Origin of the sequence: Amycolatopsis sp. cmx-4-54 (assembly GCF_046548895.1) — a bacterium.
GTDB lineage: Bacteria > Actinomycetota > Actinomycetes > Mycobacteriales > Pseudonocardiaceae > Amycolatopsis.
Map to the genome: position 1 here is coordinate 617,664 of NZ_JAEBEJ010000005.1, position 55,707 is coordinate 673,370.

At 68.4% G+C, this 55,707-nt stretch carries 55 protein-coding genes (2 of these 55 running past the window's edge); 33 read left to right on the plus strand and 22 right to left on the minus strand.

Annotated elements, in window-relative coordinates:
- Window positions 1-98 carry the 5' end (the start) of a universal stress protein gene (locus tag ACLJQ7_RS20125; protein WP_410649713.1) on the minus strand. The gene continues 841 nt to the left of window position 1, outside the view, so 98 of the gene's 939 nt are visible here — the first part of the coding sequence; the start codon lies at window positions 96-98; its stop codon lies beyond the left edge, outside the window.
- A gap of 178 nt (window positions 99-276) precedes the next feature.
- On the opposite strand from ACLJQ7_RS20125, the gene ACLJQ7_RS20130 reads away from it, so the two are divergent.
- Window positions 277-570, plus strand: a complete 294-nt coding sequence (locus ACLJQ7_RS20130; RefSeq protein WP_410649714.1) for an STAS domain-containing protein — start codon at window positions 277-279, stop codon at window positions 568-570.
- A gap of 4 nt (window positions 571-574) precedes the next feature.
- Here the strand turns inward: ACLJQ7_RS20130 and ACLJQ7_RS20135 are convergent, their stop codons facing one another.
- The 4 genes from ACLJQ7_RS20135 to ACLJQ7_RS20150 all read right to left on the minus strand — a co-directional run bounded on the left by ACLJQ7_RS20135 (window position 575) and on the right by ACLJQ7_RS20150 (window position 4,920).
- On the minus strand, window positions 575-1,813 hold the full coding sequence (locus ACLJQ7_RS20135) for a PucR family transcriptional regulator (protein WP_410649715.1): 1,239 nt from the start codon (window positions 1,811-1,813) through the stop codon (window positions 575-577).
- A 22-nt stretch (window positions 1,814-1,835) separates the two neighbouring features.
- A complete protein-coding gene (locus ACLJQ7_RS20140) occupies window positions 1,836-2,237 on the minus strand; it encodes an STAS domain-containing protein (RefSeq protein WP_410649716.1) in 402 nt (133 codons plus the stop codon).
- Between the two features lie 154 nt (window positions 2,238-2,391).
- A complete protein-coding gene (locus ACLJQ7_RS20145) occupies window positions 2,392-4,569 on the minus strand; it encodes an ATP-binding protein (RefSeq protein WP_410649717.1) in 2,178 nt (725 codons plus the stop codon).
- A 192-nt stretch (window positions 4,570-4,761) separates the two neighbouring features.
- Window positions 4,762-4,920 (minus strand): hypothetical protein, encoded by a 159-nt coding sequence (locus ACLJQ7_RS20150; protein WP_410649718.1) that lies wholly within the window; start codon window positions 4,918-4,920, stop codon window positions 4,762-4,764.
- A gap of 263 nt (window positions 4,921-5,183) precedes the next feature.
- Here ACLJQ7_RS20150 and ACLJQ7_RS20155 point away from each other — a divergent pair, with 263 nt between their 5' ends.
- Window positions 5,184-6,155: a hypothetical protein gene (locus tag ACLJQ7_RS20155; RefSeq protein WP_410649719.1), complete on the plus strand. Its 972-nt coding sequence runs from the start codon at window positions 5,184-5,186 to the stop codon at window positions 6,153-6,155.
- 76 nt (window positions 6,156-6,231) lie between these two features.
- On the opposite strand, the gene ACLJQ7_RS20160 is transcribed toward ACLJQ7_RS20155, so the two are convergent.
- Window positions 6,232-8,598 (minus strand): hypothetical protein, encoded by a 2,367-nt coding sequence (locus ACLJQ7_RS20160; protein ID WP_410649720.1) that lies wholly within the window; start codon window positions 8,596-8,598, stop codon window positions 6,232-6,234.
- A 222-nt stretch (window positions 8,599-8,820) separates the two neighbouring features.
- On the opposite strand from ACLJQ7_RS20160, the gene ACLJQ7_RS20165 reads away from it, so the two are divergent.
- Window positions 8,821-9,255, plus strand: a complete 435-nt coding sequence (locus ACLJQ7_RS20165; protein ID WP_410649721.1) for a hypothetical protein — start codon at window positions 8,821-8,823, stop codon at window positions 9,253-9,255.
- Between the two features lie 4 nt (window positions 9,256-9,259).
- On the plus strand, window positions 9,260-9,910 hold the full coding sequence (shbA, locus tag ACLJQ7_RS20170; protein WP_410649722.1) for an RNA polymerase sigma factor ShbA: 651 nt from the start codon (window positions 9,260-9,262) through the stop codon (window positions 9,908-9,910).
- A gap of 103 nt (window positions 9,911-10,013) precedes the next feature.
- Here shbA and ACLJQ7_RS20175 read toward each other — a convergent pair whose 3' ends face one another.
- A complete protein-coding gene (locus ACLJQ7_RS20175) occupies window positions 10,014-10,949 on the minus strand; it encodes an SEFIR domain-containing protein (RefSeq protein WP_410649723.1) in 936 nt (311 codons plus the stop codon).
- Between the two features lie 224 nt (window positions 10,950-11,173).
- Between ACLJQ7_RS20175 and ACLJQ7_RS20180 the strand changes: the two genes are divergently transcribed.
- The 6 genes from ACLJQ7_RS20180 to ACLJQ7_RS20205 are packed head-to-tail and all read left to right on the plus strand — an operon-like array spanning window position 11,174 to window position 21,279.
- Window positions 11,174-11,767: a toll/interleukin-1 receptor domain-containing protein gene (locus ACLJQ7_RS20180; protein WP_410649724.1), complete on the plus strand. Its 594-nt coding sequence runs from the start codon at window positions 11,174-11,176 to the stop codon at window positions 11,765-11,767.
- Between the two features lie 3 nt (window positions 11,768-11,770).
- Window positions 11,771-13,402: a CATRA system-associated protein gene (locus tag ACLJQ7_RS20185; RefSeq protein WP_410649725.1), complete on the plus strand. Its 1,632-nt coding sequence runs from the start codon at window positions 11,771-11,773 to the stop codon at window positions 13,400-13,402.
- A gap of 24 nt (window positions 13,403-13,426) precedes the next feature.
- Window positions 13,427-14,053 (plus strand): hypothetical protein, encoded by a 627-nt coding sequence (locus ACLJQ7_RS20190; RefSeq protein ID WP_410649726.1) that lies wholly within the window; start codon window positions 13,427-13,429, stop codon window positions 14,051-14,053.
- Window positions 14,053-17,139, plus strand: a complete 3,087-nt coding sequence (locus ACLJQ7_RS20195) for an ATP-binding protein (protein WP_410649727.1) — start codon at window positions 14,053-14,055, stop codon at window positions 17,137-17,139. Before ACLJQ7_RS20190 ends, ACLJQ7_RS20195 begins: the two co-directional genes overlap by 1 nt.
- A gap of 52 nt (window positions 17,140-17,191) precedes the next feature.
- Window positions 17,192-20,557: a hypothetical protein gene (locus ACLJQ7_RS20200; RefSeq protein WP_410649728.1), complete on the plus strand. Its 3,366-nt coding sequence runs from the start codon at window positions 17,192-17,194 to the stop codon at window positions 20,555-20,557.
- A 56-nt stretch (window positions 20,558-20,613) separates the two neighbouring features.
- Window positions 20,614-21,279: a DNA alkylation repair protein gene (locus ACLJQ7_RS20205; protein WP_410649729.1), complete on the plus strand. Its 666-nt coding sequence runs from the start codon at window positions 20,614-20,616 to the stop codon at window positions 21,277-21,279.
- Window positions 21,280-21,444: 165 nt separating this feature from the next.
- On the opposite strand, the gene ACLJQ7_RS20210 is transcribed toward ACLJQ7_RS20205, so the two are convergent.
- Window positions 21,445-21,828, minus strand: coding sequence for a nuclear transport factor 2 family protein (locus ACLJQ7_RS20210; RefSeq protein ID WP_410649730.1), 384 nt, complete (start codon window positions 21,826-21,828; stop codon window positions 21,445-21,447).
- Between the two features lie 111 nt (window positions 21,829-21,939).
- On the opposite strand from ACLJQ7_RS20210, the gene ACLJQ7_RS20215 reads away from it, so the two are divergent.
- The 5 genes from ACLJQ7_RS20215 (at window position 21,940) to ACLJQ7_RS20235 (ending at window position 25,103) form a co-directional block, all read left to right on the plus strand.
- Window positions 21,940-22,509, plus strand: a complete 570-nt coding sequence (locus ACLJQ7_RS20215; RefSeq protein ID WP_410649731.1) for a PadR family transcriptional regulator — start codon at window positions 21,940-21,942, stop codon at window positions 22,507-22,509.
- Window positions 22,502-22,924 (plus strand): VOC family protein, encoded by a 423-nt coding sequence (locus ACLJQ7_RS20220; protein ID WP_410649732.1) that lies wholly within the window; start codon window positions 22,502-22,504, stop codon window positions 22,922-22,924. Before ACLJQ7_RS20215 ends, ACLJQ7_RS20220 begins: the two co-directional genes overlap by 8 nt.
- A 142-nt stretch (window positions 22,925-23,066) precedes the next feature.
- Window positions 23,067-23,621: a cysteine hydrolase family protein gene (locus tag ACLJQ7_RS20225; RefSeq protein WP_410649733.1), complete on the plus strand. Its 555-nt coding sequence runs from the start codon at window positions 23,067-23,069 to the stop codon at window positions 23,619-23,621.
- A gap of 61 nt (window positions 23,622-23,682) precedes the next feature.
- Entirely contained in the window at window positions 23,683-24,669 is a 987-nt protein-coding gene (locus ACLJQ7_RS20230; protein ID WP_410649734.1) for an aldo/keto reductase, read from the plus strand.
- Complete coding sequence (locus ACLJQ7_RS20235) at window positions 24,669-25,103, plus strand: VOC family protein (protein WP_410649735.1); 435 nt, start codon at window positions 24,669-24,671, stop codon at window positions 25,101-25,103. Before ACLJQ7_RS20230 ends, ACLJQ7_RS20235 begins: the two co-directional genes overlap by 1 nt.
- A gap of 13 nt (window positions 25,104-25,116) precedes the next feature.
- Here ACLJQ7_RS20235 and ACLJQ7_RS20240 read toward each other — a convergent pair whose 3' ends face one another.
- Together ACLJQ7_RS20240 and ACLJQ7_RS20245 are read right to left on the minus strand one after the other, a co-directional pair.
- Entirely contained in the window at window positions 25,117-25,692 is a 576-nt protein-coding gene (locus tag ACLJQ7_RS20240; RefSeq protein WP_410649736.1) for a hypothetical protein, read from the minus strand.
- A 174-nt stretch (window positions 25,693-25,866) separates the two neighbouring features.
- Window positions 25,867-28,176 (minus strand): PQQ-dependent sugar dehydrogenase, encoded by a 2,310-nt coding sequence (locus tag ACLJQ7_RS20245; RefSeq protein WP_410649737.1) that lies wholly within the window; start codon window positions 28,174-28,176, stop codon window positions 25,867-25,869.
- A 492-nt stretch (window positions 28,177-28,668) separates the two neighbouring features.
- Here ACLJQ7_RS20245 and ACLJQ7_RS20250 point away from each other — a divergent pair, with 492 nt between their 5' ends.
- Window positions 28,669-28,797, plus strand: a complete 129-nt coding sequence (locus ACLJQ7_RS20250; RefSeq protein ID WP_410649738.1) for a hypothetical protein — start codon at window positions 28,669-28,671, stop codon at window positions 28,795-28,797.
- On the opposite strand, the gene ACLJQ7_RS20255 is transcribed toward ACLJQ7_RS20250, so the two are convergent.
- Window positions 28,788-29,423, minus strand: a complete 636-nt coding sequence (locus tag ACLJQ7_RS20255) for a TetR/AcrR family transcriptional regulator (RefSeq protein WP_410649739.1) — start codon at window positions 29,421-29,423, stop codon at window positions 28,788-28,790. The two genes, ACLJQ7_RS20250 and ACLJQ7_RS20255, sit on opposite strands and share 10 nt — an antisense overlap.
- Before the next feature lie 100 nt (window positions 29,424-29,523).
- Between ACLJQ7_RS20255 and ACLJQ7_RS20260 the strand changes: the two genes are divergently transcribed.
- Together ACLJQ7_RS20260 and ACLJQ7_RS20265 are read left to right on the plus strand one after the other, a co-directional pair.
- Window positions 29,524-30,966 (plus strand): MFS transporter, encoded by a 1,443-nt coding sequence (locus ACLJQ7_RS20260; RefSeq protein WP_410649740.1) that lies wholly within the window; start codon window positions 29,524-29,526, stop codon window positions 30,964-30,966.
- A gap of 18 nt (window positions 30,967-30,984) precedes the next feature.
- Window positions 30,985-32,172 (plus strand): FAD-dependent monooxygenase, encoded by a 1,188-nt coding sequence (locus tag ACLJQ7_RS20265; RefSeq protein WP_410649741.1) that lies wholly within the window; start codon window positions 30,985-30,987, stop codon window positions 32,170-32,172.
- Between the two features lie 394 nt (window positions 32,173-32,566).
- Here the strand turns inward: ACLJQ7_RS20265 and ACLJQ7_RS20270 are convergent, their stop codons facing one another.
- From ACLJQ7_RS20270 to ACLJQ7_RS20280, 3 genes are all read right to left on the minus strand, one after another.
- A complete protein-coding gene (locus ACLJQ7_RS20270) occupies window positions 32,567-33,820 on the minus strand; it encodes a DUF222 domain-containing protein (protein ID WP_410649742.1) in 1,254 nt (417 codons plus the stop codon).
- A 192-nt stretch (window positions 33,821-34,012) separates the two neighbouring features.
- Entirely contained in the window at window positions 34,013-34,426 is a 414-nt protein-coding gene (locus ACLJQ7_RS20275; RefSeq protein WP_410649743.1) for a hypothetical protein, read from the minus strand.
- A 76-nt stretch (window positions 34,427-34,502) separates the two neighbouring features.
- Entirely contained in the window at window positions 34,503-34,934 is a 432-nt protein-coding gene (locus ACLJQ7_RS20280) for a PPOX class F420-dependent oxidoreductase (protein ID WP_410649744.1), read from the minus strand.
- Between the two features lie 156 nt (window positions 34,935-35,090).
- Between ACLJQ7_RS20280 and ACLJQ7_RS20285 the strand changes: the two genes are divergently transcribed.
- The gene (locus ACLJQ7_RS20285) at window positions 35,091-35,867 is read left to right on the plus strand and encodes an endonuclease I family protein (protein ID WP_410649745.1); all 777 of its coding nucleotides are present in this window, start codon (window positions 35,091-35,093) and stop codon (window positions 35,865-35,867) included.
- Window positions 35,868-36,003: 136 nt separating this feature from the next.
- Here ACLJQ7_RS20285 and ACLJQ7_RS20290 read toward each other — a convergent pair whose 3' ends face one another.
- A complete protein-coding gene (locus ACLJQ7_RS20290) occupies window positions 36,004-36,501 on the minus strand; it encodes a GNAT family N-acetyltransferase (RefSeq protein WP_410649746.1) in 498 nt (165 codons plus the stop codon).
- A 36-nt stretch (window positions 36,502-36,537) separates the two neighbouring features.
- On the minus strand, window positions 36,538-37,350 hold the full coding sequence (locus ACLJQ7_RS20295; RefSeq protein WP_410649747.1) for a dienelactone hydrolase family protein: 813 nt from the start codon (window positions 37,348-37,350) through the stop codon (window positions 36,538-36,540).
- Between the two features lie 72 nt (window positions 37,351-37,422).
- Between ACLJQ7_RS20295 and ACLJQ7_RS20300 the strand changes: the two genes are divergently transcribed.
- From ACLJQ7_RS20300 to ACLJQ7_RS20315, 4 genes are read left to right on the plus strand one after another with little or no spacing between them, the layout of a single operon-like run.
- Window positions 37,423-38,394: a GlxA family transcriptional regulator gene (locus ACLJQ7_RS20300; RefSeq protein ID WP_410649748.1), complete on the plus strand. Its 972-nt coding sequence runs from the start codon at window positions 37,423-37,425 to the stop codon at window positions 38,392-38,394.
- Window positions 38,395-38,448: 54 nt separating this feature from the next.
- Entirely contained in the window at window positions 38,449-38,775 is a 327-nt protein-coding gene (locus tag ACLJQ7_RS20305) for a PadR family transcriptional regulator (protein WP_410649749.1), read from the plus strand.
- Window positions 38,772-39,128 (plus strand): DUF1048 domain-containing protein, encoded by a 357-nt coding sequence (locus ACLJQ7_RS20310; protein ID WP_410649750.1) that lies wholly within the window; start codon window positions 38,772-38,774, stop codon window positions 39,126-39,128. The genes ACLJQ7_RS20305 and ACLJQ7_RS20310 overlap by 4 nt, the downstream gene beginning before the upstream one ends.
- A gap of 1 nt (window position 39,129) precedes the next feature.
- The gene (locus tag ACLJQ7_RS20315; protein WP_410649751.1) at window positions 39,130-39,456 is read left to right on the plus strand and encodes a DUF1048 domain-containing protein; all 327 of its coding nucleotides are present in this window, start codon (window positions 39,130-39,132) and stop codon (window positions 39,454-39,456) included.
- 45 nt (window positions 39,457-39,501) lie between these two features.
- On the opposite strand, the gene ACLJQ7_RS20320 is transcribed toward ACLJQ7_RS20315, so the two are convergent.
- Entirely contained in the window at window positions 39,502-40,323 is an 822-nt protein-coding gene (locus tag ACLJQ7_RS20320; RefSeq protein ID WP_410649752.1) for an SDR family NAD(P)-dependent oxidoreductase, read from the minus strand.
- A gap of 245 nt (window positions 40,324-40,568) precedes the next feature.
- Entirely contained in the window at window positions 40,569-42,368 is a 1,800-nt protein-coding gene (locus ACLJQ7_RS20325) for an APC family permease (protein WP_410649753.1), read from the minus strand.
- 172 nt (window positions 42,369-42,540) lie between these two features.
- Here ACLJQ7_RS20325 and ACLJQ7_RS20330 point away from each other — a divergent pair, with 172 nt between their 5' ends.
- On the plus strand, window positions 42,541-43,305 hold the full coding sequence (locus tag ACLJQ7_RS20330) for an ABC transporter ATP-binding protein (RefSeq protein ID WP_410649754.1): 765 nt from the start codon (window positions 42,541-42,543) through the stop codon (window positions 43,303-43,305).
- 12 nt (window positions 43,306-43,317) lie between these two features.
- Window positions 43,318-44,079: an ABC transporter permease gene (locus tag ACLJQ7_RS20335; RefSeq protein ID WP_410649755.1), complete on the plus strand. Its 762-nt coding sequence runs from the start codon at window positions 43,318-43,320 to the stop codon at window positions 44,077-44,079.
- Between the two features lie 9 nt (window positions 44,080-44,088).
- Here the strand turns inward: ACLJQ7_RS20335 and ACLJQ7_RS20340 are convergent, their stop codons facing one another.
- Window positions 44,089-44,319 carry a hypothetical protein gene (locus ACLJQ7_RS20340; protein ID WP_410649756.1) on the minus strand — a complete coding sequence of 77 codons (231 nt, stop codon included), beginning with the start codon at window positions 44,317-44,319 and terminating at the stop codon, window positions 44,089-44,091.
- A 44-nt stretch (window positions 44,320-44,363) separates the two neighbouring features.
- Complete coding sequence (locus ACLJQ7_RS20345; protein ID WP_410649757.1) at window positions 44,364-45,251, minus strand: alpha/beta fold hydrolase; 888 nt, start codon at window positions 45,249-45,251, stop codon at window positions 44,364-44,366.
- Window positions 45,252-45,355: 104 nt separating this feature from the next.
- On the opposite strand from ACLJQ7_RS20345, the gene ACLJQ7_RS20350 reads away from it, so the two are divergent.
- Window positions 45,356-45,877: a CGNR zinc finger domain-containing protein gene (locus tag ACLJQ7_RS20350; RefSeq protein WP_410649758.1), complete on the plus strand. Its 522-nt coding sequence runs from the start codon at window positions 45,356-45,358 to the stop codon at window positions 45,875-45,877.
- 16 nt (window positions 45,878-45,893) lie between these two features.
- On the opposite strand, the gene ACLJQ7_RS20355 is transcribed toward ACLJQ7_RS20350, so the two are convergent.
- Window positions 45,894-46,676: a hypothetical protein gene (locus ACLJQ7_RS20355; RefSeq protein WP_410649759.1), complete on the minus strand. Its 783-nt coding sequence runs from the start codon at window positions 46,674-46,676 to the stop codon at window positions 45,894-45,896.
- A 334-nt stretch (window positions 46,677-47,010) separates the two neighbouring features.
- Here ACLJQ7_RS20355 and ACLJQ7_RS20360 point away from each other — a divergent pair, with 334 nt between their 5' ends.
- Complete coding sequence (locus tag ACLJQ7_RS20360) at window positions 47,011-47,796, plus strand: S1 family peptidase (RefSeq protein ID WP_410649760.1); 786 nt, start codon at window positions 47,011-47,013, stop codon at window positions 47,794-47,796.
- A gap of 70 nt (window positions 47,797-47,866) precedes the next feature.
- Here the strand turns inward: ACLJQ7_RS20360 and ACLJQ7_RS20365 are convergent, their stop codons facing one another.
- The gene (locus tag ACLJQ7_RS20365; RefSeq protein ID WP_410649761.1) at window positions 47,867-49,012 is read right to left on the minus strand and encodes a hypothetical protein; all 1,146 of its coding nucleotides are present in this window, start codon (window positions 49,010-49,012) and stop codon (window positions 47,867-47,869) included.
- A gap of 341 nt (window positions 49,013-49,353) precedes the next feature.
- Between ACLJQ7_RS20365 and ACLJQ7_RS20370 the strand changes: the two genes are divergently transcribed.
- The 6 genes from ACLJQ7_RS20370 to ACLJQ7_RS20395 form a co-directional block, all read left to right on the plus strand.
- Complete coding sequence (locus ACLJQ7_RS20370) at window positions 49,354-50,013, plus strand: DUF4255 domain-containing protein (RefSeq protein ID WP_410649762.1); 660 nt, start codon at window positions 49,354-49,356, stop codon at window positions 50,011-50,013.
- Window positions 50,010-51,998, plus strand: a complete 1,989-nt coding sequence (locus ACLJQ7_RS20375; RefSeq protein ID WP_410649763.1) for an ATP-binding protein — start codon at window positions 50,010-50,012, stop codon at window positions 51,996-51,998. The genes ACLJQ7_RS20370 and ACLJQ7_RS20375 overlap by 4 nt, the downstream gene beginning before the upstream one ends.
- Before the next feature lie 113 nt (window positions 51,999-52,111).
- Complete coding sequence (locus ACLJQ7_RS20380; RefSeq protein WP_410649764.1) at window positions 52,112-52,849, plus strand: DUF4157 domain-containing protein; 738 nt, start codon at window positions 52,112-52,114, stop codon at window positions 52,847-52,849.
- Window positions 52,850-53,487: 638 nt separating this feature from the next.
- A complete protein-coding gene (locus ACLJQ7_RS20385; RefSeq protein ID WP_410649765.1) occupies window positions 53,488-55,035 on the plus strand; it encodes a phage tail sheath family protein in 1,548 nt (515 codons plus the stop codon).
- 15 nt (window positions 55,036-55,050) lie between these two features.
- Window positions 55,051-55,494, plus strand: coding sequence for a phage tail protein (locus ACLJQ7_RS20390; protein ID WP_410649766.1), 444 nt, complete (start codon window positions 55,051-55,053; stop codon window positions 55,492-55,494).
- A 4-nt stretch (window positions 55,495-55,498) separates the two neighbouring features.
- Window positions 55,499-55,707 carry the start of a hypothetical protein gene (locus ACLJQ7_RS20395; RefSeq protein ID WP_410649767.1) on the plus strand. The gene runs 235 nt beyond the window's last position, so only the first 209 of its 444 coding nucleotides appear in the window; its start codon is at window positions 55,499-55,501; the stop codon falls past the right edge of the window.

Below are 55,707 nucleotides of genomic sequence, written 5' to 3' on the forward strand. Positions count from 1 at the left end.
TTCGCCTCGGCGACCGCCCAGCGGACGGCGCGGCGAGCTTCGGGCGAACCGTCGAAACCGGCCACGACCGGCCCGGTACCGCTCTGTGCAGCGGACATGGAACATCACCTCCGACGTCGTGGTGGTACCCGCTTCAGGCGGTCTTCAAGCGACCGGTTTCGCCGGACCGAGTGCCTGGGTACTTCCACATATGACTTCCCTGGTGACGCCCCGGGCGCTAGATGAGAAGCGTGCCTTCTCAGCGGCTTCCGGACCCGCGGACGTCTTCGGCTGCACGTGAGCAGGCCGACCAAGGGGACCGCCGTCGTCAAGGCGAACGGCGAGGTCGATCTCGGGACCGCGCCGCGCCTGTGGGACATGCTCTCCCAGCGGCTTCAGGGCAGCGGCACCACGCTGATCCTCAACCTGTCCGAACTCGAGTTCTTCGGCGCGACGGGTATCCGGGTGCTCGAACGGGCGCAGTTGCTGGCCGAGGACAGTCATACCCGGCTCTTCGTCTTCCCCGGTGAATGCCGGTCCGCCCGCCGGATGCTCGGCCTTTGCGAGAGCAGCAGACTACACACGCTGTGACGAGTCACAACCGGGTCGCACGAGCGGCGAGCGCCGCGCTCACCAGTGCGACGTGTTCGAGCCGGGTGGGATCCAGTCCGGTGAGGTCGGCGACCCGGCGCAGACGGTAGTCGACCGTGTTGGGGTGGACGTGCAGGGCCGCGGCGGTCTGCCGGCGCCCTCCCCGGCGAAGGAAGGTCTCCAGCGTCTGCAGGAGTTCCTCGTTGCCGTCGAGCGGCGCCAGCCTGGCGGCCAACCGGTCGAGGGCGGGGCCGGGACGGGAGAGCTGGTATTCGAGCAGGACGTCGTCGAGCCGGTACAGCCCTGGTGGCCGTCCGGATCCGATGGCGACCGCGAGCACGTCCTGCGCCAGCCCGGCCGCGGCGGGCACTCCGGCCGGTTCGGCGGCGGCCGCCCCGGCGATGACTTCCGCGCCCGCCGTCCGGGCGACGTCGGCGAGGACGCGTTCCAGCCACGCCCAGTCGCGAGTCGTCAGGTCGCAGGCGGGGGTTTCGTGCGGTAGCAGGGCGATGCCGCCTTCAGGGGTGAGCGAGGTCAAGACGGTGCCCCGGATCTGGCGCTCCAGTTCGACCCGCAGCCGCCGGAGCTTCCGCCGCCCGGCGACCAGCGGGTCGACCCCGTCGACCTCCTCGTCCGGATGTGCCCCGACCGACGCCGCGAGCACGAGGTAGCACGGCGGCAGCCGCAGTCCGGCCTGTCCCGCCATGACCTCCGCGGGTTCGCCGTCGAGCAGCGCGGAAAGCACCGTGTGCCGCGCCGATCGCTCGTCGTCGAACATCGTCTGCCGCTCGTCGAGGTAGCCGGCGCCGACCGCGGGTGTGACGACCTCCAGGTAACGCAAGGTCAGCGCGTTGACGGCCAGGACGTCGGCGACCTCGTCCGGGCGAGCGTCGGGCGTCAGCGACGCCCAGACCACCTGGATGCCGATGTGGTACGCGGTGAGCACGATGTCGATCGGGATGCCCTCCTCCGCGCGCCGGGCCGCCGACTCACGGAGGAAGTCGAGCTCCGCCCGCGTCGGCGTGGACCCGGTGCGCAGAGTGTCGATGAACGAGCGCAGGTTCTGCTCGATCACCCGGGTGATGTCGCCGCTGAGTTCCTCGGCGGGCAGCAGACCGTATTCCGGGATCCGGGAGACGATCTCGGTGAGGACCGTCCGCGCGAGTGACGGCAGGGTTTCGGTCAGGCGTTCCGTCAGTGGACGGCCGCCGATACGGAAGCCCGGATCCTTGTCACTCGTCACAACCGCCCATCATGACAGCTGGTCAGCGAACGAGCATGTCCCGTGCCGAATCGAGGGTCGGGTGCACGGTGAACACGGCGTCGAGGCCGAGCAGCGCCATCGGACGCAGCAGGGCCCGTTCCCGGGTGACCAGGATGAACGGCACGCCGTCTTCGTCGGCCTTCGCCCTGATCTGGACGAGGACGGTGAAGCCGGACGAATCGCAGAAGCTGACCGCGGACAGGTCCGCGATCAGCGCCGACGGCTTGAAGCGGAGCTCCTCGTCCAGCGCCCGCCGCAGATCGTCCGAGACGCTGAGGTCGATTTCACCCGCTACGGCGACCACCGTGTCTTCGGCGGAAGCGGTGATCGAGATGTCGAGCGGGGACACGAACCTCCGCGTCGAACGCGCCGGATAAGAGGTAGGTGCGCGGTAATCGGTCAAGTTGACTCCTTGCCGGTTTGAGGGGGCCGGCTGCTGCCCGATGGGCATGCCGGACCCGGAAGAAGGACCCGGCGGCTGGTGTCTGAACCGCGACGGGTCAACCGTAGCAGCCTGGTGGCCCGGGACGCCGGGTGAGCGACGCCCCGGCCGGTCGTCACGCCCGTCGCGCCCGCGCTTCGCCGACCATGACCCGATCGAGGTCGGGATGGAGCTCGTCGGCCCGGTTCCACAGCTCGGCCGCCAGTTCGGCGGAGCCCTCAGCGGCCGCGACATTGCCGAGGCCGACGTAGGCGCGCGCGGTCTCGTACCGGCTCCCGCAGGCCTCGGCCCGGTCCGCGGCGGCACGATAGGCCGAGGCGGCGAGGTCGTGGCGCTCCGCGTTGAACCGGGCCCAGCCCACACAGTTGAGGGCCATCGCGGCGTCGAGGTCCAGGCCCAGTTCGTCGAAGACGGCCAACGTCCCGGTGGCGAGCGCGGCGGCTTCGGCGGCCTGCCCGAGCGCGGTCAGCACCAGCGCGATCCCGCGTTCGGTGATCGCGGCGTTGCGGCGGTTACCGCCACGGACGTAGGCCGCGTGCGCCTGCCGGAGATCCCGCAAGGCGCCTTCGTGGTCGCCCCGGTAGTGCTCGGTCCAGCCGCTGTGCGCGAGCGTGGTGGTTTCCCCGTGCCCGTCGCCGATCCGCCGGAACAGCGCGAGCGCTTCGCCGTAGCACGCCGAAGCCTCGTCCAGGTCGCCGCGATCGACATGCGCGACCCCGAGGTTGGCCGTGGTGGTGGCGAGCGCCCACAGGTTCCCGATCGCCTCCGCGGACGCGCGCGCCCATCGATGGGTTTCCAGCCAGGGATCCCAGAGTTTGGCCACGAAGAAGTAGTCGCGCAGGAAGAAGGCGAGCTGCCAGCAGCGCTCGTGCTCGCCGCGGTCCCGCGCGGCCCGGCAGAGGGCGACCAGACCGGGCCATTCGGCGCGGAACCAGGACATCGCCATCTCGCCGTCGTCCAGCCTGGCCGGTTCCGGAAGTCCCGGGCCGAAGTCGATTTCCGGTACGAAGCGGTGTGGCGTGAGTTCCTTGTCGGCCTGAGCGGCGGCCCGTACCGCGAAAGCGGCCAGCCTGCTGAATGCCTTCATTCCGTCCTCCGCGTCGGTGAGTACGAATTCGGTCGCGAATGCCCGCAGCAGGTCGTGGAATCCGTAGCGGCCGGCCTCCGGTTGAGTGAGCAGATGGGCTTCGTGCAAACGGTCCAGCAGCCGATCGGTCTCGCGGAACGAAAGTGAGCCCAGCGCGCTCGCGGTATGGATGTCGACGTCGGTACCGGGATGGACGGTGAGAAGCCCGAAAAGTCTCGACTCGGCGGCGCTGAGCTGATGGACGGACAACCGGAAGGCGGCGGCGAGCGAACGCTCACCGTCGTCCAGTTCGCCGAGGCGGGCCGTTTCGTCCGCCAGCCGCCGGTCGAGTTCCGTGACGTCCCACGCCGGATGCGCGCGAAGCCGCGCCGCGGCGATCCGGATGGCGAGGGGGAGACGGGCGCACCGCCGGACCGCCCGGGTGACGGCGGTTCCGGGGGGAACACCGGTGAGCGTGGTGAAAAGCTCGACCGCCGCGTCGAGCGGCAGCATATCCAGCGAGACGTGCGCGGCGTCGTCGAGCGCGCTCAGCCTGGACCTGCTGGTGATCAGCACACGGCATTTCGGCTCGGCGGGCAGCAGCGGGCGCACCTGGGCCGCGCTGGCCGCGTTGTCGAGCACCAGCAACAGACTGCGGCCGCGAAGACGGGACCGGTACAGCGCCGCGCGATCGGCGGGGTCGGCGGGGACCCGATCCGCGGGAACACCCAGCACGCGCAACAACCTGTCGTGCACCGCGGCGGGCTCGCCGGATTCGTCGCGCAGGTCGATGAACAGGCAGCCGTCGGCGAATCCGGATTCCAGCCGGTGGGCGCACCGCACCGCGAGTTCCGTCTTGCCGACCCCGCCCATGCCGGACACGACGCAGACACCCCCGTCGGCTTCGAGCGCCGTGCGGATCGCCCGCAACTCGCCTGACCGGCCGGTGAAGGAGGACGTCGCCGGCGGCAGACCGGACGGGCGGACGTCCGGCCGGGTCCTGCGCCGCGCGGGTTCGCCGGGCAGCAGCGGTTTCAGTTCTCCCTCCGCGCCGAGTTCGGTTTCGCACAAAGCGGCGAGTGCCGCGTTCGGCGCGGAAAGACCGGTCTCGACTTTGCTGAGGTAACCCTTGCTGTAGTGGGTGCGAGCGGCGAGTTCGGTGAGCGAAAGGCCTGCCGTTTTGCGGCGGCGTCTCAGCTCCGCTCCGAATGTGGCTCTCTCGTTCATCGGCCCCCACCCTCGTCGGAGGATCAGTATGGCCGTGTGGACGGTCTTTCGGCAGCGGCCTTCGCCCGGCGGCCGGATCCGCGGATCCGGCCGCCGGACGCGTGGGCATCTCATGTCGTCGATCACCCGTGTCCTCAGCCGGACACGAGGCCGAGCAGGGCCAGGATCAGGTCGATGGCGTGGGTCTGCATGTCAGTCCACCTCCTTTCCGTGGGTGGCGACCGCGGGTGAGACCGGGTTCGCGGGCGCGGTTCCCCCTGCGCTGCCGAGCGCCACCCCCATGACGAGCGCGACCACCCACAGCCAGAAAGCCAGCCGTAAGAGCAGCGAAAACGAGCACATGACCTTCATTCCGACTCCTTCGGTGTGCGCGTCCGGGCAGCACTCGACAACGCGGGAAAACCGCTGGTTGGGGTGTTATTCGCCGCTAATTGGGGCGGCTCACCAAGAATGCGTCGCCGGTCTGTGAGCGACAAGGAGTTTCCTGTTTCCCGTATGAGCGGGAAAGGAAAACCCAAAATAACGATCGGCGCCGCACGACCGCGATCGGCTGGACACGGGCCGCCGGGCTGACGACTATTGACGACCGTGCTCGAACCACTCGGGGAGGACTGGTGACCGTCAGCGCTGCGGACCTGGCCGTCGAATTGAAGTTGCTTCGGCGGGGCAGGGGAATTGCGGCACCTCAGCTCGCCGAACGAGCCGGCCCCGCGTTGCGCGCGGTCTGCGGTGCGTCCCGAGGCGACGGGAACGCGGCGATCCGGCGGACACTGGGCGAGAGCCTGTCCGGGTGGGCGCGTTCGCTGCCCGAGGACCTGTGCACCTCCGTGCTGGCCGCGCTCGGGCTGCACCCGGAGGCGGCGCACCCCTTCTATCAGGATCGGGTGCGCTGGCTGGCCAGGCATCTGCAACGCGACGAGCGGACGGCCCGCCGCCGGATCGACGAAGGCATCGATCGGCTCGCCGAGGTCGCCGTGGCGTCCACAAGCGAATCCGGCGAGTGCGAAGCGGCAGAGCCCAGCAGAAGGTGGCACACGGAGGAACTGCGCGTGGCGGTGGCGCTGGACCAGCCGGTTCCGGAGGTCCTGGAATCCCGCCGGATCGTCGCGGACGCCGACGACATCTCCGAGCTGGATCTCGCGCTGACCCTGACCGACTCCGTCTACCGGGGTGAGGCCATCGGCAGCGACGATCTCCGTGTGGACGTGTTCCACGGTGGACGGCTGACCGGCCGGATGATGGAATCCACCGATCGCGTCGGGCTGGCGTTACGGCTGCCCAAACCGCTCAAACGGTCGAGCAGGCACGAAATCGCCTTGCGGTTCCGCGCGGAATTCAGGCACCCGCATTTCGTCTGCGTTCCCCGGCATCCGGTCGACCTGTTCGATCTGCACGTCCGGTTCGCCCTGCCGATCCCGGTGGAGGTCGTGCAGCTCGAACGCGTCTTCCAGGACGACGCGAGTGACGAGGCGGCGCGCGGATTCACGTTGACGCCGGACGCCTCCGGCGAGATCCACGTCCAGTTCCGGAAGCTGACACCGGGTTTCGCGTACGGGGTGCGCTGGAGGCCGTCGAGCGGTGCGTGAGTTCGTCCGTGTCCCTCACGGTGACCAGTGGGCCGACCACAACACGGCATCTTGCCTTGACCTTGAAGGGAAACCGTCACTCACGGCACGGCCGTCCTGCCCCGCAACATCCGTCTCGCCCGCTGAAGACCAGCGCGAGACCGAGGTCGAGCCTGCTCTCCAGGGTTTCCGGATGGCGCGTGCCCAGTAGCCGGATCTGTGGCTGGAGGATCTCTTCGAGCAGTTCGGCTTGACGGCCGAATGCGCGCAGGTGCCCGTGTGCCAGGGCCATACCGTGCCTGATCCGGTACCGCAGCCGGTGATCACCGCCGAAAACGCGGAGCACGGTCCGCTCTGTCTCGCTCAGCGCGCGCAAGGCCCGCTCCGGCTCTCCCGGCAGCAGCGCACGATCGGCCATGGCCGTGGCGGTCAAGGCCACCGCGCTTTCGGGTCCATGGCGTTGTCCGTACCCGTCCGCGAGCTCGCGGAGTGCGGCGCGGTCCGCGTCAAGGTCTCGCAGGTCGAGGGTGACTGTCGCCTCCGCCCACAGCAATTCGGCCTCAGCGCATCGAAAGTGCCGCGTCCGGCCGACGGCGTGGAAGGCCGCGATCACCTCCGCCGCGACCTCGCGTGCCTGCCGCGTCCGGCCGTCGAGCAGCAAGGCGCGCGTGTATTCCAGCAGTGCCGACGGCAGGAGCTCTTCGCGCGATGGCCCGTCCGGCAAGGCATGGAGTTCCGGCAGGATCGCGGTGAGAGACGTGATGGCCTCACTGGGGCGCCCGCGCAAGCGCATCGCCTGTGCGCTCGCCACGACCGCCGGCAACCGGGTTTCGCCCTGGCCGGGGGAGTTGTGCCAGAACATTCGCTCGCCGGCGTCGTAGTCTCCCTGGCAGTCGAATGCCTGCGCGGCGATCAGCCTGGCCGCAGTCCGCTCGTCGTCGTCGTTCGCCGACAGCAGCGCGCGCCGGGCATGCCGCACAGCCTCCGGATACAGCCCGCAGGCGATCTCCACCCGCGCCGCCGCCGCGAAGTCCGTGCTCGCCGCTCCCGCGGTGGTCAAGATCATCGCGTGGATCTCGCCGGCCGCGACGAAATCCCGGTGCCGCTCGTGCGCGGCCGCGCACGGGCGCAGCAGCCGGATCCGGTACGCCGCGGTCGTGTGCTCGGCGAGGGAACGGGCGTGCTGGAGGAGGAGGTCCCGGTATCCGGCGTGGTCGTCGGAAAGCAGTTCCAGCAAGGATTCCGCCGCGGATTCCGGCAGGTTCGCCGGAGCGAGCCCGGCACCGGCGACCTCTGTCACCAGTGGTTGCAACCGCAGCCCACCGTCCACAAGGGACGCAAGGCCCCACGTCAGCAATTCGTCGACGGCTTCCGGAAAACCGTGTCCGGCACCGAGAACATCACGGGCGATGCCGAGCGGAAAGGGGACCGGCGCCAGTAGTCCGGCCAACCGGACGATCCCGGCGGCGACCGGCCCGCGGCCCGCGAGCAGGACACGGATCGCCGGCGGCGCGGTGTCCGGACCGGAGACGGCGCCCGGGATAGCGTGGGCGCGCACCGGGAGCGGATGCCCGTCGCAGTGCTCGACGAGCCGAAGCACCGCTTGTCGTTCGGCGTCGTCAGCCGGCGCGCGGTGTTCCGCGAACAGCCTGAGACCTTCGGCCGGCGACAACCCGGCGAGGTCCAGCGTCTCGACGTCCCACGGAGACCGCCCTGGCCGGCAGGTGAGCACCGTGGACACTTCGGGCGTGGGAAGCAGCAGCCGGTCAAGGACGTCCGGTGGGAGCCCTGCGGGTACGTCGTCGATGAGGACGAGAACGCGGCGACCGGCGGCCCCGATCCGCTCGGCGACGTGGGCGCGCAGCCGGTCGAAGTCCATTCCCGCCATTTCGGCGCCCAGCCGATCCCCGGCCGCGCGGGCCAACGCGAGGTGGAACTGGGACAGGACCTCCTCCGGCGCGTGATGCCCGAACGGGCCCAGTCGCAGCACGCCACCGTCGAAGGCGTCCTGGAAGAGGTCGGCGTACCGCTCGGCCAACGCGGTCTTGCCGACGCCCGGTAGCCCGCGCACCACCAGGACCGGCCGTAAACGGAGGCCATGATGGATCGCCGACAGTTCCCGATACCGGCCGATCACCCGGTTCCCGGTGCCGGGCGCACTTCGGGTGTCTGTGACCTTGCGCAGGACGAGTTCGACGAGAGCCGCCGAATTCCGTGGATCTTCGTATTCGCCGCCGGTCTCCGGATCGAGGACGTGCGCACGGCCAGGCCGCGAGTAATGAACGAGCACGACACGGGAATTCGCGAGCGCGTCGGCGAGTTCGCGGGTGACCACGCCGACGACCGTGTCACGGAGAACGCGGAGCCCGGCGTCGCGAAGCGCCGCTTCGACCTCGCCCATCCGCGCGACGCCGTCAGGATCCGCCGCGGTGAAACACAACAGGACATCGAAACGATCCATCATCAGCGCTCGCTCCCAGAGCTCGTACCGGTTCGCCAGCGCAGGGATCGATCCAGGGAACGGTTTCGCTACCGCTGAACACGCGGCCGGGAAAACTGTCCTTGATCTGCCCGCTTTCCGTATCGGGGCAACGGACAAAACGAGGACAAGAAACCCCGTTCCGCAACACCGCAGCCGCGCTTCCCGATTATCGGGCATTCGGACCGTGAACGCCCGGGAGAGAGCATGGGAATCGCCACTGACACCACCACCGAGGGGAACGGCACGGCCGGTGCCCTGATCGTCCTCGTGATCGCCGTTCTGTACCTGGGTTACCTCGCCTACAAGAGACACGGGTTCCGGCCGCGGCGCGTGGAAACGGCACTGAGCGGGCAGCGGTTGCGCCAGGTCTTCAAGAAGAAGATCGCGGGGCGGGGCTGGTCCGTGGCGGACGACGGCAATCCGATGATCGCCCGATCCGCGGAGTCCGGCGGGGTCCGGCAGGGGATCTCCCTCGAGATCTCCGAGGCGGGCGGGCGCACGGTCGGTGAGCTGGCCGCGATCCTCCACAAGAAGAAGCTCTTCGGTGACACGGCGAAGGCGTACAGCCTGCGGTGGCGGATGAACGCCTTTCTCGCGCAGGTCCGCCGGCTCGACTCCACCGCGAAAGTGATGGGCTGAACCGATGCCGACCCTCGACACCTGTCCGATCGACGGCGAACTCCGGGGCTACCGCGCGCTGGGAACCCTGCCGCGCCCGTCGGGCCGTCTGACCAAAGAGGCGCTCGAACCGCTCGTCGCGGCGGCGAAGGCCGGCGACCAGGACGCGGTGGACGCGCTGCTGGCTGTCGTGAAGCCGATGCTGGTGCGCTATTGCCGCGCGCGGATGGGCGGCCGCGACCTCTCCTACCTGTCGGCCGACGACGTCGCGCAGGAAGTCTGCCTCGCGGTCTTCACCATGCTGCCGGCATACGAAGATCGAGGCGGCTCGTTCCTCTATCTCGTGTGGGCGATCGCGGCCAACAAGGTGGCCGACGCCTTCCGGGTGGTGTCCCGCGACCGATCCGACCCCGTGCCCGAACTGCCGGAGGCCGGATCGGTCCGCAACGAGCCGGAGTGTCACCTGCTCTCCGTCGACCTCGGCGCGCGGCTGGGGAGGCTCGTCGCCGGGCTCCCGAAGCTGCAGCGAGAGGTGCTCACCCTGCGGATCGTCGTCGGGCTGACCGCCACCGAGACCGCCGCGGCGCTCGGGCTGACGCCGGGGAACGTGCGGGTCAAACAGCACCGGGCGTTGGTGAAGCTCCGCGAACTGGTGAAGGAGGAGGACTTCTCTTGAGGGGGCGGGCCGGCCGCGACGCGCGTGTTGCGAAAGCCACTTTCGCAACGTTGAAGGTTGCGAAAGTGGCTTTCGCAACGTCGTGGGAAGCCGCCCTCGCCGGCTACTCCACGGCGGGGTCGCCCCACGCCAGTTCCGGGAGCCACCTGCTCTCCGTCGTACCCGGACGGTGGAACTCCAGCCGGAGCGTCAGGACGCCGGTGACGTCGAGGTCGATCTCCGCCGGTTTCCCCAGTGCCACCTTGACTTCGGGTGACGGTCTCCCGTCGAGGAGTACGCGGAAGTGCCCGACCTGGAAGGGTTCGGCCGCGTCGTCGAGGACACCGGCCACGGCGGTCAGCCTTCGGTAGGTCATTCCGAGACCCACTTCGACGAAGGCGAGCCGCTCGGCCGCGCGCAGGACGATGCTGTCCGAATAGTGCACGTCGCCGATCCGCGCGCCTTCCGTGCGGACGCCGCTGCTGCACGCGCGCCATTCCAGGCCGGTCGCCAGCGACGTCCGGCCGGGTCCGGCCCCGCACAGCGCGCCACCACGCCATCGGCCGCGCTCGGGCCGCTGGTGCCGGGCCCTGCCGGTGATCGCGGTCAGCAGATCCTCGACGCCCTCCTCCGTGAACACCTCGACCGGGTATCTCGTGGTCGAGTGCGGGTTGAGGAAGTTCGGGATGTCGTCGACCGACTGCCCGGAGAACACGACCGGGAGGATCCGCTTGATCTCGCCGCCGAGGTTCCTGGTCATCCGGTCGCGGATCCGCGCCGCCTCGAACTGGGACCCGCGGCCTTCGTCGAACGCCGCCCTTCCCTCGGCGCGGCGTTTGTAGTCCGGCGAAGCGATGACGACCACGAAATCCGCCGTGTCGAGGTGGTCCAACGCCCACAATGACCAGTCGCGGCGTTCGGCGTCGTCCCATTGATCGAGATGTACTTCGAGGCCGATCCGGCCGTGCAGGAATTCCGCGAAGAGGCGGACCCGTTCCTTGTGCTCCGGTGAATCGTGTGCGTAAGTGACGAACACGTGCGGCGGCTCGTTGACGGCCATCGAAACTCCTGTCGGACGAAGGGAACCCGGCCCGCCGGGTGGTCGCATTCTCGACGATCCCCAGACCGCGGTGCACCCATTGTCGCTCGCTTGTCATCTTTCTGTCGTTTTCGGGCTCGCGCACGCTTCCGTGTCCAGTTTTTGTCGTGTTTTTGTACCTTTTTCGAAGGTGTCGTGGACCCCTACGATCGGTGCTGTCAAACGGATCGGGGTGCGAAGGGGCGATGGCGCTCGTGTACGAGTACGACGTGTTCATCAGCTATCGCCGAGGTGGAGGCGACGCCCCGGACTGGGTGCGGAATCACTTCCATCCTCGGTTGCGGCGACTTCTGGACGACAATGTCGACTATGACGTCAAGATATTTCTGGAGGACGGTGTTCCGGTCGGCGGAAAGTGGCCTCAGGAGGTTCGTGACGCGTTACAGCGCGCCCGGATCCTGATCCCGGTCTGTTCCCCGAAGTACTTTCACGACGAGTGGTGTCTGGCCGAATGGCACACCATGGCGAAGCGAGAGGAAATCGTCGCCGGCGGCTCGGCGAAACCCGGCCGGTTGATCTACCCGGTGATCTTCAGTGACTCGGAGTACTACCCCAGCTACGCCCACGAACGTCGTATGCACAGTTTCCGGGACTGGAACAAGCCACATCCGCAGTACCAGAACACCCCGGAGTACCTCGACTTCGATCGTGAGCTGGCGCTGATGGTCCAGGACCTGGTGGAGGTCATCGCGCAGGCGCCGCCATGGTCTCCCGAGTGGCCGGTCGAAACGCCGCCACCACCCGGCCCGCCCAGGCCGTCGAAGCTGCCGAGGTTCTGACCCATGCCGGGAACCGTGGTCACCTTCTACTCCTACAAGGGCGGTGTCGGGCGGAGCTTCACCCTGGCCAACATCGCCGTTCTACTGGCACGCTGGGGAAAACGGGTGTTGTGTTTGGACTGGGACCTCGAAGCGCCCGGGCTGGACACCTACTTCCGGCCGATGATGAGCGCGCCCCCGAGTGGTGGCGTCGTGGACCTGATCGACGACTTCCGCGAGGGCAGGCTCCGACCCGGCGCGCATACGACGCGGCTGACCGGAAAGGTGACGCTCGACGTCATCACCGCCGGCCGGGCGGACGACGCCTACGTCCGGCGGGTACAGGACCTCGACTGGGAAGCCTTGTACGAACAGGGTTTCGGTGACTACCTCGAATTGTGCCGGGAACAGTGGACGGCGGCTTACGACTACGTCCTCATCGACAGCCGCACCGGGATCTCCGATATCGGCGGCATCTGCACCGCCCATCTGCCGGACCGGCTCGTCGTCCTCTTCACGGCGAACGTGCAGAGCATGAAGGGCGCGGTCGAGATCGCCGACCGGGCCAACGCCGCCCGCGACCGCATGCCCTACGACCGCCCGCAGCTGACCGTCCTCCCGGTGCTGTCCAGATTCGACGCCCGCGAGGAGTACGCCCGCTCGGAGGAGTGGCGCCGCATCTGTCTCGAAGAGACCAAGGACCTGTTCCGCAGCTGGCTCGACCGCGACGTTTCGCCCGACGTGATGTCCCGTCATCTGACGTTGCCGTATGTCTCCTTCTGGACCTTCGGCGAGCAGCTTCCGGTGATGACGGAGCTCAGCCCGGCCCCCGACCAGATCAGTTTCGCGCTGGAGACGGTCGCCGCGGTCGTCGCGCACGACTTCGACCGGACCGACCTGCTCGCGGAGAACCGGGACGCCTACGTCGCCGGGGTCCGCGCCGAGAAGCGGACCTTCGCCCACGACGTCCGGGTCAGCACGACCAGGCCGACGATGCGGCTCGCCGAGGAACTCATGAAGTACCTGGTGGAGCTCGGCGTCCGGCCGGTGCTGTCGTTCTCCGGAGAACGGTCGATGCTCGAAAAGACCGAGGACGACGCGAAACATCTGTGCCTGATCGTCGACCGGGAGGTGAGCCGGTGGCAGTCGGCCGAGGTCGAGCTGTTCGTGCACCGGACGCTCGGCCAGGATCGTCGCGTCGTCCCGGTGCTCACCGAGGAGACCAAGCCGAACACCCTGCCGGGTTACGTCGGCAATCTGCGGCATCTCCAGTTCGGCCCGTCCCGCGGGCCGATGGAGATCGCCAAGAGCCTGGTGGACCAGCTCACGGGAACGACGGCCCTCGTCGACCCGGGTGAGCTCGACGTGGCGGGCGTGCTCCGGCAGGCCACGCACGCCCGGCTGCGCCCGCTGATGTGGGGACTGGTGGACGAGATCGTCGCCGAGCTGCAGATCGCGATCGGCGCGGGGGACCGGGAGCGGGTACAGGACCTCGCCCAGGAACTCATGTCGGTGACGCGGACCCGCACGACCGAAACGAATCCGGAACGCCGCGTGCTCGCGCCGCCCGAAACCCGCACGGCGATCGAGTGGGCCGTGCGGACCTCGGAGGCCAGGGTGACAAGCCAAGGATTCAGCGGATTCCTCGATCAATAGCAACCAGGTACGGAAGGATCACGGATGACGGATCGATTGGGACAGAAGCAGACCGCGGCGATGCTCGCGTTGATGGTGGTCGCCCGCGAGGTGTCGAACCCGGAGCTGCGCGAGATCGTGGGCTTCGCCCTCGACGGCAAGGAACGCCGTCAGCTCAACGGCCTCGACCTGGTGGTCAGCGAACAGCGCGGCCGGCCCTATTTCCATGAGCTGACCGAGCGCGGCTGGGCCTGGTGCGAGGAGGAGCTGAGCGCGGGAGAGGCACCCTCGCCCCGGACCAGCCTGGGCAGCGCCCTGTACGTCGTGCTCGGCGGGCTCGGCAGACATCTCCGGCGGGAGAAGCTCCGGCTCGCCGACCTGTTCATGCCCGACGTCGAGGTGACGGCGGAGGAGATAGAGACGCGGATCCGGATCGCCTACCGCAAGTTGTCCGACGCTCCCCGCGACTGGGTCGGGCTGGTAGATCTGCGGCCGATGCTCGGTGAAGCGTCCAGTGTGGACGTGGACGCGGTCTTGAAGGAACTCAGCCGCTCCGGGCAGATCCGTCTTGTCCCGGAGTCGAACCGCAAGACACTCACCGCCGCCGCTCACGCCGCAGCCGTTCGTATCGGCGGTGAGGACAACCATCTGCTCTCGATCGAGGAGCCGTGATGGATCCCCAGGCGGCGCTCGCGGCCCTGCGCTTCGACTGGGCCGATACACCCGATCACGTGTGGCGTGACTCGCCGTATCACGTCGACGGCCTGCACACCGGCGTCCTGACACAGGTCAGCGCGGGGATCAAGGAGGCCGTCTCCAGCGACGGCCCCAGCCCGATGGGACTGGTCCTCCAAGGGAAGAAGGGTGTGGGCAAGACCCACTTGCTCGGCCTCGTCCGGAAACAGGCCCACGGTGCCCGCGGCTACTTCTTCCTCAACGACCTCACGGCGGGCGACGCGTTCTGGGAGAACACCGCGGAGGCGATGCGCCGGGGTCTGTCGCGGCTCGACGGCTCCGGCTTCCCTCAGCTCACGAGCTTTCTCCGTCGTGTGTGCCTCCGCGCGAGCATCGACGCGAAAGTCACCAAGAAGATTCTGGGCGAGCGTGGCCTGTCGAAGGGCGACGTCGACACGTTCGTCGACGGCCTGCGCGCCTTCGATCGGGACGTCGCCAGGGAATGCGCCGACACGGCACGGGCGCTGGTTCTCTACGCGAGCGAGGATCCGCGCAAGAACTACGTCGGGGACGACTACCTCGGCGTGTTCCCGGAGTCGAAGTCCGGGGACCGTCGCAAATGGGGGATCCGGTCGGATCCCAAGTCCGCGAAGACCCAGGTCAGGAACATCACGCGGTTGCTCGCGCTCACCGGCCCGATCGTGATCGCCGTCGATCAGCTCGACACCTTGGTGGCTCGCTCCTCGGTGGCCACCGAGCAGGTGCGCGGCAACGCCGAGGAGGACCTGCTCGTAGCGCAGATCGCGGACGGACTCATGGGTCTGCGGGAAGCGACCCGGCGGACCATGACGGTGCTCGCCTGCCTGCCCGGAACCTGGGAGTTGCTCAAGAGGAAGGCCACCGACACGGTTCCGGACCGCTTTCGTGAAGCCGAGTTCCTCGGCCGGGTCACGGATGCGGAAATTGGCAGGGCGCTGGTAGAGAAGCGGCTCGGAGTCGCGTACGAGGCGATGAAGTTCGTGCCGCCCCACCCCACTTGGCCGGTGTCACCGGTCGCGTTCGACGGCGTCTGGGAGGAGATGTCACCGCGAGACGTCCTGAAACGGATCGTCGCGCACATCGATTCCTGTGTGCGTGCAGGCCGGATCACCGAACTGACCACGTTCGACGAACGTGGCGCGCGGTCGGTCGTGCCGCCGCGGCCGGCGATGGCCGCCGATCGGTTCGTGGAACTGGACAAGCGATTCGAGGAGCATCGCTCGGATGCCGACCCGTCGGCACTGCTGGATCCGAAGGTCGAGGACAAGGTGATGCCCCGGCTTCTGTCCGCCGCGCTCCGGGGATGGATCACCGAGGTGGGTGACGACAACATGGAATGGGTCCACGGGGCGAAGAGCGATCGGAACGAGTTGCATGCCTGGCTCACCCGGACGTTGGACGAGGCGTCGGATCTGGAAGAGCACTGGGCGTTCCGGGCGATCGCGGCGTCGCACCCCATCGCTGCGCTGCACCGGTTCCGCAAGGCGCGGTCGGCGGCCGGAGTCCGGAAGGGCGCGGAAAATCGCCATCTTGTCCTGATTCGCAACCTGGATTGGTCGAGGGGAGACAAGACCCAAGAGGAGCTTGAAGAGTTCAAGAAGGATGGTGGCGAGTCACGCCGCTTGTCCGATGAGGACATCCGCACGTTTTGGGCGCTGGACAAGATGTTCGCCGAGGGCAGCCGGGAACTGCACGAGTGGCTGGTCGACCGGCGCCCCGCCGGCCGGTCGGAACTCCTGGCGGAAGTCCTGCCGGAGCCCCTTCCGCGCTCCGCGTCCGGATCCGGTGAGGCACACGCGGAGGCCGTCGAAGGCGAGATCACGCTGGGCGCCGTGACCGGCAGCGGGAAATCGCTCCGGATCGAACTGGCGGCGTTGCGCAAGCACGCCGCGGTGTTCGCCGGTTCGGGTTCCGGGAAGACGGTGCTGCTGCGGCGGATCGTGGAGGAATGCGCGCTGCAGGGCGTTTCGGCGATCGTGCTGGATCCGAACAACGACCTCGCCCGGCTCGGCGACGCCTGGCCGGAGCCGCCCGAGGCGTGGGGAGCGGACGACGCCGAGCTCGCCAAGCGGTATCTGGCCGAGACCGACATCGTCGTGTGGACGCCGGGACGAGCGGGCGGGCGGCCGCTCGCGTTCCAGCCGTTGCCCGATTTCGCCGGTGTCCTCGACGACGAGGACGAGTTCAACGCGGCCGTCGAGGTCGCGGTGGCGACCCTCGCTCCCCAGGTGAAGCTGACCGGCGGCACGGCGAAGACCACCCTCGGGCTCGCGGTGCTGCGGCAGGCCGTCGTGCACCACGCCCGTACCGGGTCACGGAGCCTGCCCGAACTCATCGAGGTGCTCGAAGACCTGCCCGACGGGGTGAGCACCTTGAACGGCGGGAGGAGGCGGGCGGCCGAGCTGGCCGAGCTGCTGAAGGCCTCGATGGTCAACGATCCACTGCTGGCGGGCGGCGGCGATCCCGTCGACCCGGCGCTCCTGCTCGCTCCCGGGGAAGGCAAGCGAGCGAGGGTTTCGGTGATCAGTTTCGTCGGGCTGCCTTCGGAAAAACAGCGGCAGAACTTCGTCAACCAGCTCCAGATGGAGCTTTTCGCCTGGGCCAAGCGGAATCCGGCGGGTGACCGGCCACTCGGCGCCCTCTTCGTCATGGACGAGGCGCAGATGCTCGCCGCGTCGGGGACGCTCACCGCGAGCACCCGCAGCACCATCGTGCTCGCCTCGCAGGCCCGGAAGTACGGCCTGGGGCTGCTGTTCGCCACCCAGGCGCCCAAGGGACTGCACAACCAGGTCGTCGGCAACGCGATGACGCAGTTCTTCGGCAGGCTCAACAGCCCGGCCCAGATCGCCGCCGCCAACGAACTCGCCAGGGCCAAGGGCAGCCCCGTCGACGACATCTCGCGGCTGGAACGCGCCCAGTTCTACGTGTCGGGGGAGGCGTTCGGCTTCCAGCGGGTGACCACTCCGCTGTGCCTCACCCACCATCCGGCCAGTCCGCTCAGCGTCGAGGAGGTGCTCGCCCGCGCCCGCCGCGAAGCCGGGTGAAACCACCGCCGTACGCATCGTCAACTGTGCTCGCTGGAAAGGATTTCGCATCATGGCAGGAATCTTCATCACCGCCCGGGAAGGTGACGGTCTCGGCCGGAGTCTCGGTCACGTGTTCGGGAAGGACCGGATCGTCCGGTCCGGCGGCTCCGCGTCCGTCCTGGTGGTGCCGATCGGCGCCGAGGGACTGGACGACGGGGTCCGGGAGGAGATCACCGAGGCGCTGCGCCTCGGGAAGAAGATCGTTCCGGTCCTTATCGACGACGCCGCGATGCCCGGGGAGATCGCCGGGCTCGCTCGCCCGCGGTACCGGCGACTCGGCAGGCACACGGCGGAACAGGACATCGCGGGCCTGATCACCGAACTGACCCGCGTCGCGCCGGAGCTGGGCATCGGTGTCGTCCAGGGGCTCGAAGACCTGGCGGAGTGGCTCGAATCCTGGCGGAACGAGACACGGCCCGTTCTGCCCGAGGAACTCCCGGTGCTCGGCCGGGCCCGCGAAGTGGACCGGCTTTGCGCTTGGCTGGACGCCGCGCCGTCGGTCCTGCCTGTCTACGCCGGCAGCCGGACCGAAGCCGCGGCGTTCGTCGCGACCGCGGTGGCGGCCCAGCGGCCGGGCCTGCGCGCGGTCCGGGTGTCCAGCGCGGAGGGCTGGCGTCATTGCCGCGATCTGGAGGGACCTTTCGTCGCGGTGGTGGACGGCGTCGAGGTGGGGGAGGACACCGGTGGCGGCCATGTCGTCGTCGTGCGGAGAACGCCGGACCGGAACGGTGCAGATCTCCTGGAGCTGCCCGGTATTCCCCGTGACGAGGCGGCGGAGGTGTTCGCCGCGGCGGGGATCCCGCCCGCCGATGCGACCGCCTACGCGGACGTCGTCCGGCTGAGTCTTGGCGCCCTGCGCCGAAAGCTGGCCGTCGCCGGTGATCTCCCGAAATGGGTGAACCCGCTGGAGCGCGATCTCGCCGCGCCGCTCCTGCTGATCGGCCGGTGGTCGGCCGGATCGCGGCACGATCTGGACGAGATCGCCGCGATCGCCGGGCGGGAGATCGACGAGCTCACCCGCTTCTTCGCCAGGTCCGAGGCCGGCGACGATCCGCTGCTCGCCCGGTCGGGCGACACGGTGCGGCTGGCCGATCCGCACGATGCCTGGGCGCTCCTCCACGGCAGGCTCGGCGCGCAGGAGCTGCGGCGCTGGCACGAGGAAGCCGTCAAGGTGCTCACCGAGCGGGAGCCTGGGCGGAAGTGGTCGGCGGAACTGCGGCACGGGCTGGCGCGGAGCGCGGCGCTCCTGGCGTCCGAAGGGGAGACGACACTGCCGGGCGGACTCGCGTGCGCCGACCATGCCACGCGCTTCGTCCGCGAAGTGCTCGGTCAAGCCAACGACGACGCGGACGGGGTGCTCTGGCGGTCGCTCGCGGACGTGCTGCCCTTGCTCGCGGAAGCCGCTCCTCACGAGTTCCTCGGCGCCGTCGATCACGCGCTGACCAGCGACCCGTCACCGCTGAGCGGCAGTTCCGACGGTCTGATCGCGGCGCTGGAGACGGTCAGCCGGTCCGACGACGCGTTGCCGATGGTGGTCTCGCTGCTGGCCGAGCTGACGCGGCCCGGCCGCGAGGCGGGCGACCAGCCGCTCGAATCCCTGATCACCCTGGTGCAGCCGTGGTACCCGTATCTCGACCTGCCCACCGGTCAGCGGACCGAACTGGTCAAGGCGATCGGCCGCAGGTCGCCCGAAACGGGCTGGCGGCTGGCGCTCGCTTTGCTGCGCGGCCCGCGCGGACACCTTCTCGCGAACCCGAAGTGGCCGCAGGTCCGTCTCGAATGGACGGTCCCGGTGCCGCCGGTCGCCGTCACCGACGGGCCGGAATTCGAAGACGAGCTGGTGGCCTTGGCGCTGTCGGCCCTGGCGGAACGGCCTCATCGGTGGTGCGAGTTCTTCGAGCGGCTGCCCGAGCTGAACACCGCCCAGTGGGATCGCGTCGTGGAAGCGTTCACGAGGCTGGACGCCGAACGTCTCTCGGCGGACGAACGTCTCCGCCTGTGGGGCCTGCTCACCGGGGTGATCGCCGAGCACCGTCACCACGACGGCGCCGGCTGGACGCTGCCGGAGGAACTGCTGCAGTGGCTGGAATCCTGCGCCGAAATGGTCGAGCCCGCGGTCAACCCGGGGCGGCACGGCCTGCTGTTCGGCCGGAATCCGTACCTGGACGGCGGTGAATCCCTCGACCCGGACGCGCGTGACGCCGAGATCGAGCGTCTTCGCCGCGACGCCGTCAGTGGTGTCCTGCGCGAACACGGTGCCGCCGGGCTGAGCGCCCTCGCCGCCGAGAGCGCTCTGCCCCGGCTGGTCGGGGTGGTCGCGGCCCAGGTCGCCGCGGACGACCTCCAGGAAGACGCGCTCGCGGAGCTCGGGCGCGAGGATTGGGCGGCGGGCTGGGCGGGCGAGATGGCGCGGTCCCAGGGCGAAGAGTGGCGGCACGGGGTAGCGACGCAGCTCAAGGAACAGGACAGGCTGGTCGACTACCTCCTCGCCATTCCGGTGGACCACGCGCCCGCGCTCTTCGAAGCCGCGGACGACGCGGTCCTCGAGGGCTACTGGACGCACGTCGCCCCGTGGCCGCTGCCCGAAGGCCAGGAATCGTTCTTCGTCACGCGACTCGCGCGGTGCCGGCCGTGGGCCGCGGTCAAGGCACTCGCACTGGCCGTGCGCGCCGCCGAACCGCCGTCCTTGCCGGTGTCCCTGGTCGAGGACGTGCTGCTCCAGGCATCCTCCGACGGGGTCGAGGCACCCGACCGCAAGGCCGTGGCGAACGTAGGGCCGCTGCTGGACCACCTCGCCGAGGCAGGCGGTTCGGACGTCGCGGTCGCGCGGCTGGAACTGCGGTTCCACGCGGCGCTCAAACACCACCGGAAACCACGAAGCCTTCAGCGGATCCTCGCCGAGGACCCCGGCGCGTTCGTCGATCTCTGCACCCGGATCCAGCCCGCGGACGACGGCGCGCCGAGCGTGGAACTGGTCGGCGCGTGGCTGACGATCTTCGAGACGCGCACCATGCCGGGCGCCACCGACGCCGGTCTCGACGGTGCCGCGCTCAAGGACTGGGTTTCGCGGGCCCGCGCGGAGTTCGCCGAACGCGGCCGGGCGGGGTTCGGCGATCGGGCGATCGGCACCCTGCTGGCGAGCGGTTCCCCCGTTCCCGATGGTGGATGGCCACCGGAGCCGGTCCGGGACGTCCTGGACGTCGCCGACGGCGGGTACCTCCGGGAAGGCTTCGCCACCGGTCTGACCGTCCAGGACGGGGATTCGGGGGAGCTCGCGCAGCGGCATCGTGGCTGCGCGCGGCGGATCAACGTCGGCTGGCCGCGGGTGGCCGCGCTCCTGCGTGAGCACGCCGACGACCTGGCACGACGCGGTTGACGGCGCGGCGCCCGGGTGGAGGGGCACTTCACCCGGGCGCCTCGTAGGCTGGCCAGGTGACCGGGACGACGACGGCCGAGGTGATGGCCGAACTGGCGGCGCTCGAGGACCCGCGCGTACGGCAGGTGAACGAGAAACACGGCGACGACCACGGGGTGAACCTCGGCAAGCTGCGCGCGCTCGCGAAGCGGCTGAAAACCCAGCAGGAGCTCGCGCGCGAGCTGTGGGAAACGGGCGACACGGCGGCGAAACTGCTCGCGCTCCTGATCTGTCGGCCGAAGGCGTTCGACCGCGAGGAACTGGATCGCATGGTGCGCGAGGCGCGTACCCCGAAGGTGCACGATTGGCTCGTGAACTACGTGGTCAAGAAGAACCCGCACGCCGAAGAGCTGCGCCTGGCGTGGTCCGCCGATCCGGACCCCGTGGTCGCGAGCGCCGGCTGGGCCCTGACCACCGAACGCGTGGCGAAGAAGCCCGAGGGTCTCGACCTCACCCGCCTGCTCGACGTCATCGAAGCGGAGATGAAGGCCGCGCCGGAGCGCCTGCAATGGGCGATGAACCACTGCCTGGCGCAGATCGGGATCGAGCACGCGGAGCACCGTGCCCGGGCGATCGCCATCGGGGAGCGCCTCGAGGTGCTCAAGGACTATCCGACCCCGCCGAACTGCACGTCGCCGTTCGCGCCCGTCTGGATCGCCGAGATGGTGCGACGGCAGGTGTGACGCGCGGGGTAAGGCGTCTCGTGGTGCGAGCGCTGCCTCGGGTCGTGAGTGGCAATGGTCGTTCCAACGCTCATTTTCACTCACGACCCCCGCGCGAGAAGTCGCAAAGTGTCCCTGGTGGACAAATGGTGCGACGGCAGGCGTGACGCGCCGGTATCGGGTGCCTCAGCCGAGCGCGTCCGCCTTGATGGCCTCGAACTGGGCGCCCATCCGCGCCGCGAGCGCTTCGGCCGCCCGCAACGGCCTGACCATCACCTTGAAGTCGGTGATCTTGCCGTCCGCGTCGAAGGTCAGGAGGTCGCAGCCGTTGATCTCCAGCCCGTCGACGGTCGCTTCGAACTCGTACACGTGGTGCGCGCCGTCCTGGATCTCGCGGACGTAGCGGAAGTCCTCGAACACGCGCAGCACACCACGCAGGATCGCCGCGGTGATCGCCTTCCCCTGGTAGGGCTTGAACGCCACCGGACTGGTGAAGACCACGTCGTCGGCGAGCAACGCCTCGATCGCGGCGGCGTCCTTCGCTTCGACCGCTTCACGGAACGTGGGCATCGCGATCTCCTCATAGTCAACTTGTTGAGTAGATGACGCGAGCGTAGGTGATCACCGCGCCACCTGTCCAATCAACTTTGCGACTAGTCCGCACGGCACTATCATCGCGCCATGGCGCTGCGGAACGCGATCCTCGCGACGCTCCTGGACGGCGAGTTCTCGGGCTACGACCTGGCGAAGAGTTTCAACGCGTCGGTCGCCAACTTCTGGACCGCGACACCGCAGCAGCTCTACCGTGAACTGGACAAAATGGAGTCGCAGGGCCTGGTGGCGGCGCGAGTCGTCGAACAGCGACGGCGCCCCACCAAGCGGCTATTCTCCTTGACCGACGCGGGTGCGGCCGAACTCGCCGAATTCACCACCCGGGCGCCGAAACCGACCGCGATCCGCGACGAACTGCTGGTCCAGGTCCAGGCCCTCGAAGCAGGCGACGACAAGGAGGTCCGGCGCGCCGTCGCGGACAGGATGGCCATCGCCGAGACGAAACTCAAACGCTTCGAGCGCCTTCGTGAGCGTCTGCTCGGCGAATCCGCCGAAGTGGAGTTCCTCGCCACCGCTCCCCGTGTCGGGCCGTATCTCACCCTCGCCCGCGGGATCGCGTTCGAACAGGAGAACATTCGTTGGTGTGAAAAGGTTCTCGCGGTGCTCGATAGACGCGATGGAGATGATCGGCATGGTTGAGCGGAAAACGGGTCCGAAGTTCCGTCAGGTGGTGCTGGACTGCACGGACGTCCGTGGGCTGGCGGAGTTCTACCGGCGGCTGCTGGTGTGGGAGTACCGGCCCGGCGACGAACCGCCCCGGGACGGCGCCGACGACAAGGACTGGCTGGTCCTGCGGAATCCGGACGGCGGGGCACAACTCGCGTTCCAGGAGGTCGACCGGCTGGAAGAGGCGAGCTGGCCGGACGCCGAACCGGTGCCCCAGCAACTGCACCTCGACCTGACCGTGGACTCGGTCGAGGACCTCGACGCGCAGCACGCCCGCGTCCTCGAATTCGGCGGTCGGCTCCGGTACGACCGCAGCGAAGACCCCGAAGAACCCTTGCGTGTCTACGCGGATCCGGCAGGGCACCCGTTCTGCATCTTCGTCGCCTGAACGCGCTCAGGCACGGCAAAGCAGCGGCCGGTCGCAGGCGGCCCCTGACGGCACAGGCGGCTCAGCCGAGTACGACCCGGTACGAGGCCGAACCGCCAGGAACGCGGCCCGTTGTATACGGGCGATCGGGTAGCTTCCGTTCATGACCACCGCGCTGATCATCGGTGACCTCCAGCGAGGTATCACGGGCAACTACCCGTTCACCGGAACAGTCCTGCCGCCGATCAAGAATCTGCTGCCGCGTGCGCGTGCGGCCGGGGCACTCGTCGTGTTCGTCCACTTCGCACTCCGTGGCAACGGGGCCGACCTGCCGCCCGGGAACGAGCTGTTCAAGACGTTCCACGGCGCGGGGAACACCTTCCACGAGGGTTCGGCCGGGACGGAGCTCGATCTGCCGGTCGCCGACGAGGACGTGGTCGTGCTGAAACGCCGTGCCAGCGCGTTCGCCGGCACCGATCTCGACCTGGTGCTCCGCGCCAGGGGCGTCGACACGGTCGCGATCGCCGGAGTCGCGACCAGCGCCATGGTGGCCGCGACGGCCTACGACGCGGCGGACCGCGGCTATCACGTGACCGTGCTGCGCGACGGTTGCGCCGACGGCGATCCGGAAATGCACGGCTTCTTCGTCGACAAGGTGTTCCCGAGCAGGGGCTTCGAGGTCGTGCCGTGCGCGGAGTGGCTCGCCGGCGGCGAATAAATCGCGGGACGGGATCGCCCGGATGTGGCACCGTGGTCGCCGGGCCGATCAAGGGGGGCGGATGGAGACGAGCCGACTCGGGCGCACCGCTGTCGAGGTGACGCGGCTGGGGTTCGGCGGCGGGCCGCTCGGCGGATTGTTCGCGCCGCTGGACGACGAGACCGCGGCGGGGGCACTGGCCGCGGCCTGGGACGGCGGGATCCGCTATTACGACACGTCACCGCATTACGGGATCGGGCATTCCGAACGCCGTATCGGCGAGTTCCTGCGCTCGCGGCCGCGTGCTTCCTTCGTCCTGTCGACGAAGGTCGGCCGCCTGCTGGTTCCCCAGGATCCGGCCGGGCGAAGGGATCCAGAGGGCTTCCACGTCCCCGCGACGCACCGCCGGGTACGCGACTTCACGCGCGACGGGATCCGGCGCGGCGTCGAGGATTCCCTGCAGCGGATGGGCCTGGACCGGATCGACGTGCTGTACCTGCACGACGCCGAGGAGTTCTTCGACGACGCGCTGCGTGACGGCTACCCGGCCCTCGCGGAGCTGCGGTCGGAAGGGATCGTCGGCGCGATCGGCGCGGGCATGTACGACACGGCCCTGCTGACCACTTTGGTCGAGGAGACCGATGTCGACGTGATCATGCAGTCCGGCCGCCACACGTTGCTCGACCACAGCGCGCTCGACACCTTCCTGCCCGCGTGCGAGAAGCGCGGTGTGTCGGTGATCGCGGCGTCGGTCTTCAACTCCGGGCTGCTCGCCGTGCCGAGGCCTGTCGCGGGAGCGCACTTCGACTACGAGACCGCCACCCCGGAAGTCGTGGAGCGGGCGAACCGGATCGCCGACGTGTGCGAGGCGCACGGCGTGACGCTTCCCCAAGCCGCCATGGCCTTCCCGCTCCAGCACCCGGCCGTCGCCGGCATCGCGGTCGGGATGCGGTCCGCCGAAGAGGTCCGACGCAACGTGAAGTCCTTCGCTGCGGAGGTGCCCGCGCAGTTCTGGGCCGATCTGCGCGCCGCGGGTTTGATCGGTTCGACAGCGACTAGGGTGGTCTAATGGTGTCGGTGAAACAGGTCCAGGTCACTTTCGACTGCGCGAAACCCGAACGCCTCGCCCGTTTCTGGTGCGAGGTGCTGGGGTATGTCGTGCCGTCGCCGCCGGAGGGGTTCGCCACCTGGGACGACTACACCCGCACGCTGCCGTCCGAGAAGCAGGACGCCGGCTTCGTCTGCAGCGACCCCACCGGCGTGGGCCCGCGGCTGTACTTCCAGCGTGTCCCCGAAGGCAAGGTCGTCAAGAACCGCGTGCATCTGTGCGTGCGGGCGGGTACCGGGCTCGCCGGTGAAGAGCGTCTCGCCGCCCTCCAGGCCGAACGCACCCGTCTGGAGGCGCTCGGCGCGGTCTGCGAGCGGGTCATGCTCGCCGACGAGGAGAACGAGTCGTGCATCGTGATGCAGGACATCGAGGGCAACGAGTTCTGTCTCGACTGACGGGTCGTGATCATCACGCGTCGCGAATGCTGAACGTCGTGATGCAGAAGGCGCCGTCCTCCGTGCGATCCGCGATCACGGTGCCCCTGGCGGACCGTCCTTTGACGACTCCGGCGACGTCGGCCAAGACGAACTTGGCCGTCCCGCCGGTGTTCGTCAGTTGAACGTGCGAACCCAGCGGGAGAAGAGAATCGATCTTGTCGTCCATGAACCTCTTCTGCGCCTCGCAAGCGAGCGCGATCGCCGCCGGTTTGTCCCCTGCGGCGATCTTGGAGAGGAAGTCCGCGATCACCTGAATGCCCTTTTCCGGCGGTGGAGCCGGGCGCCTGGTTATGGTGATCCGCTGGCGGCTCGGACGGCCGACCCTGGTGCTGGTCGGGCTTTCCGTGGTGCTCGTGGGTGACGAGCTGCTGAGCGGGGCGGGCAGCGAGATCCCGGGCCCTTTGCGGAGCAGGAAACCGGGCGTGGCGAAACCGGTGACACAGAAGGCGACGAGCGCGATCACCGCGACCAGGATCCCGATGGCCACACTGGGTTTGACGGTCGACGCCGGGGTGCTCTGCTGGTCGGGAAAGCCTGGGTAGCTCATCGGATTCACCTTTCGTGCGGATCTGGATCGGCGATCCGACGAGGTGTTCCCGGAGTGGGTTCCGATCCTTTCGAGGGTCTTACGGTTGTCGTGAAAGGTGTTCCGTGACAAAGGAAAGCGTGCTGCGGCGGGTTCGCGTGACCGGAGGGACGCCACGCGAACCCGCCGTGGACCTCAGCAGGGTTGCAGCAGCCAGCAGAGCCGGTACTTCGCCTGGTAGGTCGTGGACGTACCCGGCGCGATGATGTTCTGCGTCCGCGCGCCGCCGTGCGCCCACCCGGTGAAGGCGTACTTCATGTTGAGCGGTGGCAGGTTCTGCGGGCTGTCCGCGCTGATCGAGTTGGTGGATCCGGCGATCACCGTCCGGGAGAACGGCGTGCGCTGCTGCGTACCGCCGACGGTGAGCATCGCCTGACTGGGATTGGAGGTGAAGTTCAGCGACACCGTCTTCGGCTGGAGGTCGACCGTCTTGCTGCCGGTCCGCCCGGTCGAGTCGGTCGCGGTGAGGGTCAGCTGCAGGTACGACGGGTAGTCGTGGTCCGGTGCGACGAACGAGCCCGCCGCGACGCCCGGGAAGTCCTGGACGTTGTGCGTATGGCAGGTGCCGTTGGTCGCGCAGTGCCGGATCGCGAACCGCCACGTGAGCGCCGACGCCGGGAGCTGTCCGTCCTGGGCGTCGACGGCGCGGCCGGAGAAGGACACGTTCTGGCCGACGGACCAGGTCAGCGTGCCTGCCGGGCTGTCGATGACCGGCACCGGGTCGAGGCCCTCCGGGTTGCCGACGGTCACCCGCACGTTCGTGGTCGCGCTCGCGCCGTGGGAGTCCGTCACCCGCAGTCCGGCATCGACGGCGGCTGCCGCGGTGTAGGTCCAGGTGGGGGCGGAGGCCGACGAGTCGTCGTACGCGCCGTCCGCGTCGAGGTCCCAGGCGTAGGCGAGGGTGTCCCCGGCGTCCGGGTCGGTGGAGGACGTGCCGTCGAACCGCACGGTCAGCGGCGCCGGCCCGCTCGTCGGATTCGCCGTTGCCACCGCGGAAGGCGGCCGGTTGGTGCCACCGGGATGGCTCACGCGACGGAGTTCGCCGCTGCCCAGCGCGACGTAGAACAGGTCACCGCCCGGTCCGGTGAGCACCTGCACCGGGACGTTGACGCCGGTCACGAACGGCACGAGACGGCTCGGGCTTGGCTGGCCGTCGACGGTTTGCATGGCCCAGATGCACCCACGGGACGAGTCGGAGAAGAACAGCGCGCCGGAGTACTCGGCGGGGTAGTTGCTGCCGGATTCGAAGGCGATGCCGCTGATCGACGAACCTCCGGTGGGGCAGGGGTCGCTCGCCACCACCTTGGCGCGGTGGTTGTAGGCGTAGTACGGGGCGGAGTGCCCACCAGAGGAGTACAGGGACTCGCAGCGGTCGAGGTTCGCTCCGTCGTAGCCGGCTTGCCTGGCGTTGCCTTCGAAACAAGGCCAGCCGAAGTTCTCCGCCACGCCGTCACCGACGTCGGCGACGCGGTTGATCTCCTCCCAGGTGTCCCAGCCGACGTCACCCGCCCAGAGCTCGCCGGTGCCCGGCCGGAAACCGAACCGGAACTGGTTCCGCGCACCGTAGGCGATCACGCGCCGGGCGTTGGCGTCGGCGCTGTTCGCGAAGGGGTTGCCGGAGACGCCTTCACCGGTGTCCGGGTCGATGCGCAACACCGTTCCGTTGAGCAGGATCGGCTGCCCGGCAGGGCGCCGCGGTGACTGTGAACGCAGCGCGCCGCCCTCGGCGTTCGGCGGGGCGAGGTTCGTCCCGGCAGGCGAGGGCGGATCGGCGCACGGGTTCCCGACCTGGCCGTAATCGGCGAAGGTGAAGCTGGCGCCGTCACCGCCGCCCGCGTACAGGGCACCGTCCGGACCGAAGGCGAGCGCACCGACCGAGTGGCTGGGGTACTGCTGGCACCACCCCGTGACCAGGGGTTTTTCGCTGACAGCCGTGCCGGCCGGACCCATCGTCAGCTGGGAGACCCGGCCCGTCACGACGCAACCCTTGTCCGTGGCACCGGGCGGCGTCGGGCAGGTGTCGCCCCACCGCGGCGCGGTCCCGCCGGGCTCCGCGTCGAGGGTGTACGAGACGTAGACGTACGGCCTGGCGGGAAAAGCGGGGTCGACGGCGAGCCCGAGCAGGCCGCGATCCCAGAAATCCTGTGTCTGGGTGCGCAGGTCGGCGAACACCGTCGCCGTCGGGTCGGCGAGCGAGTCGAAGACCTTGACCAGGCCGCTCTTCTCGGCGACGAACACCCGGCCGTCCGGTGCGAACGCGGTGGCGGTCGGCGAGCTGAGCCCGCCGATCGCCACCGTGTCGGTGAACCCGGCGGGTACGGCGGCTTCGGCGGGTGCGACGGTGACGAGACCGACCGCGAGCGCGCCGACCAGCGGGCCGACCACGCCCACCGCCAGTGCGCGCCGTGATCTTCGGGGGAACGGGAAACGACGGGAACTCGGCATATGAACTCCTCTGCGCGGGGACCGGCCGGAACAAGACGGCTCTCCGGTATGCCGCGAGAAAGCCGAAAGTTGTTACGCGTCTGCGGGAAACACGCACAACTTCGCGGTCTTCGTGACGGTCATGCCCTCGGTCCGTAACACCGAGCTGGCATACGGCGATTCACCCGTTCGGAATAAGAGCGCGTCGAGGTCTCCCTTCGGCGGGCCTCGGAGCAGTGGCGCCGGCTGTCCGGCCCGGTCTGGTATCTCCCGGTCGCCGTGACGTTCGTCGCCGGATCGCTGCTTCCGGCGGTGCAGAGCCACGGCACGCAGTTCGGCGGGATGTCGAACCGTCCGTACGACCCCCTGGCCGTGGTGGGATCGCTCTTCAACGCGTCCCGCTCGTGGTGTGCGCCCCCGGTAACTTGCACTGGTGTCGCTCGGTTTCGCCATCGACCAGTTCGGGGCTACCACTCGGTCGCGGGTACGGCGCTGCCGATTGCCCTCGGTTACGTGAGCTTCTATCTCGCGCTCGTGCTGGCGTGGGGGATCGGGATGTGGCTGCGGTCCAGCCGGGTCGCGGAGGAGGAACGACGGCTCCGCGTGGCCGAGGAGACGCGGACGGCCGAACGTCAGCGATAGGCGCGCAGGAACACGTCCACCCCGTCGGCGAGGATCTCGAGCACCTCCGGTTCGCCCACCGCGCCCGTCTCGTCCTCATCGGTCATGTCGAGGACCAGGCGCATGGTCAGGGCGACGAAGTGCTGCATGGCGCGTCGCGGGTCGGTCAGCCGGAGCTTGCCGTCCGCCGCGAACTTCGCGAACCGTTCCTCCATCATCCGTTCGGGTTCGTCGCGGGCCGCTTCCGGCAGTCGTGGCGCCGCCGGGGCCTGGGAGCTCAACCGCCGGAACGTCCCGTAGCCCGAAGTCGGGAACATCCCCGTCGTCACCCGCCGCGCGAAACCGAGCAAGGCGTCACGGATGTCGCGGTCGTCGGTGAGTTCTTCGTCGATCGCGGTGCGCACGTTCGCGACCACGGCGTCGTTGGCGCGGCCGAGCACGCCGCGGAAGAGGGTCTGCTTGTCGCCGAAGTGGTCGTAGACGGTGCGTTTGGACACTCCGGCCCGCGCCGAGATCGCGTCGACGCTGGTGAGTTCGTAGCCGTCCGTTATGAACAACGCCTCGGCGGCGTCGAGGATCGCCGCTCGTTTGGCCTCGGCCTGCAGCCGACGGCCCGGTGTCCGTGCGGTCGCTCTCGGGGTCGCCATCTTCTCATCGTATTCTCAGCTGTAGAACACTGCACCGTGTAGTGTAGTTTTTGAGGCGGGGGGATCCGCCTTTCCCTGAATCCCGCACAAGGAGTCCTTCATGCAGGAGAGCAGGATCGGCGCAGGACCGCACACAAGATGGAACGGACGGCTCATCGGCCTCGTGGCGGTGCTGGTGCTCGTCAACTTCATGGTCGACACGGCCATCACCGCACCGCTGCTCGTCCTTCCGGAGATGCTCGACCATTTCGGCACCGATCAGACGGCCTGGATCAACGCCAGCGCGATGCTGGCGGGCGTGATGTGGGCGCCGTTGCTCGGCAAGAGCGCCGACGTGTACGGCAAACGCAAGGTGCTCGTGCTGACCTTGCTGCTCAGTTGCGTGGGCGCCCTCATCTGCGCGGTCGCACCCAGCCTTTGGGTCTTCGTACCCGGACGCCTGCTGCAAGGAGCGGCCGTGGCCGCCCTGTTCCTTTCCGTCGCGATCGTCCGCGAGATCTGCGCACCCCGGATCGCGATGATCGTGGTGGGCATCGTGACCTCCGGGTCCGCGGTGCTCAACATCGGTTCCCGTTTCCTCACCGAGAAACTGGCTGCTGAGTTCGGATTCCAGATTCTGTTCGTCGTATCGGCCGTCGTCGCGATCGCGATGGCGATCTGCGTCCGCGTCGTCATTCCCGAATCCGTGCTCAAGACCCCGGGCAGGATCGACGTCGGAGGCGCGCTGCTCCTCGGCGGTGGCCTCGGCGGGGTTCTCGGCTACGTCAGCCTCGGCTCGGAGTTCGGCTGGCTCGCCCTCGGCCCCCTGGCCCTGCTCGCCGGTGGTGTCGCGGCCTTGTCCCGGTGGTTCCTCGTTTCGAGCCGGAAGCCCGATTCGCTGATCGACATCCGGCATATCGGCGCGCCTCTGGCGCTCACGTTGCTCGTGCTCGTACTCAGCACCGGTTCGTACCAGAGCATGCTCCAGCTCATTCCGCTGGTCAGCGACGTCTCGGCGGCCCAGGGACTCGGGTACGGCCTGGCGGGCCAGGGCACGCTGGCCCTGCTCCTCGCGGCACCGGGTATCGGCGTCATGATCGGCGGTCCGGTGGCCGGGGTGCTCGCCACCCGCGTCGGGCCGGCGATGACGCTGGCCGGCGGAATCGCGCACGGAACCGTGGGAACAGTCGGGATGTTCCTCGGTGTCTCGCAGTTCCCCGTCGCGGTGTTCTTCGCATTCCTGCTGGGATTCACGGTCGGCGTGCTGGGGACCTCCGGCTTCAACCTGGCGGGTGGACTCGCGCCGGCCGAACGGCAGGGCATCGTCTCCAGCCTCGTCATGGTCGTGGTGGCGATCGGATCGGTGGTGCTGGACTTCGTGGGCGCCGCGGTGCTCAAGTCGACCGCCGTGTCCGTCGGCGGCGAGACGGTGAATTCGGGAACGGGCGTCTTCACCTACATCACCATCGCGTCCGTCGCCTTCGCGATCGCCGCGGTCCTCGTCGTCATGCTGGTGCGAAAGTCGCGCTCCAGCGCCAAAACGCCGTCACTGGCGACCCTCTGACGGAATCGGAGAAGGGAAATGAACATCGTGAAAGGCACTGTTCTGGTCTCTGGGGCGAGCATCGCCGGCCCCGCCGTCGCGTTCTGGCTGCGACGTCACGGCTTTTCCGTCACGGTGGTGGAAAAGGCGGGCGGGCTACGCGGCGGCGGATACCCGATCGACGTCCGCGGCACCGCCTTGGAGGTGGCCCGCCGCATGGGAATCCTTCCGCAACTTCAAGAAGCGCATATCGAAACACGTTCGCTGACCTTCCTCGGCACCGACGGAGGTGAGGTGGCGTCGGTCCATCCGGAGACAGTGACCGGCGGTGTCGAAGGACACGACGTCGAGGTCCGGCGCGGCGATCTGGCGGAAGTCCTGTACGGAGCAACACGCGACGACGTGGAGTACGTCTTCGGCGACTCGATCGACACGCTCAGCGAGCACGAGAACGGTGTCGATGTCACCTTCCGGAGTGGAGCGCGGCGCGGCTTCGACCTGGTGGTGGGAGCCGACGGCCTGCACTCTCGCACCAGGGAACTCGTTTTCGGTCCCGAGCAGCACTACCGCCGCTATCTGGGCTATTGCTTCGCCGGCTTCACCATGCCCAACGAATTCGGTCTGTCGCGGGAAGGTGTGCTCTGGAACGCGCCCGGTCGAGGAGCGGCGCTGTACGCGGTCGAGGACGAGCTCCACGGTTTCCTGGTCGCCGCCCGCCCCGAACCGCCGTACGAGACCCTCCGCGATCCCCAAGCGTGGCGCGACCTGATCGCGACGACCTTCGCCCGCGACGGCTGGGAAATCCCGGCCATGATCAGCGCCATGCGCGACGCGGACGACCTGTTCTTCGACACCGTCAGCCAGATCCACCTGCCACGCTGGTCCCATGGCCGGGTCGGGTTGGTCGGCGACGCCGCCCACGCGCCGTCGTTCCTGACGGGACAGGGCTCGAGCCTCGCGCTCGTCGGTGCCTACATGCTGGCGAGGTCGCTGGCCACCACCGGGGCTTTCGACGCCTACGAAAGCGAGACGCGGGAATTCGTCGAACTGAACCAGGCGCAGGTCGGCGTGGGCGACGCGGCACTCTTCCCGGTCACCGCCGAAGCCCTCGCGCGGCGGGACGACCGGCTCCGCGGGCTGTCCACCTCGGCGCCGGAAACCGGGCGACCGGCGCACACCGCGCTCGTTCTGCCTGACCCCGTCGTTGCGTATCAGGGCATGGATTGAGCTTCATGGTGGGCGGGTCTCGGTGTGGGATGAACTCCGGTAACTTGCCGAGCGCGTGAAGGCCCCCTTCCCTCGGCTAAGCCGAGGGAAGGGGGCCTTCACGCACTTCAAACGGGCAAGATCACGCTGAGGCATTGTGCTGAAGGAAGAATCGGCGTGTAGTGAAGGGCTCCTTCACTACCCTCTGGGTAGGCAAGGAGGCCTTCACGGAGCGGGCATGTCGAGGGACTGGCGGGCCCTCGTGGATCTCGGTATTGGTGGGACGGACTCCGGCGACCCATTTCAGCTGAGGGAACTTGACCTTCATGTACGTCGTGTCGTGCTGAAGGGGAGAATCGGGACGTGGGCATGCCGAGGGGCCCGTCGCCGGTGTGGCTGGCGGGCTCCTCGGGGTTCAGACGTGGTGGAGGGTGTTGCGGCGGGGTTGTCGGAGCGGATCCCGGTATTGGGGTGGGATGAATTCCGGTAGCCCGTCGGCGGCCATGCGGACTTCCCAATCACCATGATGGATCAATCGGTGGTGGAATCCGCACAGCAGCACCAGATTGCGGAGATCCGTGGGACCACCGTCTGCCCAGTGGTGAATGTGATGGGCGTGGCAATTCTTTGGTTTCCGGTGGCAGCCGGGGAAGGCGCAGCCTCCGTCGCGGATGTTGAGGGCACGACGTTGGCCCGGGGTGACGAACCGCCGCAGCCGCCCCACGTCGAGGGGTTCCCCGGCGGCGCTCATCACGACCGGCAGCATGAGGCAGTCACAAGCAGCCAACCTGGCTTCGCGGGCGGTCATCGTCCCGACGAAATCCAGGCAGGCGATGCCAAGGCCGGTTTTGAGTTCGTCGAGTCCGATGGTGACATGCACCAGGGTCCGGTAGCCACTGGTACCAGGCTGATCCGGGCACGCGATCGCGAGGTCGAGGATGTCGACCCAGGCATCCCCCATGCGCTCACACTTCATCCGCAGATCCGCTTGGCCGAACTCGTCCACCGGGCGGGGCTGGGCATACGCCTCCAGTGCGGCGGCGGTGCGGGCACCGGTCTCGTCATCGAGGAGACCGGTCAGCTTCCAGAACCCGTCCTTACGCCGCTCCAGCGTGATTTCCCGGCGCGGCTCTTTGGGTTCCGGGTCTTTGGGTTCGTTGCCGTCGGGGTTCAGCAACCCGAGCAGGTTCTGTTCGGCGTCCGCGAGCTGCCGGGGACCAGCATCGCGGGCGAGGGTGGCGAGGATCTTCTCGGCATTGGCACGGTCCTCAGTTGAGGTGTCGGCCGGGAGCTTCTTCAAGAACTCCAGAATCTGATCGATCCGCTCATCCCCGACCAAACCTTCAGCGGCGACAGCCGCGGTCGCGGGCGCGACAGGCGGAACTTCGGTGCCGTCCAACGCGCGGGTCGGGTTCAACGCCAGCGCCCGATTCACCACAGGCTGAGCCTCACCACGCGACAGTCCCGCCACATCCGCGAACCAAGCAGCCGTCGACCCGTACCCGTACAAGTCTTTGACGCCCCGAGACTCGACCTCCGCCAAATACTGCCCCAACCCGACGGTAGCCATCCGAATCACCCGCAAAGACTGCTGCACGCCATGGGCAAGCTCCAGCTTGCCAGCGCGCCACAGTTCTTGCGGCAACTCGGGAAGGAATGTCTCGGACACCCCTCCATAATATCCCAAAACAATCGAACACGTGTTCTTAATTTTAAGCAACAAGCGAAACGCGCGAACAACACTGAAGAGTGAATCGGCCGCCGAGCTGAATCACCTTGAGCAAGCACCCGAAACCATCGCAATTGGTCGACTAATTGCGATAAGAGCCAACCGTCGGCGAAAAGGCTTACCGGACGCGGACTAGCGGGGCATGGTCGACAACTTCGGTGCCGCCGGGATCGAGTCGCGGTCGACGGAAAAGACGGCGAGGAAGTAGTTCGCCGTAGCGCAGTTCACGTTCTCCCCGCCGGTGAGATTCACGGTCAGCGTGTCGCCTTCGATGGTCAGTTCGGCGCCGTCCTCGGCGCATCCTGGCACGACGAAGGCGAAACCGCGCCGATCGGCAGACGGCGCGAACGCCAAGGCGGCACGGACTTCGTCCAGGTTCGAGGGCTTGGCGCGCTCCAGGGTTCGCTGGAACTCGGGTGCTCCCAGCTCCGCGGGCGCCAAGTCCGCCAGTCCGCCGTCCGAGCCGAGCGCCGTGAATGCCTCCAGCCTCGACTGTGCCGCGCCGGCGCCGACACCGCATCCCGTCACGACCAGTAGAAGGCACACCGCGATCCATCTCATGCGATGTGGACGTAGCGGACCGCCCTGCCGGTTGCGCCAGTGGTGTCTCGAAGTGGTCTCCCTACGGCTGCCGCCCGCGCCGGAACGGTTCGACGCCGACGACATGGCGAGAGCGGGTCGGCTCGACGAGGACCTTGACCCGTCGTTCTCCCGGGATCCGCCATTCGAAACGGTCGGTTCCGACGTACTTCTTCGCCAGCCGGTCCATGCACCGATCCGCTTCTTCGCCTTCGACGAACTCGACGACCCGGCCGTGGATGACGACCCGGTCGTAGGGATTCTCGTTGTCCAGGCAGGAGAACGAGACGCGTGGCTCGCGGCGCAGGTTCTCTTCCTTCACCCGGCCGACGGCGGTGTTGAACACGATGTGGTCACCTTCGAGGTCGATCCACATGGCGGAAACCTGGGGAGAACCGTCCTGGTTCACCGTGGCCAGGTGCCAGAACCTCGGTGCCGCGACCCAGCCGCGGATCTGTTCGCTCAACTCGGCCACGCGGTCCTCCAGTGAGTCGGGACGACGATTGTCGCACCAGGCGTTACCCCTTGACACTCATGACAGTATTTTTCCAACTGTACGACTAGTGCGTTGCCGGGGTTGGGCAGAGCAGGCGACGATCCTGACCGGCGCCTCTGGGGAGAGGAGCTGTCCATGCGGCCAGCCCGCCGAATCTCTGTCGTCCTCGCGCTCGGCGTCACGGCGGGGATCGCCTTCGCGTCGTCGGCTCTCGCGGGTCGGTCCGGTGACAACTATTACCAAGACGCGCTGGGCAAGACCGGGCCCGAGCTCAAGGCGGCGTTGCACACGATCATCAGCACCGACACCAAGCTGACGTACGAACAGGTGTGGGACGGGATCAGGGCCACCGACGAGGATCCGGCCAACAAGGCGAACGTCGTACTGCTCTACAGCGGCCGCTCGCAGGCGAAGACGGCCAACGGCGGGGGAGTCGACGACTGGAACCGGGAACACGTCTGGGCCAAGTCGCACGGCGACTTGGGCACGGCGGTCGGGCCCGGTACGGACTTGCACCACCTGCGGGCGGAGGACGCGTCGGTCAACAGCACACGCGGGAACAAGGACTTCGACACCGGTGGTTCCCCGGTCGAGGAAGCGCCCGGCAGCTTGACCGATGACGACTCGTTCGAACCGCGCGACGCGGTCAAGGGCGACGTGGCCCGCATGATCCTGTACATGGGCGTCCGGTACGACGGCACCGACGGTTTCCCCGACCTCGAACCCAACGACGCCGTCGACAACGGATCCAAACCCAACATCGGGCGGGTCTCGGTCCTGCTGAGCTGGCACACCCAGGACCCGCCCGACGCCGCCGAGCAGCGCCGTAACCAGGTCATCCACGACCAGTTCCAGCACAACCGCAACCCGTTCATCGACCACCCGGAATGGGCGGCCTCGATCTACGGCTAGGCACTGCCGGTATGTCTGTTCGATGGGCTTCGTATTCCTGGCGGTTCGGTCTCGTACCGGTTTGTAATCGGCTGAGCCGCCCGTGCCGTCAGGGGCCGCCTGGGCGCGAAGACCGCGGACATGACTTGATCTACGGCTAGGCGATTCTCCGGACGAAGCAGACCCTGTCCTGTCCGGGACCGTCGTAGTCGCCGTGCACGGGAAGACCGTCGACCTCCCGATCCCCGGGTTCGAGGCTGAACCCCATGGCGCGATGAAAGGCGATGGACCCGGCGTTTCCCGGCGAGGTGATCGCACGGACTTCCGTGCGGCCCGCCTCCGCGGCGCGCTGGAAGAAGGTCGTGTACAGGCGGCGGGCCGTTCCCCGCCCGCGAAGTTCCGGGTCCACGCCAACGAAATGGATGTACGCCTGGACGTCGTCGTCGGGGGAGTGGAAGCCGACGAGGAACGCCCTGATTCCGGTTTCGTCCTCCAAGACCAGGCTCGTGCCGGAGAAGAACTGCAGGAACAGCTTGGGGAGCAGCAGGGAGAGTTCGCGGGACTGGGCGGGGGTGCGTGAGTCGCTCCACCACCGCTGGACGCGGTCGACGATCGCGCTGTGGTCGGAGACGTGGGCTCGGCGCGGCTCGGACATGGGTCCCCTCTCGGATGATCTTGGCGCCACACCGTTCTACCGTGTCGTCAGGCGATCGGCGAGGAAGGCGAGGATCTCGTCCCTGGCGCGCAGCGTGGGATGCCCGTCGGAGTCGACGAAGTGGGCGGTGACGACGCTGTGCGGCGTGCCGACCAGGTCACGGAAGAACGGGGGCGGGTCGGTGTTCGCGGCGCTGTCCGGCAGCACCCGTCCGTCGAAGGCGTCGCCGAGGAGGGCCCGGTAGGCGGCGAACCGCTGTCCGGTGCACCAGCGGTCGCCGTCGAAGCGGTAGGCGAGCACCTTGAGGCCGTCGCGCGCGATCCGGTCCCGGATCTCGTTCGCGTCCTCTTCGGTGAGTTCGAGCGCGCCCGGGTCGTCCAGCGGGAGCGAGGGGTGGTTGACCACGGGTGCGATGACGGCGGGTTCGAGCGCCATGGTGAGGGCGAAATTGCCGGTGAAGCACAGGCCGATCGCGCCGACCCCGGGACCGCCGCATTCGGCGTGGGCGATACGAGCGAGCCCTCGCAGCCACCGGGTGACGGGGCTGGTCCCGCCGCCGGCGAACGCCCGGAATTCGGCGCTGACACACGCGCGGCGCACCACTTCCTCGCCGGCCTCCGCGGTCGGATACGCGCCGTCGCGTCCGAAAAGCGAGGGGACGTAGACGGTGAAGCCGGCGTCTCGCACCCACCGCGCGAACCGAAGGACGTCAGGACTGATGCCGGGCATCTCCGGCATCAGCACCACGCCGGGCCCGGATCCCGCGACGTGCACCGTCTTCGTCGCGCCGTCCACCTCCACGAGCCGGTGTGCGAAGTCGGTGATGGGATCGTCCCGGTGTCCGTGCATGGCCAAAGCATCGACCGGCGCGGCCTTCGCGGGGATAGGCCGGATCGCCGGATATCGGGGTAATCTCGCCATATGCTGCGAGTGGGGGTTCTGGCCTACCCGGGTTGCTTCGCGTCCGAGGTGTTCGGTGTCCCCGATCTCCTCACGATGGCCACGCATGTCGCTGGCCCGGATCATGTCGGATACGAGGTTTCCGTCGTTTCCCCTCGTCGCCGGGTCGCGGTGTCGGGCGGTGTCGGGGTGGCCGTCTCGCCGCTGCGTGAAGTCGACGTCCTCGTCGTGCCGGGATTCGAGCTCACGCCGGGACAGGACATCGACGCGAAGATCGCGAACCTCGCGCCGGAGATCGAAGCGATCCGGTCGCACGCCGCCGCGGGCGACGTCGTCGTCTCGCTCTGTGTCGGCGCGTTCCTGCTGGCCGCGGCCGGACTGCTCGACCATCGCCGCGCCACCACCTCATGGCTCTTCGCCGACGAACTGGCTCAGCGTTGCCCCGAAACCGAAGTCCGGCCCGAGCGGCTCGTCGTCACCGACAGGGGAGTCACGACGACGGCGGCGTTCAGTGCCATGTACGACTTCGCCCTCGATTTGATCCGCGAGCACAGTGGCGCCGAAGTGGCACGGACGACGGCGCGGGTGGCGCTGGTCGACGACGCGCGGTCATCGCAGACGCCTTACGTCGACACGCGGCTCCTGCCGCGGCCGGGCAACGCGTTTTCCCGCCGGGTCATGCGCTGGCTGGACCAGAACCTCACCGTCCGATACGACCTCACCGCGCTCGCCGGACGTTTCAACGTCAGTACCCGGACGTTGCTGCGGAGGTTCGCGGAGGAGGCCGGACAGACGCCGCTCGAATACCTGCATTCCTCGCGCGTCCGGCGCGCCCGCCACCTCCTCGAAACGACGGATCGGACGGTCGCCGGAATCTGCGCGGCCGTCGGCTATCGGGACCCGGGGACGTTCGCCGCCCTCTTCGCGAAGCACACGGGACGGCGACCCGGTGACTATCGGGCCGCCTTCCGGCGTGCCCCTAGTACTCTGTGATACTTTGTACTGGTAGTCAGTGTCACTGAATACCAGGAGCCGAAGAGAGTCACGATGGACGGTCTGACCGAGATGCTGAAGGGCACGCTCGAGGGTTGTGTGCTGGAGATCGTCGGCGGCGAGGAGACCTACGGGTACGCCATCACGCGGCGGTTGAACGAGCTCGGCTTCACGGAAGTGGTCGAGGGGACGGTGTACACCATCCTGCTGCGGCTGGAGAAGAACGGGCTCGTCCAGGTGACGAAACGGCCGTCCGAGCAGGGACCGCCGCGGAAGTTCTACGCGCTCAACGATGCGGGGCGCGAGGAACTCACGAGGTTCTGGGCGAAGTGGGATTTCGTCACATCGCGGATCGACAAGCTCAAGGAGGGCGGGAAATGAAGTTCTGGGACACCATCACGGGCAGCGATCTCACCAGGGAATGGAAGGCCTTCGAAGTCCGGGTCGAGGCCTTGCCCGCCGATCATCGGGCGGCGTGGGAAGAGATCACCGGGCATCTTTCGTCCTATTCGGACTTCACCGGCAGGAACCTGATGCCGATTTTCGACGGCGCTCTGGGGCTGCTCGAGGAAACGGCCGCGGACGGGCAGAGCGTGCGCGAGGTGCTGGGTGACGACATCGAGGGCTTCTGCGCGGCACTGGCCGGAGGGGAGCGTGGCCGTGGCTATCGCGACCGCTGGCGCGAGCAGCTGAACAGGAACGTCGCCAGGAAACTGAAGCAGCTGGGAGGCTGACGTGGGCATCCAGGACATCATCGAGGGCAAGAAGCAGTGGCGTGCGCATATGGCGCGGGTCAAAGCGCTCCCGCCGGACTATCGGATCGTCTACCAGGAGATGCAGAAGTACCTGTTCAAGGTGGGGCCGGTCGATCTGGCCGACGGGCCCCTGCTTTCCGGGATCGTGGACTTCTTCGAAGAGGGCGCCGCGTCCGGAAAGGGAGTGCTGGAAGTCATCGGCGATGATGTCGCCGCCTTCTGCGACGACCTGATCAAGGACACCCCCACCTACGCGGACCGCTATCAGGAGTCCATCAGTGGGCGACCCGGCGCCGAAAGCCGGTGAAGGTGGTGCCCGAGAACCGAACGCTCCCGGGCATCCGTTGCGGCGTCAGGCCTGCCGCCTGTCGAAGAGCGTCAGGCGTTCGGTGAGGGACCACAACTTCCGTACGCCACCGGGATCGACGGCGGTGGCCGAGGCCCTCGCGGGCAGCCTGCCGTCGTAGTAGCCACCGTTGAGGACCTTGGCCGCCGGATCGGCCAGCCGGGCGACCGGTTCGGCCCCTTCGGCCACCGGGCGGCCTCGATAGCTGTAGCCCGGCAGCATCCTGGTGGCGATCACGCCCGGGTGCACGCTGACGGCTTCCCGGACCTTCGGCCGGAACTCGGCCAGTGCGGTGGTCATCATGGTGAGGGCGAGTTTGGACTGCGCGTACGCGGCGCCCCGGTTGTAGCGGCGCTTCCAATTGAGGTCGTTCCAGTTGATCCGCCCGCCGCGGTGCAACGACGAGGACACGTTCACCACGCGGCTCACCTCGGAGCGGTCGAGCGCGTCCTCGAGCAGCCGGGTCAGCAGGTACGGGGCGAGATAGTTGACCTGGATGGTCTGTTCGTGACCGTCCTTGGTGACCGCGCGCCCCTGCGGACCGGTGATTGCGGCGTTGTTGACCAGGACGTCGAGACGAGGACAGGTCTCGGCGACGGTGACGGCGAGGTCGATCACCTCGCGCAGGTCGGTGAAGTCGGCGACGGCGGGCCGGAGTTTTCGCGCGTCGACACCGGATTTCACCAGCCGGTCGCACGATTCGTCGCTTTCCTCAGGGGTGCGCGCATGGGCGATCACCGTGCACCCTTGAGCGACGAGAAGACGGGCGGTCTCGAAACCGATGCCGTCCGAAGCGCCGGTGAGCAGGACTGTGGGGCTTTCGTTCATGGGTCCGTCCACAAAGGATTCATGGCGCGTTCGACCGCGCCGGGGCCGGAAGGTCAACGGCCGGCCGGGGAATCACCGGAATCGGGGGTATCGCCGGCCGGCACCGGATGCGGTGGACGGTCGTCGTGGCGCACGCCCCACGCGTGCCCGCGAACGTCACCTGTGCCCATGGCTCAAACCAACCGTGTCCGCCTCAGGGAAACAAGATCGGGTGATCCGGTTTTACGGATTCCTTCCGCGGGATCTCACCGGGCACCCACCCGGAAGCGCATCCGGCAGACGACGGCGTCCGAACGGCGCCGCAGCGCGCGGGCGAGCACGCCGCCGCGCTGGTTCTGCAGGATCCGCTGCCACCAGTGCTCGGGTTCGACTTCGGCGATCAGCACGAAGACGTGCCGGCCGCCGACGGCCCGGAGATGGCGAACCAGTGGTTCACCGAGGCGGCGGCGTTCGTCGTGCAGCTGGACCAGCGCCACCCCAGGATGCCATTTTTCCCAGTCCGCCAAGAAGTCCCGTGCCGAGTGTCCGTCGTCGGGATGGGTGACGTGCACCGCCTGGACGTGGTCGCCGAGTGACAACGCGGCGGCGAGGGCGTCCCGGGTGAGGCGGGAAACGGCGTGCACGGGGACGATCACGAGTGAACGGTTCGGCCGCGGGGGAGCCGGGGTGACGCCGAGTTCGAGCCGGTCGCCGATCCGGCGGTAGCTGCGTTCGACCCATTCCATGGCCGCCACGAGCAGCGGCAGCGCGATGACGATCAGCCAGCCGCCCTCGCCGAATTTCGTCGTCGTCACCACGATCGCCGCGGCTCCGGTGAGCAGCGCGCCGAAACCGTTGAGCGTGGCCTTGCCGCGCCAGCCGGACGGGCGGGTACGCCGCCAGTGCCGGACCATCCCGACCTGGGAGAGCGTGAACCCGACGAACACGCCGATCGCGAACAGCGGGACCAGGGTGTTCATGTCCCCGTCGGTGATGACGAGCAGGAGGGCGGCGGTGACGGCGAGGAAACCGACCCCGTGGCGATACACCTGGCGTTCGGCGCGCAGGGCGAACACGTGCGGCAGCTTGTTGTGTTTCGCCAGCAGCTGCGCCAGCACCGGCAGACCGCCGAAGGACGTGTTCGCGGCCAGCGCGAGCAGCACCACGGTCGAGAACTGCACCAGGTAGAAGCCGAAGCCGTCGCCCAGTGCCGCGGTGGTCACCTGCGAGAGCACCGTGACGCCGTCCACCGGGTGGATGGCGAACTTCCCGATCAGCACGGCGATCCCGATGAGCATCACGCCGAGCAGGCCGCCCAGCGCGATCTCCGCGTGCTGCGCTCGCCGTACCCGCGGCCTGCGGAACGACGGCACGGCGTTGGCGATCGCCTCGACTCCGGTCAGCGCGGCGCAACCGTTCGCGAAGGCCTTGAGCAGCAACAGGATTCCGACCATCTGCAGGTTCTGCGGGTGTTCCGGTGCGGCGATCGCCGCGGCCGGGCCGGATCGGAACAGACCGGCGACGATCACGGTCAGGATCGCGCCGACGTAGATCACGGTGGGCACGACGAACACCCGGGCACTCTCGGCGATACCGCGCAGGTTCACGCCGGTGACCAGCGCCAGGACGCCGAGGCACAACCACAGCGTGTACGGCAGCAGGCCGGGGAACGCCGACGTCAGCGCGGCGACCCCGGCCGCCACGGACACCGCGACGTTGAGCACGTAGTCCACGATCAGGGACGCCGCGGCCACCAGCGAAGCCCGCCGCCCGAGGTAGGTCCGGCTGACCCCGTACGCACCGCCGCCGTCGGGGAACGCGGCGATCACCTGACGGTAGGACAGCGTCAGCACGCCGAGGAGCACCGCGATCGCGAGGGTGACCGGCAGCGTGAAGCCCAGTCCCGCTCCGCCCGCGACGGCCAGCACGATCACGATGGCCTCGGGCCCGTAGGCGACCGACGCCATGGCGTCCAAGGACAACGCGGCGAGCCCGCCGACGACGGAGAGCCGGTGCCGTTCGGGGCGGTCGACGGCGCGCTCGGGGCGGGTGAGTGTCGTGGTCACGCCGTCAGCGTGGGGTTCCGCCGCTCCTCGGTTCGAGGACGTTGACAGGTTCTTGACACCGATCCAGGTGAACCCGACAGCAAACTGACGCCCCTTGCGGCCCTACTAGTCAGTGCTACTATCTACCGGTAGTCAGTGTTACTTAGTAGCTTGTGCCGAGAAGGGCTGAATGATGACTGGGCGGCGAACCGAGGCGATCCGGGTGCGAGGTCTGGAGAAGTCGTACAAGGCCCTGCATGTCTTGCGAGGCGTGGATTTCGAGGTGGCGCGGGCCAGCATCTTCGCCCTTCTCGGCTCCAACGGGGCGGGTAAGACCACGGTCGTGAGAATCCTGTCCACGTTGCTCAAGGCGGACGCGGGGACGGCGACCGTCGACGGTTGGGACGTCGCCACGCGGCCGTCGGAAGTGCGGGAGGTCATCAGTCTCACCGGGCAGTTCGCCGCCGTCGACGAGATCCTCAGCGGGCGCGAGAACCTCGTGCTGGTCGCCCGGCTGCGGCATCTGAAACGGCCGGGCAAGATCGCGGACGACCTGCTGGCGCGGTTTTCGCTGACCGACGCGGGTGCGCGGAAGGTGTCGACGTATTCGGGCGGCATGCGACGGCGGCTGGACATCGCCATGAGCCTCATCGGGAATCCGCCGGTGATCTTCCTGGACGAGCCGACCACCGGGCTCGACCCCGAGGCGCGCATCGAGGTGTGGGCCGCGGTGAAGGAACTCGCCGCCCGCGGCACGACGGTACTGCTGACGACGCAGTACCTGGAGGAGGCCGAGCAGCTCGCCGACCGGATCGCGATCCTCCACAAAGGACGGATCATCGTGAACGGCACGCTCGCCGAACTGAAGCGGCTGCTCCCGCCCGCCGAGGTCGAATACGTCGAGAAACAGCCGTCGCTCGAAGACGTCTTCCTGGCCATCGTCGGCGCGGACAAGTAGAGGAGAAGGACGATGAACAAGTACCTCCTCGGCGACACCGCCGTCCTGCTGGGCCGATCGATGAAACACGTCACCCGCAGCATGGACACCATCCTCACGACCGCGATGATGCCGGTCGCCATGATGCTGATGTTCGTCTACGTCTTCGGCGGCGCGATCGAAACGGGGACGGATTCCTATGTGAACTATCTGCTTCCCGGCATCCTGCTGATCACGGTCGCGTCGGGCGTCGCCTACACCGCGCTCCGGCTCTTCACCGATATGAAGAGCGGGATCTTCGAACGCTTCCAATCCCTGCCCATCGCCCGCTCGGGTGTGCTGTGGGCGCATGTGCTGACATCGCTGGCCGCGAATCTGCTCTCGCTCGTCATCGTCGTGGGCGTCGCCCTTCTCATGGGTTTCCGTTCCGGGGCGGGCATGCTGGCCTGGCTCGCGGCCGCCGGCATCCTGCTGCTGTTCACGCTGGCGCTGACCTGGCTGGCCGTCATCCCCGGTCTCTCCGCGAAATCCGTCGACGGGGCGAGCGCGTTCTCCTACCCGCTGATCTTCCTGCCGTTCCTCAGCTCGGCGTTCGTGCCCACCGCCACCATGCCGGGCCCCGTGCGCGCCTTCGCGGAACATCAGCCGGTGACGTCGATCGTCAACGCCCTCCGCGCTCTGTTCGCCCGGCAGCCGGTCGGCGCCGACGTCTGGATCGCGCTGGCCTGGTGCGCCGGGCTCCTCGTCGTCGCGTACGTCTTCGCCACGATCACCTACCGCCGCAAGATCTCCTGACCGCCCTGATCAGTCGTCCGGGCCGCGCAGGGTGAGGACCACGCGGAGCACGTGTTCGACGGCGGCCGGGAACGCGGCTCCGCGTAGTTCACCGCGGCTGACGAGGGTGCGCCCGGCGAAGTCCAGCATCCGGTCCTCACCGAGACGCCGGACGGTCAACGCCGCCACCTCCTCGAGGTCGAGTTCGGGATGGTCCATGCGGGTCAGCGCGAACTCGATGAGCAGCTGTTCGTCCGTCACCGCACACCTCCGTCCCGTCTCGAGGATACGGAGGCACCGGGCGGTCAGTGCCCGGTGCGGTCGAGGAAGTCCCTTATGAGGGTGGCGATTTCCGGGCCGTGCGTCTCCAGTGCGAAGTGTCCGGCGTCGAGAAGGTGCACTTCGGCGTCGGGCAGATCGCGAAGGAACGCACGGGCTCCGTCGGCGCCGAAGATCTCGTCGTGCTCGCCCCAGGTGACGAGGGTCGGCGGACGGTGCTCGCGGAAGTACCGCTGGAAGGCCGGGTAGGCGTCGAGATTGAACTGGTAGTCCCAGAACAGCTGCAGTTGCACCTCCTTGTTGCCGGGACGGTCGAGCAGGGCCTGGTCGAGGGTCCAGGTGTCCGGGCTGAGCCGGTCCAGCCGGTCGGCGGGGACGCCGTGGGTGTACTGCCAGCGGGTCGCCGCGGGCTCCAGGAGCTCGCGCACGGCTTCTTCGTGGGTTTCACGGTCCTTGGCGTGCGCGAACAGAACATCCCAGAACGGTGTGAAACCTTCGACGTAGGCGTTGCCGGATTGCACCACCAGCGCGCTGACCCGCTCCGGGTGACGGCTCGCGATGCGAAGCCCGATGGGGGCCCCGTAGTCCTGGATGTACAGGGCGAAGCGGTCCAGCCCGAGCGTGTCGATCAGGCCCATGGTGATCGCGGTCAGGTTCTCGAACGAATAGTCGAACTCGTCGACGGTCGGGGCATCCGAGTGCCCGAAGCCGATGTGGTCGGGAGCGATGACGTGGCAGCGGTCGGCCAGCGCCGGGATCAACGTGCGGAACATATGCGAGGACGTCGGGAAACCGTGCAGCAGCACCACGGTCGGCGCGCTGGGGTCGCCTGCTTCCCGGTAGAACACGCTTCGGCCGTCGATGGTCGCCGTGCGGTGAAAAACCTCGTCGGCGGACCGGATTGCTTCGGCCATATCAATTCTCCCTTGTTCTAACTGTCTAAATAAATTTGAACGGTTAGAGACAAGCATGCGGAGGCCTAACCTGTCAAGCGGTTGACGGAGGGTAGGATGGTGCCGTGCCGCAACGCCCTTTGGTCGGCGAGCCGATCGCTCTGGACCTGCTGAACACCACGTGGCCCGATCGTGGTGTGCGGCAGGACGTCTTCGATGAACCCGGCGGCGTCGGTGCCTGGCTGGCCGAGCGGGGTCTTCCGGATGTGCCGGGAGCGGAAGAACCGTTGCGGCACACGCGTTCCGTCCTGCGCGAGGTACTCGAGAACCCCGGCGCTTCCGCCGAGCGCGCGCTGAACGAGGTGCTGGCGCGCGGGCGGTTGCGGCCGGAGCTGCGGAAAGGTGGGCCCGAAGAAACGATCGAGGTCGAGGAAGTGGCGTGGCGGCCCGCGTGGCTCGCGGCGTACGGCTACTTGAGCCTGCTCCGCACGCGTCCGGAACGGATCAAGCGGTGCTCGGCGTATCCGGCGTGCACGCTGTACTTCGACGACACGACCCGTAACGGCACCAGGCGATGGTGTTCCATGGAAACCTGCGGCAACCGGGCGAAGGCCGCTCGTCACTATCGCCGCGAACGGTCGACCTAGCGCCCGCTTCGGCGGGCTATCGCCGGAACCAGCGACGCCGCTTTTCCGTGGCGTCGGCAGGCTGCAGTCCCAAACTTCCGGTCAGGAAGAAGGTTCCGGTCACGATGTTGCCGCGCGCGGGTGGCTGCTCCAGATCGGTGGCCGCGATGGCGACGTCGAGCTCGATCGCGGCGATGGTGCGGACCCGGATCCGATGGAATGTCTCGCCGGTGACGGTATTCACGGGAGTTTCGGCCTCGACGACTTCGCCGGCGAACAAGGCGTGGGCGGAGGGCGTCCAGCCGGGCGAGGGTTCCTCGAGCGCGAAGGTGCCGGACGGGATGAAGTGGTCGGCGGCGAACTTCAGTCCGTCGTCGTCCTGCGAGGCTTCGTAGGCATCGGCGTCGGCGTGCACGGTGATGTCTTCGGCCAGCGCCGCCAGCGTCAGGGAGCCGGACGTGAGCCGCCCGCCGGAGTGGGCGAGGGCCGTTCGGTCTTCCAGCTCGACCGCGACAGGGCAGACCATCTCCCCGGCGACGCCGTCGAGGAGGTCGAGCATCGCGGTCTCGTCATCGACAAGGCGTACGTTTCGCACCGGAATCGCGGGCGCCGTGCCTGCCAGGCACGGCAGGAGAAGGTCGATCTCGCCCCTGTGGACCTGCGCGACCAGCCGGGCGCCGGAGGAATCGGTCCACACGTGCTCGCTGATCTTCTTGCCGATCTGCCGGGCCGTGCCCGCGCCGATCAGGGAGACCACCCGTTCCCTGAACTCGTCCTCGCTGGTGACGCCGATCCCGATCGCCTCGAAGTGGCTGGACAAGCTAGCTCCCCCTGTCGCACCGTCCGCTGGAGAGTACTGGTCTGCCGAGCAAGGTCATCCCGGTTTCCGTGCGCCCCTGGGCGCTGTCCGGCAAGTCTTGTTCGCGGTACGGGCGGACGCGGCCGAGTACGACCCGCTTACCGGGCGCGACCGAGCACGACCGGGCTGAGCTGAGACGCGCATCCACCTATCGGGTCGCTTCTCGTGGTGCGGCGTCACGCTGGGTCGGCCATTCGGCCGATGCACACCCGGCCGATGAGTCGATCCAGTGGTGATCATCACCCCATAGCGTGACGACTGTCAGCAATTCGTCGTCTACGGGGAGTTCACGATAATGCTTCGCAAAACAGGCGTTCTGATGATGGGGTTGGCCGCGGCGGGAGCGGTGCTGGTACCGGGGATCGCCGCGGCGGCCGACGGGCCGACACCGTACGTCATCGGCGGGCACGACGCCACCGAGGACTATTCGTTCATGGTGTCGTTGCAGGAGGGCGGGCAGCACTTCTGTGGCGGCTCGCTGATCAGTGAGGACTGGGTGGTGACCGCGGCGCACTGCGTCCAGGGAGCGCGGCCGGAGCAGATCAGGACCAGGATCGGGGCGCGGCAGCACAACAGCGGGGGCACCGAGACCGGGGTCAGCCGGATCATCGTGCACCCGGACTTCACCGGGCAGGAGCCGCCGGGTCAGGACATCGCGCTGGTGCGGTTGGACGAACCGGTGACCGAGCGGCCGATCAAGATCGCCGAAGCCGTGGGCGACGCGGGAACGGCGACCCGGATCCTCGGCTGGGGCGAGCACTGCGCCGAGCAGAACTGCGGCGCCCCGGAGATCCTCCAAGAGTTGGACACGAAGGTCAGGCCGGCGGAGGATTGCCGCAATCTGGCGACGGGCAAGGAGATCTGCACCGGTTCCGACACGCCGGACGCGATGGGCTGCTACGGCGACTCTGGCGGACCGCAGATCAAGGGCAGGCCGGGCGAGTGGGAACTGGTCGGTGCCACCAGCCGCGATGGTGACGCGGATCCGAAATGCGCCAGCGGTCTGGGCATCTGGACCGATGTGACGGTGTACCGGGACTGGATCGCCGAGCAAACGAGCCGAGAGGCGACCGTGGCCTGATGCCGGAGCGTGTCGCGAAAGCCACCTTCGCCACCGCGGAAGTGGCTTCGCGACACCTTCCCGACAAGCGTTACCGGCGGGTCTTCTCTTCCAGCGCTCGGCGCCGAGCGGTCACCTCGTCGGGGTCGTCCCCGAGGACCAGCAGTTGCAAGGTACTTCGCCTGATCGGATCGTCCGTGCGGCCGGTGTCATGGCCCGCCACGATGAGCAGGCCACCGTCGGCCAGCGCGGGGCGTACCTCGGCGAGCAGGTCGGTGAGCGCGCCGGCGACGGTCAGCTTCACGGACTCGGCGGGCCGGTCGAGGGCGTCGGGGCGGACGGACTGCATCGCCAGCAACGGGATCGAGCCACTGGTGATCCGGAAGTTCAGATCGAGCACGACCTGCTGACCGTCCTGGGTTTGGGCGCAATCGAGGCTGCACAGGCCGCGGTAGCCGACGTCGGCCGCGCGCTGGGTGATCGCCAGGCATTCGGCGAGCAGTTCGGCAGGGGGAGTGGTGACCGCGCCGAATATGCCGCCGGTGTAGATCCCGGTCGCGTCGACGCGTTGCTCGGTCACCGCGAGCAGGCGAGCCCGCGCGTCCGCTCCCACGTAGAACTGCAGGCCCCAGTTGCGCAGGATCTGCAGGTACTCCTCGATGACGAACTCGCCGAGCACGTCGGCGAACGCCGGCAGCGTGATCTGCTCGTGGGCCCGGTGCAGATAGACATCGAGGCTGCCGCCGTGCGCGTCGTTGGTCGCGGCCTTGAGCACCCACGACTTCTCCGCCGGTGCGGCCTCCGCGAGTTGCTCACGGGTCACGACGCTGCGGTGCGCTTGGAAACGGGGATCGACCAACGTGGTGATGCTGGCCTTGTTGTTCAAGTACCCGACGAGTTGCGCGCTTTTGAGCGCGCGTTCGTCCGGGCACAGCGTGGTCGGCTGGGGGTATTCCATCGACATCAGCAGGCCGTCGGACATCGCTTCAGTCACGCGGGCGCCGAATTCCCGTTCGCTTCGGAACTCGCGCAGGTCTGTGCCGACAGGCAGGCCGCTGTCCCGCACGAGCGCCAGCAGATCCGGGTCCGTGCCGCCGGCGCTGCAGATCACCGGCATGTCGGCCGCGACGGCGATCGGCCGGGCGGAGACGACGTCGCGGCTGTGACGGTGCCTGTTCACTGGTTCGGCGGCGGCCAGTTCGGGCCGCGCGCAGAGGGCGATGCCCGGGCCGTACACATCGGTGAGGGAACGAGGAGCGCTGACGGCGTACGGCAGAACCAAGGGAACGCTGATGGAGGATCTCCTGTGGAGTGAGTCGGACCGGCCGGAACCGGCCACGGTGTGCGGGGTGAAACGAGGGAACCGGTGCCGTCGGTCGTCGGCATCTCGGCAGGAGGCTGCACCACCCAGGCTACTCCCGATATCCGGCGGCGAACCCGCTGGTGGGCAGCTCGTCGGCCACGTCACGCGTTGCCCGTACGGGCAGCCGGGCTTACCCGAAGGTCTGCCGCTGCGTGGCTGGCCGGTCGGCGGCCCCGCGATCATCGTGGGAAGACCGCCGTCCGAGGAGGTCCGCAGTGATCCATGAGGTCGATGAGGCGCTGCGGCGGCTGGTCCGAGGTGAGGCCCGGCGCGGCAGCGAGATCGACGTCGCGTTCGACGCGCCTACCAAGGAGTGGGCGTCGCGGCGCAACGCTCCCACGGTGAACGTCTACCTCTACGACGTCCGTGAGGATCTGCGGCGCCGCTCGCGTGGCCTGCTCAACGAGTACGACCCGTCCGGCAAGGTCGCGGCGCGGCACCTTCCGCCCCGGCACATCAAGCTGTCGTATCTGGTCACCGCGTGGACGCAGCGTCCGGAAGACGAGCACCGCGTGCTGTCCGACCTGTTACTCGGCCTGCTCTGCCACGACGCCGTCCCGGAGTCGGTCCTGACCGGATCGCTGGCCGAGCTCGGCCTGCCGGTGCCGATGACGGTCGCGTTGCCGCCGCCCGAGGACCGCGCGTTCGCCGACGTCTGGACAGCTTTGGGCGGCGAACTGAAACCGTCGCTGGATGTCGTCGTCTCCGCGCCGGTCCACAGTGGACGGGTGTATCCGGCCGAGCAGCCACCGAAGGAAGGGCTGAAACTCGATGCCCGCGATGGCGACTTGATCGGGCACCACGTGGCGGAGAGCGGGGCGGTCGAAGGACAACGCCGGGTCGCGATGGCGCGCACCCATCGGAAATCCCGATGAGCCTGGAGTACCTGTTCGAGCGGTTGGCCAGGCTCGAACAGCGGATCCGCGACGCGGTCGAGAGCCGCCGGGCCGCTGACCCGAACCCCGACGACCCCTTCCGCGGGCTGTACCTGTCGAACGAGACGATCGACGCGTTGCTGGAGGGCCACCGTGAGCCGTTCCCGCCGTTCACGGACTCCGTGCCGGACGGCCGCCTGTACCCGTTGGCGGAGCGCGCGGGACTCACCGGTGTCGACGTCGAACTGCTGCTGGTCGCGCTCGCGCCCGACCTCGACAGCCGGTTCGAGCAGTTCTACGGCTATCTCAACGACGACGTGACCCGCCGCCGGGCGACCGCGGGCCTGGCCTTGCGCCTGTGCGGCATCCCTGAAGCGTCGGGCGCCGGCCGGGCGCGGCTCGACGCCGACGCTCCGCTGATCACTTGTGGCCTGCTCATCATGGAGGACCAGGAACGGCCCTTCCTGTCACGCACGCTTCGTGTACCGGATCGGGTCGTGAACCACCTGCTGGGCGATGATCGGCTCGCCCCGGAACTCGCCGGATGCGCACGCCTCGGCACGGCGTTCGCCGACGTGGCCGGTGCCGATCGGCTCGCCCGGGCGATCAGGGGCCAGGTCGGCCTGGTCTACCTGAGAGAGCATCCCGGCGGAGGTGCCGAAGAACTCGGTGTCGCGGCACTGACCGCCGCCGGTTTTCCCGCGCTGGTGGTCGACGCGGCACGGTGGCAGGCGGAATCCGGACAGGGCGAGCTTACCGGTTCGCTCGTGCGGGAGGCGTTGCTGCGCGGTGCGGGGTTGGTGCTGGGCCCGGTCGACGACTCCCCGCGCCTGGAAAAGCTCGCTCATCCGGCGGTCCCGTCGATCGTGCACGGCACCGGGGCCTGGGACCCCCGGTGGAGCGCCGTCCCGCCGTTGCAGCTCGACGCCTTCCCCCTGTCCGTGGCGAGCCGGGTGGGTCTTTGGCGCAGCCATCTCGACGGCGCTCTCGCACCGGACGTCGACCCTGCGGAGGCGACCGCGCATTTCGTGCTGGGCCCGGGACAGATCGCCCGCGCGGCGAAGGCGGCGTCGGTGACGGCGCTGGCCGACGGCGGGCCGGTGCGGACATCCCATCTGCGTGCGGGCGCGCGAAGCCAGAACGCGGCGGGTCTGCAGCGGCTCGCCCGGCGCATCGAACCCGCGGTCGGCTGGAGCGACCTCGTGCTGCCCGCGGGCGTACTGTCCCTTTTGGACGAACTGGCCGCGCGGGCACGCTACCGGGATCAGGTCCTCGACGTGTGGCGGATGCGCCCCGGCGGCGGCCGCGGCCGGGGTGTGACGGGGCTCTTCGCCGGGGATTCGGGGACGGGCAAGACGATGTCCGCCGAGGTCATCGCCGCCTCGCTGGGGCTGGATCTCTACACCGTGAACCTGGCGACGGTGGTCGACAAGTACGTCGGCGAGACCGAGAAGAACCTGGAACGGATCTTCACCGAGGCCGCCGGCGTCAACGGAGTGCTGCTGTTCGACGAGGCGGACGCGATCTTCGGCAAGCGGTCCGAGGTCCGCGACGCACACGACCGGTACGCGAACATCGAAAGCGCCTACCTGCTGCAGCGGATGGAGACCTTCGACGGCATCGCGGTGCTGGCCACCAACCTGCGAGCGAACCTCGACGAGGCGTTCACCCGGCGGCTGGACGTGATCGTGGACTTCCCGTTGCCGGACGTCGAGCTGCGACGTCAGTTGTGGGACCACTGCCTCGGCGCTCGGATGCCCCGGTCCGACGACCTGGACCTGGGCTTTCTGGCCGATGCGTTCGAACTCGCCGGAGGACATATCCGCTCGGCCGCGGTGACCGGCGCGTATCTGGCCGCGGAAGCCGGCCGCCCGGTGGCGATGACGGATCTGGTCGGCGCGGTCGCGCGGGAATACCGCAAGCTGGGCAGGCTGTGCCTGGACCGCGAGTTCGGCCCGTACCTGGCGATGGTGACCGACGGCTGACCCTGCCCGTTCGGGCAGCCGATGCCGCCCGTCCGGCCGCGCAAACCTGCCTGGTGCGCGGCGGGGCGACGGCGCAAGCTGGACAGCGGCGTAGCGACCCGAGGGAGCGGACCATGCGCGGGCACAGTCACGAGAACGACCTTGAACCGAGCCTGCGGCCGAAGGGCGACCGGGTGGACCGGGACGAGGGCGGCCTGCTGGGCCGCGCCGCCGCGGCCGGGCGCACCGATGTCCTCGGCCCCGCCGGCATGCTGGATCTGCAGCGCGCGGTGGGGAACGCCGGGGCGAGCACACTGGCCGAAGAGGAGCGCTCCCCGGTCCACGACGTGGTCACCTCAGGCGGCGCGCCGTTGGACGCCTCGACGCGCGCGGACATGGAGGGCCGCTTCGGGCACGACTTCGGTGACGTCCGGGTGCACACCGACAGCGCCGCGCACGATTCGGCGAAGTCCGTCAACGCGCAGGCCTACACGGTGGGTTCGAACATCGTGTTCCAGCGGGACAAGTACGACCCTGGTTCGGATTCGGGCAAGCACATGCTGGCGCACGAACTGACGCATGTCGTCCAGCAGCGGAGCGGGCCGGTGGACGGAACCGACGCCGGCGGCGGGGTGAAGGTTTCGGACCCCTCGGATCGGTTCGAGCGCGAGGCCGTCGCGAACGCGGACCGGTTGATGTCGGCTCCTGCGCCTTCTGTGTCGCCGACAGGTCCCGCGGTTCAGCGGTGCGAGGCCGACGGCGAGGCGCACGTCCAGCGCGACGAAGCGCCTGAAGCTGAGGAAGGCGAAGAAGAGAAGATGGCGCAGACCTACGTGCAGCGCGAGGAAGAGACCGAAGAAGAGTCTTCTTAAGGGTAAGTCAAATGTGTCGTGGTACGAGCCCTGCCGCGCGTAAGCCGATCGTCCATAAAGGACGCCAGTGTCTATCCGCGTGTCCGATTTGAGCGCTTTGCGCGGGGGTCGTGAGTGGTAAGTGTCGCTCTGACCCTCTTTACCACTCACGACCCGCTCGTCGCACACTGACATCGCGGAGAAAGTCCCTTGTGGACAGTCGAGTGAGTGCCCCTTCGGAGAGTCCCGCTCCTGCCGCCGAATCCTTCTCGAGCGACTGGAACCTGGGGTCCGACGCGGGGGTCGCGCCCGTGGGCGCGGGGCAGCTGCTGCGCTGCAAACCAACGAGCTTGGTCACCGCGGCGGCCTGCAGCCTCAGCAGCGCCGTCGGGGTGGCGCGGCGCGCGGGTTTGACCGGCCGCGCGGGTTGTGCGGCCGGGGTCTGTCCGACTTTGTCCCGGCCCGCCGGCATGTCCTTACTTTCGGCTTCGCCGGCCGGTTGCCAACAGCCTGAAGGGCGGGCCCCGCTACCCGAACGGGCGGCTGCCTTTTCGGGCAGAGATTGGTTCCCGCTGACCTATCCGCTCGGTCGTTTCGCCGCGAACGTCCACGCAGGAGCATCGCCGATGTCAGAGAGTGCGCCGAACAGGGAGGCACGCATGCCCACCTATCTCACGCCGGGTGTGTACGTCGAGGAGATCGAGGCCGGCGCCCGGCCGATCGAGGGTGTGGGCACCGCCGTCGCCGCCTTCGTCGGTTTCGCGGCGGACGGACCCTTCAACACCCCCACCCTGGTGTCCAATTGGACCCAGTTCACCCAGACCTTCGGCGACTTCGTCGAAGGCTGCTATCTGGCCCAGTCGGTCTACGGATATTTCCTCAACGGCGGTGCCAACTGCTACATCGTCCGCATCGGTGGTCCGCGGGGCGACGGCGGGGCCGACGGTGCGGCGCCGAAGGAACCGACGCGCCAGGCCGTGCTCGGTGGCTACCGTTTCGTGGCGAAGGAACTCCCGGCCGGCGGAGCGGCCGGTGAGCTGACCGTCGAGGTCGCGGAACCGGCCGGTGAGAACCCCGGCGACGACCGGTTCACCGTGCTCGTCAAGAAGGACGGCAAGGTCGTCGAGACCCACCACGTGACCACCAAGCGCACCAAGGAAAACGTCGTGACCTCGGTGCGGGAGAAGTCCAGCTTCATCACGATCGAAGAGCTCGCGACCGCCGGCGCGGTGGCGAAACCGGACCGGGGCACCGCCGTGCTCACCGAGCCGCCGCAGCCACCGCCCGTCCCCCGTCGCATCGCGGCCGACGACTACGTCGGCGACGTCGCCGATCGCACCGGTTTCGGTGGCTTGGAGGCGATCGACGAGATCACCATGGTCGCGGTACCGGACCTGATGGCCGCCCACCAGCGTGACCTGATCGACCTCGACGGCGTCAAGGCCGTGCAGCTGGCGATGATCGCGCACTGCGAGCTGATGGGGGACCGGATGGCGATCGTCGACCCGCCACCCGCGCTCACTCCGCAGGAAATCCGCACCTGGCGCATGGACCGAGCCGGGTACGACTCGAAGTACGCGGCGTTGTACTACCCGTGGGTGCAGGTGCTCGACGCCGCCAGCGGGACCAATACCCACGTGCCGCCGAGCGGGTACATGGCGGGGGTGTGGGCGCGGACCGACGCGACTCGCGGTGTCCACAAGGCGCCGGCGAACGAGGTCGTGCGCGGCGTGCTGGCGCTCGAGACGCATCTGACCAAGGCGGAGCAGGAGCTGCTCAACCCGATCGGTGTGAACTGTGTGCGCTCGTTCGCGGGCAAGGGCATCCGGATCTGGGGAGCGCGAACGTTGTCGAGCGATCCGGCGTGGCGCTACCTCAACGTGCGGCGGCTGTTCAATTACCTCGAGGAATCGATCCTCAACGGCACCCAGTGGGTCGTGTTCGAGCCGAACGACGACGCGCTGTGGGCGCGGATCCGGCGCACGATCAGCGCTTTCCTGGTGATGGAGTGGCGCAAGGGCGCGTTGTTCGGCCTCACTCCCGACGAGGCCTTCTTCGTGAAGTGCGACCGGGAGACCAACCCGGCCGAGGGAATCGATCTCGGCCAGGTGATCTGCGAAGTGGGCATCGCGCCGGTGAAACCGGCGGAGTTCGTGATCTTCCGGCTGGCCCAGATGTCCGGCGGAACCAGCCTGGTCAACGAATAGTGAAAGGGCTCCGAAATGGCACTTCCCGATCTTGACAAGGCTGTCGGCTGCTCCTTCGGGCTCGAGATCGACGGCGTTCAGATCAAGCAGATCTCCGAGGTCTCCGGACTGAAGATGGAACAGGACGTCATCGAGCTCAAGCAGAACACCGTGGACGGCAAGTACGTCATCAAGAAGCTCCCCGGTCGCCCGAGATCGGGCGAGGTGACGCTGACCCGCGGTCTGACCGACGACAGCAGCTTCGAGAAGTGGGTCAAGGACGCGCACTTCGGCAAAATGGGTGCCGCTCGCAAGGGCGGCGCGATCATCGTCTACGACTACGAAGGCACCCCGCTCAAACGCTACAAGCTCACCAACGCGTGGCCGAAGAGCCTGGAGATCGGGGCGCTGAAGGCGGGCGACACCAGTGTGCTCACCGAGAAGCTCGTGGTCACCTACGAGCAGATGGAAGTCGAGTGACCCCATGCGCAGGGTGATGGCGTCGGCGCCGGCCGAAGAAGCCCCCGTCGTCGTGCCGGAGGAGCAGGCTCGGCCGAAGCTGCGGACCGAGTTCGCGTTCGAACTCCCGCGCGGGTACGTCGACGACGCGGGAAACGTGCACCACTCGGGGGTGATGCGGCTGGCGACCGCGCGGGACGAGCTCGTCCCGCTGCGGGACGACCGGGTCCGGGA

Bases quoted from the DNA above. Each gene is read 5' to 3' on its own strand.
- shbA (WP_410649722.1), top strand. From the start codon at position 9,260: ATGCCGACCCTCGACACCTGTCCGATCGACGGCGAACTCCGGGGCTAC.
- ACLJQ7_RS20165 (WP_410649721.1), top strand. From the start codon at position 8,821: ATGGGAATCGCCACTGACACCACCACCGAGGGGAACGGCACGGCCGGT.
- ACLJQ7_RS20210 (WP_410649730.1), bottom strand. From the start codon at position 21,828: ATGCCCACGTTCCGTGAAGCGGTCGAAGCGAAGGACGCCGCCGCGATC.
- ACLJQ7_RS20225 (WP_410649733.1), top strand. From the start codon at position 23,067: ATGACCACCGCGCTGATCATCGGTGACCTCCAGCGAGGTATCACGGGC.
- ACLJQ7_RS20215 (WP_410649731.1), top strand. From the start codon at position 21,940: ATGGCGCTGCGGAACGCGATCCTCGCGACGCTCCTGGACGGCGAGTTC.
- ACLJQ7_RS20150 (WP_410649718.1), bottom strand. From the start codon at position 4,920: ATGAAGGTCATGTGCTCGTTTTCGCTGCTCTTACGGCTGGCTTTCTGG.
- ACLJQ7_RS20390 (WP_410649766.1), top strand. From the start codon at position 55,051: ATGGCACTTCCCGATCTTGACAAGGCTGTCGGCTGCTCCTTCGGGCTC.
- ACLJQ7_RS20200 (WP_410649728.1), top strand. From the start codon at position 17,192: ATGGCAGGAATCTTCATCACCGCCCGGGAAGGTGACGGTCTCGGCCGG.
- ACLJQ7_RS20305 (WP_410649749.1), top strand. From the start codon at position 38,449: ATGGACGGTCTGACCGAGATGCTGAAGGGCACGCTCGAGGGTTGTGTG.
- ACLJQ7_RS20145 (WP_410649717.1), bottom strand. From the start codon at position 4,569: ATGAACGAGAGAGCCACATTCGGAGCGGAGCTGAGACGCCGCCGCAAA.
- ACLJQ7_RS20360 (WP_410649760.1), top strand. From the start codon at position 47,011: ATGCTTCGCAAAACAGGCGTTCTGATGATGGGGTTGGCCGCGGCGGGA.
- ACLJQ7_RS20385 (WP_410649765.1), top strand. From the start codon at position 53,488: ATGCCCACCTATCTCACGCCGGGTGTGTACGTCGAGGAGATCGAGGCC.
- ACLJQ7_RS20185 (WP_410649725.1), top strand. From the start codon at position 11,771: ATGCCGGGAACCGTGGTCACCTTCTACTCCTACAAGGGCGGTGTCGGG.
- ACLJQ7_RS20330 (WP_410649754.1), top strand. From the start codon at position 42,541: ATGACTGGGCGGCGAACCGAGGCGATCCGGGTGCGAGGTCTGGAGAAG.
- ACLJQ7_RS20300 (WP_410649748.1), top strand. From the start codon at position 37,423: ATGCTGCGAGTGGGGGTTCTGGCCTACCCGGGTTGCTTCGCGTCCGAG.
- ACLJQ7_RS20380 (WP_410649764.1), top strand. From the start codon at position 52,112: ATGCGCGGGCACAGTCACGAGAACGACCTTGAACCGAGCCTGCGGCCG.
- ACLJQ7_RS20295 (WP_410649747.1), bottom strand. From the start codon at position 37,350: ATGCACGGACACCGGGACGATCCCATCACCGACTTCGCACACCGGCTC.
- ACLJQ7_RS20220 (WP_410649732.1), top strand. From the start codon at position 22,502: ATGGTTGAGCGGAAAACGGGTCCGAAGTTCCGTCAGGTGGTGCTGGAC.
- ACLJQ7_RS20160 (WP_410649720.1), bottom strand. From the start codon at position 8,598: ATGATGGATCGTTTCGATGTCCTGTTGTGTTTCACCGCGGCGGATCCT.
- ACLJQ7_RS20320 (WP_410649752.1), bottom strand. From the start codon at position 40,323: ATGAACGAAAGCCCCACAGTCCTGCTCACCGGCGCTTCGGACGGCATC.
- ACLJQ7_RS20290 (WP_410649746.1), bottom strand. From the start codon at position 36,501: ATGTCCGAGCCGCGCCGAGCCCACGTCTCCGACCACAGCGCGATCGTC.
- ACLJQ7_RS20195 (WP_410649727.1), top strand. From the start codon at position 14,053: ATGGATCCCCAGGCGGCGCTCGCGGCCCTGCGCTTCGACTGGGCCGAT.
- ACLJQ7_RS20235 (WP_410649735.1), top strand. From the start codon at position 24,669: ATGGTGTCGGTGAAACAGGTCCAGGTCACTTTCGACTGCGCGAAACCC.
- ACLJQ7_RS20190 (WP_410649726.1), top strand. From the start codon at position 13,427: ATGACGGATCGATTGGGACAGAAGCAGACCGCGGCGATGCTCGCGTTG.
- ACLJQ7_RS20260 (WP_410649740.1), top strand. From the start codon at position 29,524: ATGCAGGAGAGCAGGATCGGCGCAGGACCGCACACAAGATGGAACGGA.
- ACLJQ7_RS20335 (WP_410649755.1), top strand. From the start codon at position 43,318: ATGAACAAGTACCTCCTCGGCGACACCGCCGTCCTGCTGGGCCGATCG.
- ACLJQ7_RS20240 (WP_410649736.1), bottom strand. From the start codon at position 25,692: ATGAGCTACCCAGGCTTTCCCGACCAGCAGAGCACCCCGGCGTCGACC.
- ACLJQ7_RS20175 (WP_410649723.1), bottom strand. From the start codon at position 10,949: ATGGCCGTCAACGAGCCGCCGCACGTGTTCGTCACTTACGCACACGAT.
- ACLJQ7_RS20375 (WP_410649763.1), top strand. From the start codon at position 50,010: ATGAGCCTGGAGTACCTGTTCGAGCGGTTGGCCAGGCTCGAACAGCGG.
- ACLJQ7_RS20265 (WP_410649741.1), top strand. From the start codon at position 30,985: ATGAACATCGTGAAAGGCACTGTTCTGGTCTCTGGGGCGAGCATCGCC.
- ACLJQ7_RS20345 (WP_410649757.1), bottom strand. From the start codon at position 45,251: ATGGCCGAAGCAATCCGGTCCGCCGACGAGGTTTTTCACCGCACGGCG.
- ACLJQ7_RS20310 (WP_410649750.1), top strand. From the start codon at position 38,772: ATGAAGTTCTGGGACACCATCACGGGCAGCGATCTCACCAGGGAATGG.
- ACLJQ7_RS20230 (WP_410649734.1), top strand. From the start codon at position 23,683: ATGGAGACGAGCCGACTCGGGCGCACCGCTGTCGAGGTGACGCGGCTG.
- ACLJQ7_RS20180 (WP_410649724.1), top strand. From the start codon at position 11,174: ATGGCGCTCGTGTACGAGTACGACGTGTTCATCAGCTATCGCCGAGGT.
- ACLJQ7_RS20255 (WP_410649739.1), bottom strand. From the start codon at position 29,423: ATGGCGACCCCGAGAGCGACCGCACGGACACCGGGCCGTCGGCTGCAG.
- ACLJQ7_RS20285 (WP_410649745.1), top strand. From the start codon at position 35,091: ATGCGGCCAGCCCGCCGAATCTCTGTCGTCCTCGCGCTCGGCGTCACG.
- ACLJQ7_RS20245 (WP_410649737.1), bottom strand. From the start codon at position 28,176: ATGCCGAGTTCCCGTCGTTTCCCGTTCCCCCGAAGATCACGGCGCGCA.